We start from the raw sequence: 57671 nt of genomic DNA on the forward strand, positions 1-57671 counted from the left end.
CCACTTGATCTGGACGTATCTACCCGACCCGCGTCACGTCCTCGCACGCTCCCACTGGCGTCGCCGCCATCAACACCGAGCCCGACAATCCCACTACCGAGCCCGAGGACACCTCCCCTAAACGCGACTGTAGTACTAGGCCGAACGCACGTTGAGCGTGCTACCCGGGAGCCGCTGCGGCGAGAGGGTGCGGCCGCCGTCTGGTGCAGGTATGCGCATGCTGCTGCGAATACTGCCGCTATCGAGCTGCCGAGTGCTGACGCCCCGCCTGGGCCTACGCGGGTCAGGCCTCCCCACCAAGGCAGGCGTCTTCCAGAACGCGGTCGAGCAGCCCCCACCGCACTGGCCGACCTGCCGCACGTCGGCGCCGCGCGCGGCACCCATGGAACTGTTCACACCGCGGGGACACTGGCCGGCGGCGTGCGGTTACTGCCGGAGGAGCCCGACCGGGTCCGCAATCGGGGTCAGCGCTGTCGCGCGTGGGGCGGTCTCTGTGGCACCTTCCTCGTCCACTAGCCCAGTGGAGGCGTTCGAACACGAGGTACCCAGCGCCCCGATCGGGGGCCTGGTGATCGTCTGGGGCCGGGCCCGCGGCGCGCATTCGGTGTCACCACGCAGTGTCGCCGTGCGTCGAAGGAACAGCCGCCGGCCTGAACAACGCCACGCTGCGTAAGCGTCAGAGGCAACCTCCGAGTCACCCCGACTGCACGCTGACAAGAGCCCAAATCAACCCTGACGTTGACGATTGCGGACCAAAAAGCCTACAGTGATCACCTGTGGCGCCCGTCACGTCCGAAGAAGAGGGGATTGTCGATTTTAGAATCGCAGGCGAAGGTCAAGATGCCGGTTTCGCTGCATGCGCAACTCAGCAGAAACACGCCCGAGCGCATCGCGCAGCATCGGGCGAGGCCAACAGCTTGTGGCAACACCGTCCCAATGCCGTACGAGCTTGACACCGCCGAATGGCGGGCTCAATCGAGAACGCACGCTCTGCACGGTGCTCGCCCACACTCTGCGATGAATGTAAGCCATTATTGCCCCCTCGAGCGATTGACCTCCGAACGCACAGATTCCGAATCGGAACGGCAGACCAAGGGTGGCGGAATTGCCTGAGCGTGCCGAAGGCGGCCAGCCGGACCATGCTGATTCGCAAGTCAGAGAAATCGTCTCGGCGATCACGGCCGTTGCTGACGCCCGCCTCACGGAGATCGCTGGTGCTATCGTCACGCGCCTGGTCGGTGAGATCGAGTATTTCGCCACTGATCAACCGATCCTCGATCAGTTGAATGCTGGTGCAGCCGATAACTTCGCCATCACGATGGCGATCTTGCGGCACGATATTGAAATCGAGGCGGTCGGGCCGTCGGCGCCCGCCACCGAGCTAGCTCGATTGCTCGCGCAGCGCGACATCCCGATTACAGCTCTCGAGCATGCATACCGGTTGTACCAAGACAGCGTTGTGCGTTGGTGTTTGCAGGAACTGGCCCTTCGGAGCGAAAGCGCAACGGTCACCGCTGGCGCAGCCCTCGAGATCACGACCCTGGTTTCCGCCCATGTGAACCTGATCGCCCAACAGTTGTTGTCTACCTACGAGTTCGAGCGAGACGCTTGGCGATTGCGTCGAAGCGCATCCAGGTCAGCACGAATCAACGATCTTCTTGCGAATCGGCATATCGAAGTCGAACCGACCGAGCGGATACTGGGATACCACTTGGGCCAGTATCACCTCGGCATCATCATGTGGACGGACCGCGCCCAAAGCCCCGAAGTGGGGTTAGCGCATCTTGAATCGGCCGCAACTGCTCTTGCATGCCAACTTGGCACAAGCGCGCCGCCCCTCTTCGAGGCACGAGATGAGCACATGGCACGCGCATGGGTGCCACTGGGTGACGCCGACACCGTCGACAGTGAACGCCTGAGCGCTGTCAAGCGCCGTTGGGACAGTCCTGTCATCGTCGCAATCGGGCAGCCTCGCGAAGGCGTCGAGGGGTTCGTGCGTACTCACACCGAGGCCGATCTGGCCAGAGTCGTCGTGCAGGCGTCGGAATCGCCTGGTCCAGGGATCGTGTGTGCTGGCGACCTGGGAGCGGTGATGTTGATGTGCAACGACTTGAGCGCAACCCGGGCGTGGGTGGCCGACATCCTGGGCCCGCTCGGAGTCGACGACACTGCGGCCGCTCAGCTGCGCGCGACACTGCGAGAGTTCCTACGAACGGGCGGCAGCTACGCTGCCGCCGCCGATGCGTTGCACATGCACAAGAACTCTGTCGCCTACCGGCTCAAGAAGATCGAAGACCAGCTCGGGCGCTCCGTGCGGGACCACAGGTTGAATCTCGAGATCGCGTTGGAGCTCGCCTTTTGGCTTGGCTCGGCCGTACTGACGCAAGATTGAGCCTGCGCACGAATCGACGGGTTCTCGCTGTCCAGGCGAGGACACGCGCTACGTGATGCGTAGCCGTCTCATATGACCAACTCCACACTGCATGCAGACTGTGACTGGGCGCACAGACCAAAACCTCGCGTCAACTGTGTGGTGAGCGCCCGATGTAATCGACAACCTGCACACCTAGGTTGGTAGTAGCCCAAACAGATCGACATCGATTCGGAAACAGCCGGCCCTAGACCGAATCCGTTCCCGAACACCAAACCATCGAGTGCGCCAAGACTCCTGGACTCCACTGTTGACGGCCTCGCCGCCGAACAGCATGAGGTATCCGGTGCCGCCCAGATCACTGAAGCGGACAACGCGCCACTGCGACACCACGAACGCTGAACAGCAATCAGCGCTCTCGACAAGCAACGGAATGCAAGCGCTATCCGCCTTAACCGCTGAACGGGTGGGCCGAGGACGCTCGAGGAACCGCTACCGAGATGGAGTTTGACTTGTGACCAGCGAAAATCAGACCGCCCTGGGGGGGCGACTTGTCGTCGTGGGCGGTGGAACCGCCGGCGCCGAGGTAGCCTTCGCTTCCCGAAGCGCGGGCTGGACAGGTGAAATCATTGTCCTGAGCGATGAGGCTTACGCGCCGTACCACCGGCCGCCGCTGTCGAAGGACCTCTTGAAGATGGACGCCGTCTTCGCTGATCCTGATCCGTTGAAAGGCGCACCGCTATACGCCAAGAAGAACATCGAACTTCGCTTGGACAGTCGCGTCGACGGCATCGACGCGACTGCTCGAACCTTGAGCATGAAAGCGAATCAATCCCTCTCCTACGATCGTCTCGTCCTGGCCGTCGGAGGGCGCGCCCGCGAGCTCCCGCTCATTGCTCAACTCGAAACACGACCCACCAACGTCCACGAGTTGCGCACCCTCGACGACTGCGCGCGACTGCGTTCCTGCTTCCAAACTGGGCGCGTCTTGATGATCGTGGGCGCCGGCTACATCGGCCTCGAAGTGGCCGCAGCCGCACTGAAGGCCGGCCAGAGAGTGATCCTGCTCGAAGCAGCGCCCCGCGTTCTCGCGAGGGTGACGGCACCCGTGGTCTCACAGTTCTTCGAGCGGGAACATGCCAAACGAGGGGTGGAGATCTTGACCTCCACGACCATCGAGAACCTGTCGTTCGGTGCCGACGGACGAGTAGATCGTGTCGCGACGTCCGACGGGTCTGAATACCATGTCGACAATCTGGTAGTAGGAGTTGGGTTGGAGCCCAATATCGAACTTGCCAACGATGCTGGTCTGGAGATCGGCAACGGAATCGTGGTCGATGATTCGATGAGGACGAGCGACCCGAACATCCTCGCTCTAGGGGACTGCGTGGACTTCCACAGTGGATTCTACGACCGCCGCGTGAGAATCGAATCGGTCGCCAATGCTGTGGAACATGCCCGCCGCGCTGCGATCACGTTGACCGGTGGAGATCCGAAACCCTGGCAGGTTCCGTGGTTTTGGTCGAATCAGTACGAGCACAGCCTGAAGATCGTTGGGCTGTCCACCGGATATGACGAGACACGAGTCATCGACGACTCAGAGGGCACCTCCTTCGCAGTCGAGTATCTGAGAGACGGTCGACTCATCGCAGTAGATGCCATCAACCATGCTGCCGCGTTCCAGTCCGGTAAACGGCGAATTGTGGAGACGATTCACGCCTGAGCGATCAATCATTCGAAGCGCTACGAAAGGACAACCATGCCAACAGTCACCTATATCTGCCCCGACGGGGAGTTGGAAGAAGTCGAGGTACCGGTGGGAACCTCAATCATGAAAGCCGCTGTATCACATGGCATCGAATCGATCGTCGGTGATTGCGGGGGAAGCGCGTCGTGCGCCACCTGCCACGTGTACGTGGAGAGCCACCTCGAAATGCTGCCCCCCAAGACCTCCAACGAGGACGAGATGCTCGGTGACGCAGCGTCCGAAGTCCTACCCAACAGCCGCCTCGGTTGCCAGCTGGTCATGCGCGACGACCTGGCCTCACTCGTCGTTCGTGTCGCGCCCGAACAGTGGTGACTACCGAAATCGCTCACATCAACCAGAAGGACATGCCATGACGACAAGCATCGAGACCCAGAACCTTCCCAGCAATGTGCCGCCGGAGCGTGTGGTCGATTTCGACATGTTCGCGCCGGGGGACATCAGCAACGGCCTACAGGCTGCGTGGGCCGGGTTGCAGGAAAACGGCCACGGCCTGGTGTGGACGCCACGCAACGGTGGTCACTGGATCGCGGTGCGCGGCAACCTCATCAAGGAAGTATTCGAGAACCACGAGACCTTCTCGAGCAAGTGTCCCTTCTTGCCGAAAGAAGCGGGCGAGCAATACAGTTTCATACCCACCTCCCTCGACCCGCCCGAGCACCGGCCGTACCGGAAAGTGCTCAACGCGGCCGTTGGCCCGGGATCGATTCGCCGCATCGAAAATGAAATCGAAGGAATCGCGGCTGGTCTGATCGAGTCGATCGTTGCCGAGGGTAAGTGCGACTTCACGAAGGCGTTCGCCGAGATCTTCCCGGTCGAGGTGTTCTTGCGTCTCGTCGACCTGCCGAGCTCGGATTCGGCACGCTTGAAGTTCATCGCGGACCAGATGACGCGACCCGACGGTACGATGACGATGACCGAGGCGACGAACCTCTTCTTCGACTACCTTGGGCCCGTCATCAACGAACGACGCGAGAACCCCGGTCCGGACGCGATCAGTGCAGTCGTCGCGAGCACCGTCGAGGGACGTCCGCTGACACAGGATGAATGCCTGCGAATCTGTGGGCTGCTTCTGCTTGCAGGGCTGGACACTGTCGTCAACTTCCTCAGCTTCATGATGCAACATCTTGCCGAGAACCCCTCCGATCGAAAGACACTCGTCGATAATCCGGAACTCATCGACAACGCGGCCGAGGAGTTGTTGCGTCGATACGGATTGGTTGCCGACGCTCGAATCATCAATGGCGACAGCGAGATGGACGGAGCCACGCTCCTCGACGGCGACATGGTCGCCGTGCCGACGATGCTCTTCGGACTGGATCCGCAGGTGACAGGGTGCCCCATGGACGTTGACCTGCATCGAAAGGATCCAGAACACTTCACTTTCGGCCACGGAGTGCATCACTGTGCGGGCTCCTACCTGGCTCGGAAGGAGATCACGACGACACTGAAGGAGTGGCTCGCCCGTATTCCCGATTTCGAGATCGTTCCCGGAGAGAAGATCGAACACCGATCTGGAATCGTCGGCGCCGTTGTCAGCTTGCCGCTGCAGTGGTGAAGTCCGCGCACACATCGACATCGAAAGGCTTCTGAGCAGATGAAGGCATGGCAATTCACAGCGATAGACGAGCCACTCCACAAGGTCGACGTGGCTGACCCGGAGCCCGGACCCGCCGACATCATCATCGATACCGGGGCCGTCGGACTGTGCCACTCGGATATCGGCTTCATGGACGGGACCATCACGGCGCTGCTGGGCCACGTACCCATCATCCTCGGGCACGAGATCGTCGGTACCGTGTCCGCAGTCGGGTCTGACGTCACCGAGTTCGCGAAAGGTGACCGCGTCGGAGTGCCTGCCACTACCGATGGGCCAGGAACCGCTTTGAACGGTGGGTACGCGCAGAAAGTCAAGGTCCCGGCCAATCTCCCGGTCCACCTGCCCGACGGACTCTCATTCCGCGATGCCGCGCCGGCGACCTGCTCCGGACGGACGGCGTACAGGGCAGTACATACCGCTGGACAGGTCGAATCCGGAATGAAAGTGGGCATCATTGGCTTCGGCGGTCTCGGCTACTTCGGTGTCCAGATCGCTCTGGCGGCAGGGGCGATCGTATTCGTATCCGAGCTCAACGAGTCGAGGTGGCCACTCGCGCGCGAGCTGGGCGCGAAGGGGTGTTCGAAGGACATCCGCGATTTCGAGTCCGAACAATTGGACTTGATCATCGACTTCGCGGGCGCCGACGGAACTCTGGATTCCGCCGTTGATGCCATTCGCCACAGTGGCCTCATCGTCGAGGTGGGGCTGGGCGTAGCCACATCATCGGTGTCGATTCCCAACATCACGATGAAAGAAGTCCGCATCGTAGGCGCGTCCAATGGAACGAAGGAGGAAGCGCGCGCGATACTTGCACTTGTCGCGGAAGGATCAGTTCGGCCGAACACCGAGCAAATCGCCTTCGACGACATCCCCGACGGGTTGCATCGCCTGGAGCAAGGTGCAACGGACGCGAGGCTGATCGCGGTCCTGTAACCGGAGCGTTGGCAACCCACAGGCCGTGGAACGTGCGTGCCTGTGGGTTGCCGTCTTATCGGATCCGATGCCCGGGTCGGTCCGCGAAACGACGAGACAGCAGAAGAGTCCAGGTCGACCTCGACAAAACGGTCGGTTTGTCGAGCAACTCGGAGAAGATACAAGTGACACAGACGGTTTTAGTAGCCGGAGCTCGTACCCCCATCGGAAAGCTGGCCGGGGCGCTCGCCTTGCTCAGTGCCACCGAACTCGGGGCGCACGCCATCCGTGGCGCCCTCGCGAGGGCAGGGGTCGGCACGAGCGCGGTGGATGCAGTCATCATGGGCAATGTCGTCCAGGCAGGCGTCGGGCCCAACCCTGCACGCCAGGCAGCGGCAGCGGCGTCCATTCCACTCACCACCCCAGCGGTTACGGTCAACAACCTATGCCTGTCCGGACTGCAGGCAATCATCGACGCAGACCGGCTCATCAAGTCCGGTGACGCCGATATCGTCGTCGCAGGTGGCATGGAGTCGATGACCAGCGCTCCCTACTTCGCGCGTGGGGCACGCGTCGGATTGCGATACGGTGCCGCATCTCTCGAAGACGCACTTGACCGCGATGCCTTGATCTGCGCGTTCGACGAAGTCTCCATGGGCGAGGCGACCGACCGCTACGTCCAGGGCACCGACCTGGATCGCGCGGGCCAGGATGCCTTCGCTGCGCGCTCGCACGAGCTGGCTGCTGCGGCGACCGAGGATGGCACATTCGACGACGAGATCGTTCCAGTGCAGATCAAGTCCCGCCGTGGTCTAACGACCGTATCTGCCGACGAGGGCATCCGCAGCGGCACTACAGTCGAGAGCCTGGGCAAACTCCAGCCCGCATTTCTCACCGACGGCACCATCACCGCCGGCTCTGCGTCGCAGCTGTCCGACGGCGCCGCCGCGGTCGTCCTGATGAGCAAGGCGAAGGCGGAAGAACTCGGTCTCGAATGGTTGGCCGAGCTCGGGGCGTCGGCGTTTGTCGCCGGACCGGACACGTCGCTGCTGTACCAGCCCGCCAATGCGATCTCGAAGGCAGTCGAGAAGGACGGCGGCCTGAAGGTGAGCGATCTCGACATCGCGGAGATCAACGAGGCCTTCGCAGGCGTCGCCCTGGCGTCGATACATCAACTGGGCATCGACGCTGACAAGGTCAACATCCATGGCGGAGCCATCGCACTCGGACATCCTGTCGGCATGTCCGGCGCACGGCTCGCACTGTCGCTCGCACACTCGTTGAAGCGTCGCGGCGGTGGCGTCGGTGCTGCAGCGCTGTGCGGCGGCGGTGGCCAGGGAAATGCGCTGATCATCAGGCGGTAGAGCAGCCCGAGCGCACCTACACAGCCGTAGCTTGTCGCCGGCGTGCACGCACGCCACCTTCGTCAACGTATGCAGACACCACTCACCACCAAGACCAGGCAGCCTCGCCGACCACCGAGTAGTCCGCAAGGAACTGATTTCACAAACGCCATCCAAAGACGGTTCGCACAGGGCGACACATCCCTGCCGTGTCCTACTTGGACATCGACGCACGCCCCGTACTTCCCCACATCGGATCTTCCGTGCCACCAGGCTGCACTCGCTCGGGCTTACGGCACGGACACATCTCCAGTACGGCCGCAGCGCGGCGATCCGCGGAAATCTTTCAATGTCCACGTTGATGTTGACAGCGGCGAGGATCTTTGCGACGCTCGTCACAGTGCTTTGGCAATCACCCTGAAAGAATCGAGGCCGACGATGGACTGTCCGACCACTCGGGTGCAACGTGCCGTGTCCGATCTCAGCGCCGGACGACCTGTTGTGCTGACAGGTGCGAATCCGGCAGATGACGCCCATATTTTACTCGCGGCAGAGAAGTCAACTGTCGAGTCAATAGCATTCCTGGTGAGGTTCGGCTCCGGTCTCGTTTGCGCCGCGCTCCCCGCTATCGAATGCGACCGTCTTCAGCTCACCAGGATGGTTGGCGAGGACCGTGACCATTCCGGAATCGAGTACACCGTGAGCGTCGATGCCGCTGGGCCGGGCACCGGCATATCGGCCGCAGACCGGGCCCGAACGCTACGCATGCTGTCGGACGGGTCCAGCGTCGCCGATGCATTCACCAGGCCAGGACACGTGCTGCCGGTGCGTACGGATCCTGCCGGGGTCCTGGCGCGTCGAGCCGCTGCGGAAGCCGCAGTCGACCTGGTCAGCGTGGCAGGCCTCCGCCAGGCCGGAACCTTCACTGCCCTGGTCTCCGAGGATGATCCCACCCGCATCTCCCGCTCCGAGGAGGCACAGCGGTTCGCCGCCGCCCACGGACTGAGTTTTGTCTCGATCGAGGACGTAGTCACCTACCGGCGAATGGCCGAATCGCATCTCCACACACAGTTCACACTCATGCGGCAGTCGGCATTCGGAAAGGTCCATTGCGTCGGATATCGCAGCGACATCACCGACTCCGAATATGTCGCATACTCCCTCGACTCCGCCCCGCGCCTCGGCACGCCCGTCGTGTGTCTGGAAAGCGAAGTTGACCCAGCGCCGCACCTGACACCTGACATCGCCACTGCCGCACTGGCCACGATAGCCGAAAATGGCTACGGCACAGTGGTTGTGGCGCGCCACAACCACGATGCAGTGGGGTTGGCCGACGTCAGTGCAGACCTGATCGAGGTGGTGCGGGAATGCGGATATCGCTCGCCGATTCTGCTCAACTTCTCACCCGCGGCTCGTACGATGATGTGGCATTTCGGCATGAGCATAAGTAACGGGCCGTTCGGCTCCGTCTCGCCCGACAGCCTCCTACCCAGCTCCCAATCCATGGCGGAGAACGACGCGCAGTCCACCCACGTCGTAGGGGCGGTCGTGCGCGGCGATCAGCGCGGCCGCGAGCTTGGATTCCGGACGGCAAACCTCCCGCTAGAGGATTCCAACTCGATTGCAGACGGAGTCTGGGCCGGTCGGTGCTTTCTACCGGACGGCTCGGATTTCACCGCCGCCATTTCGATCGGCCGGCGCCCCACGTTCTACGGGCGGTCGGGGGCGAGGCTTCTCGAGGCTCACTTGCTCGACTTCTCTGGCGACCTCTACGGACTCACGATCACTGTGCAGCTGGAGCATTGGATGCGTGGGCAGGCAGCCTTCGCATCGAAGGAAGAACTGATCGCGGCACTCTCGGCTGACGTGGTACGAACTCGATCATTGATGAGCGCCGTCGGATGACTTGCGAATCAACATCAACGTCGCAGTTGACAGTGATCGCTGTCACCATTAATCTATGTGGTGCGGTGATCGGTCCACACCTACCAACGACACGCCGCAAGTTGCCGAATGTATGCAAAGAGCCCGCGTTCGATGCCAATGCGCTCGAGCCCTATCGGCCATCGGGAATAGCACGACCACATATGGATTCGCATGAATGATGCAATCCCGCAACGAGCGACCGAACGACTTGGAGGCTCATTCCCGAGTGTAATCCGACCAAAATGCACGGCACTGTCAACACGACCGAAATCGATACCTCGACGATCACAACAGATTGGGAGATCCAAAGATGGAATGCGGAATTTTTCACACTCCGTACATGCGCCCCGGGCGCAAGGACAAGGAGACGTTCGAGTACTCGCTGCTCCTTGCTGCGGCCGCCGACAAGTTCGGCTATCGCGACTTCATGATCGGCGAGCACGGCATGCAGGCGTGGGAAAATATCCCCAACCCTGAACTGCTGATCGTCGCGGCCGCGCAGATCACCGAACGCATGCGATTTGCACCGATGGCGCACATCGTGCCTCTCCACAACCCGTCGACACTCGCGATCCAGGTCGGGTACACATCTCAGTTGCTCGAGGACCGCTACTTCCTCGGCGTCGGGGCTGGGTCCTGGGAGAACGAGGCGGTACTGCGTGGCCAGCCCGGCGACCTGTCCGAAGCGCACCCTCGCTTGATGGAGGGGCTCGAAGTGATGGACAAGGTGTGGCGCCAGGAACCCTTCGACTTCGAAGGCAAGTACTACAAGGCCGCCCGCCTCGACAGCCAGATCGATCCCGGCAGCGTCGCATCGCATGCCGAGTTCAAGGTCAAGGAGGGTGAGGAATACCATTTGACTGCAGATCACTCGCCGCACGGCGGCGCAGACGGTCTCGAAATTGCTGTCACCGGCCTGAGCAAGAACTCCCCCTCGCACCGACTCGCCGGCGAACGCGGATGGACCCCCATCTCCTTCTACGGAGGTTCTGCACTACTGAAGTCGCAGTGGGACACGTACTCCGAGGCCGTCCGATCCATCGGCGGAACGCCGCAGGGTGCAAACTTCAAGATCGCCCGCGACGTGTACGTTGCAAAGACCGACGAGGAAGCCAAGGAACAGGCCAAGAACGGCGCCCTGGGCCATGCGTGGAAGAAGTACCTCATGCCGGTCTACCAGAAGTACCGGATTCTTCAGGGCTTCATCGACGATGCAGACAAGAAGGTCGACATCGACGATGTCGACCTGGACTACCTGGCCGACCACGTCTGGCTGTGCGGTAGTCCCGAAACCGTCATTGCCAAGATCGAGAAGACCTTCGAGTTGGCGGGTTTCCGGTACGGTCAGCTGGCCGTCAACACCCATGACGCTTTGGATGATCCGGCACCGTGGGTGGAGTCACTGCGCCTGTTCGCGACGGAGGTAGTACCGAACGTGCATGTCGAGGGCACGCACGAGACGGTCGCAGTGAACTGACGTCGCACGTCTCCCGACGAAGCATCGAAAGGGCATCGCCGGCCAGGAATACTTACCGGGCTGTCTCGTCGGAGATGATTCATTGTTCTGAGGCGTAGCGGTGATGAGGGCTGCCTTGCCCTCATCACCGCTATGTTCATTGCTGTGCTTCGCTCGATCCGAGCACTACACCGTCACCGCTGTAGGAAGCGAAATCTTGGGAGCCACTTCCTTCTGAATCATTGCCAGCGAATTGAACCAGGGCGCCGGATCGTCGGAATAGTCGTGGGATTCGATCTGCAGGGTGCCCCATCCGCCGCTGGCCTCGAACAACGTATTGATCTTCTCCACGACGGTGTCCGGTGAGCCCACGCAGAACACGTTGTCGACGACCCACTCGAGGTCGACGTCGGCCCTGTCCGCGCCGGCGTCCTTGATGAATCCGTCCATCATCCCGAATCGCCACCAGATCGGAATGAGGTAGCGCTCGAAGCAGTATCCGATCGGCCCTTCCATCACGAGCCGCTTCGCCTCTTTGTCCGTGTCCGCGACGAACACCGTCTGGGACACGTGGTAGCGCGAGCGATCAGCGACGTGCCCATTGGCCTCCGCGGCGGTGGAGTAGATGTCCCAGTGCATCTTCAGAGCGTCCAGACCGGAGAAGATCGACATCGGTCGGAATCCGCGCTCACCCGCAAACTGCATCGACGGCGACTTGGCACTGAATCCCGTCACGGCGATCTCCGGTGCCCCACCCCACGGGCTGAGGTCGGCCAGCTTGTGCTGGTCGTCGCCCTCGTCGCCGTGCTTCTCTTCCGGGTAGCCCGCGTTCCAAAAGCGTCCCTCGTAGAAGAACGGCTCGCGCTTCCAGATGCGTTCCATGATGTCGAGGGACTCGCGGACCATCTCGTTGGTGAACTGCGTGTCTTCACCGTTTTTGATGCCGTGAATGTACGAGGCGTCCGGATATGCGCCGGCACCGACGCCGAGGAAATACCGGCCTTCGAGGATCTGGGAGAGCCAGCCGACCATGATCGCGAGCTTCGCCGGATTATGGTGGGGAAGGATGTGAGCCATCGGCGCGAACTTGATCTGCTCGGTCTGGCGTGCTGCCGCTGCGATGATCAACTCGGGGTTGGGGATATTCTCCCACCGCTGAGAGGCATGCTCGGAAAACATGATCGAGTCGAAGCCGATCTTGTCGGCCTCGACGGCCTGCTGTACGCACCAATCGAACGTCTGGCGCGCGGTCCGCTCGGGACGCATGTACGGGTGGACGATGAGCCCGGTTTCCATTGCCATCGTGAATGCCTTTCTACGAAACTGTGGTCGATTGCCCGGTGCTGGTACGGAACCCTTTGTCAGGCAAAGAAGATGTCGTATGCGTGCTTGGTATCCATGTACTCCTTGACGGACAGGATCTTTCCGTCAAGGAACTCGAACAGGAAGTGGTACTGGTTCTGATAAACTTTGCCGTTCTTCAACTTCGCGTACGACGTCGCCTCGACGGCCACCTTGTCGCCTTGCGCGATTGCCGAGTTGGGGGTGACCTCGAGAGCCCCGTTCTCGTACACGGAAGTGACTCCGTTGAGCAACGCTCCGAGGCCTTCCCTGTCATAGCTCCCGGACATCCCGTCGATTCCTCCCGATACCCAATAGGTCGCCTCGGGATGGAGAGTGTCGAGAATCTGCTCCACGTCGCCCGTGGAGAAGACCTTTGCGAAGTTGTTGGCCAAGTCGATGTTCTGTTCCGGGGTGCCCATGGATGCTCCATTCCGTTTTGCTATGACTTGCATCACTGTTCACTCGATGGGGTCGTTCGCGAAACCGTAGTTGCACTCGGAACGCCACCTGTCGCGGCGCGGCACGCTTGATGCAGGTCAGCACCCGCTTTTGTCGGTCGTGAACCACGTAATCTATGTCAATGTGTGTGTTGTCAGATCTTGACCACGCGGCTCAGTAAGGACATGATCGACCAGTGACACTCACCACAAATCAAGAGATGCGGACGAAAGAACAGAGTGAACGCTGACGAATGGCGCGAGATAGTCGAGCTTCGCCAAGCCGGTGGATCGATCTCGGGTATCGCGACGCGATTGAAGATCTCGCGCAACACGGTGCGCCGCGCCCTGGAATTCGAGGCACCGCCCCACGACCATCGGCCACGGTCAGGGTCGTCGGCCGATGCCCTCCGACCCCGGATCGCCGCGGCGCTCGACGCAGACCCGGATGTCACGGTCGCACAGTTGCACCGCGAGCTCGAGTGGAGCGGATCGCGAAACACTCTGGCGAGCGCGGTTCGCCGCGTGAAGGAGGAGCGTTCGCCACGAACAACCGGTACCCGCCCATCGAGCATCCGCTCGTCGACGGCATCCGATATTCCACTCTTCTCGACAAGTTTCGTCGGTCGCGACGAAGAACTCCATGGAATCCGGGTACTGCTCGGCGAGAGCCGCCTGGTCACCGTCGCCGGCCCAGGTGGTATCGGCAAGACCCGACTCGCAGCCGAGGCCTCAGCGGCGTACCGGCGGGCGTTTCCCGATGGAGTCCGCTTCGTGGAACTCGCGTCCCTACGGAGCGAATCGCTACTCCCCCAGACAATTCTGGACGCCCTAGGGTTCGACGAGCGAGATACACCAGAACGAAGTGCAACCGAATCGATCCTCGAATCGATCCGCAACAAGCACCTGTTGCTGGTGCTGGACAATTGCGAGCATCTCGTCAGCGCGTGCGCCGAGTTGATCTCAATACTATTGCGGAGCACTGAACATGTGAAGATCCTGGCCACCAGTCGTGAAGTGCTGTCAATTCCGGACGAGCACGTGCACGTCCTGGAGCCACTGTCCATGACGGACCACCGTGACCCGGACAGGCCGGGTGCCGCCATCGAGTTGTTCGAGAACCGCGCATCGGCCGCGTTGTCCGGATTCTCCATCACGGATTCGAGCCGGGACGCTGTACGCCGGGTGTGCACGCAACTGGACGGTATGCCACTGGCCATCGAACTGGCGTGTGCGCGCTTGACTGCGCTGTCCGTCGAGGATCTCGCAGAACGTCTCGACGATCGGCTGGCGTTGTTGACGACCGGTAACCGTGGCGGGCCGAGCAGGCATCGAAGCCTGCATGCGACGGTCGAGTGGAGCTACGATCTCTGCACCACTCGGGAGCAGGCGCTCTGGGCCAGATTATCCGTATTTTCCGAAGGATTCGATCTCGCCATGGCCGAGAGCATCTGTGCTGGTGTTCCTGTCGACGCCGCGAGCATTCTGGATACGATCACCGGTCTGATCGGCAAATCGGTGTTACAACGCACCACCAGCGAAGGTCGTGTCCGGTTCAAGATGCTCGAAACGATCCGGCACTTCGGCGCCGGCAAACTGTCCGACGACGAGAAGACGGCGTTGCGGCTGGCCCACCTGCGTTGGTGCGCTGAGCTGGTACACGCCGCCCGCCGCTCATGGACAGGGGCCGAGCAGGAGCGCGCGAGCACCCGGCTCCGGGAGAACCGCGCCAACCTGCGGTCGGCACTGCAGACTGCGCTGAACGACCACAGTCACGAGACGCTGCACCTTGCATCCGGTCTCGTCGCGACCTGGTTTCTGTGGTCGTCGGCATTCTCGGTACGCGAACACCGGATGTGGGTTACCGAGTTCCTTGCGCTCGGCGATCTGACCGAACACGTCGCACCCCGGCTCTACGCCACTCTGGGACTGCTACAGACGATGCAGGGCGACCGATCCGAGGCCGTCCGAACACTCGAGATCGCCGCGCAGCGCGCACGCGAACTCGGTGACGATGCGGCACTCGCGTTCACTCTGCAGACGCAAGGCCTCAACACCTACCTCGGCGGCGATTTCGAGGCCGGCGCACGCCACCTGTCGGACGCGTTGGCCCTCTACGAACGCCTCCCCGGCATCACCGATCTCATGTGGACCGCCCACATCGAAATGGGAATGCTGTGCAGCTCGAACGGACAGAACGACCGCGCCGCCGAACACTTCGCATTCGTTCACACTCACGCGTCGGCCGCTGGAGAGAAGTGGATGTTGTCCTACGCCGTATACGGACTGGGCTTGGTAGCGCTGGTCCGCGGCCGTCACGACGAGGCGATCACCCAGGCGATCGACGCCCTCGCACTCAAACGCGCCTTCGACGACACGGTCGGCACCACACTGGTCACAGACCTTCTCGCGTGGGCCGAAGCAGCTGCAGGCTCCGGCGAACGTGCAGCCGTACTTCTCGGCGCAGCATCGTCCATGTGGGATTCATTCGGCATGCAACTATACGGATCTCAGCACTGGGTCCAACGACGAGAGGTGTACGAATCCCGCGCGCGCACTGCGCTCGGCGACACGCTCTACTCCGCATCCCACCGTCGCGGCTCGACTATGTCGATGGCCGAACTCATCGCTTACGCGCTGGACGAAAAGCTAACCGACGCCCCTGTATCGTCGTCGGACCCGATTGCCGGACTCTCACCTCGTGAGATCGACATTGCACAATATGTCGAGGACGGGCTCACCAACAAGGAGATCGCGGACCGGCTGGTCCTGTCGGTCAGAACCGTCGAGGGCCACGTCGCACACGTGCTCCGAAAGCTGGAGATAACCCGCCGCTATCAGGTCGCTGCTGCGCTCGCGGTCACCAGGGCCCGACGGGAGTGAACGCTGATCGAGGACGTTGCGTTGCAGCGGCGCGTGAACGATTCCAGGTCGCATTGTCGCCACATGCGGAAACCTTCCGCGATCGCGTTCCCGTCCATGACTCGGTGGGGCACCTCCCTACACGAAGAGCCTTGGGGAAATGCCACTCAACCACTGCCGATTCGGCTGCTTCGCGGTTAGCCGCTGTCTGACGAGGTCGTCGTGGACCGGCGGACCGGACTGCCGAATCAGCCTTCCACCGTGAGGGCAGATCCCTCACGCGTCAGGTGTCAACCAGAGCCGGGGCAGGCCGGAGAGGGCGATGTCAGCCGACACCGCGGTGTTCGGGAGCTGCTGCCGCGATATCGAGAACTTCGCGGATACTGCGGGCACCGGCACCGAGGTCGAGCGCGTTCTTCAGGTGCAGCACAAACCCGGGCTTGTATCGGTGGGTTGGAGTGGAATCAGCGGCGAGAGATATCAATTCCTTCGTCACTGCCCGTAATGCCCGACTTTTCCACGGAACCGCGCAGTAGTCAAAGAACGCTACGAACGTTTCTGGTGACATCCTGAGCAGTGCGTCGAAGAAGCCTGGAAGTTCGTCCTCCATGCGCTGCCAGTACGGATCGGTACCGATGTGACGATCCCATAAGGTCTGCCGTGTCTCGTCGAGCGGTTCGACCTCACCCCCGCTTCTGCGACGAACTGCACTCGACAACTGCCTGGACGACTCGAACAGTGTGTGCACACCGAGTCCCGATACCACCGTCAACGCTTCCTGAATTTGTGCGGCGTCAAGGCCCAGGTCGAGTGCTTCCTCGATGTAGCGGCCGGTACCCGCGACATCCATCGTCGTTGCTACCGAGCACACCGCGATGTGTGTGAGCACACGTGTCTGCTGATCGAGGACCGGCCCCTCGTCCACTCCGTCCAAAATCTCTTCGGCCAACACACGAAGATCTTGGATATCGAATTCGACTGTCACGGAGTTCATCCGGCTGTGCTCAGCGCGTCAGCAGGCGTTGTCAGTTGCGCTTTGAGCCCCCGCTTGTTGATCTTCGTGGCCGACATCGGCCACCGTCCGGGCTCGACGAAGAACACTGCGCGCGGGATCTTGTACCGGCCGATCTGGCCGTCACAAAATGTGATCAGCTCTTCCTCTGTGAGTTGGTGGCCTTCTCGGACCTCGACGAACGCCACTGGCACCTCGTCGAGCCTGTTATCTGGCCGGCCGATGACCGCTGCAGTCAGAACGGCAGGATGCGAGCACAAGAAGGACTCGATCTCGATGGCCGCGACATTTTCTCCACCGACCTTCAACATGTCCTTGAGCCGTCCGTGGAACACCAGGCACCCCGACTCTGTGCGACTGTACAGGTCGCCGGTCCGCAACCAGCCGTCGGGATCGATCGTCTCGGCGGTCTTGACGGGATCCTTGTAGTAGCCCTCGGTCACGCAGTAGCCGCGAATCAGAATCTCGCCGGGAACCCCCACCGGTTGTTCCCTGCCGTCGAACGGATCGACGATACGAATTTCAACTCCCGGCACGGCCTTTCCTTGCGCACTGCTCCGGTCCTCGAACGATTCGTCCGGCTCACTGAGGGCATAGATTCCGGTCGTTTCCGTCATTCCGCAAGCAGCCATGAGCTCGGCCGAAGGGAACAGATTCTGAACCTCCTCGATGAGCACACGGGGCCCGATCAGGAACAGGTATCGAATCGAGTCGAACTCCGCTGCGTCAAACTTTGGATGCGACATGATCATCTGCATCGGCGCGGGGAACCACGGCCAGACGCACGTCGGTCGCTCGGCCCTGATCAGTTCGATGGCGCGGCCAGGTTCGAAGAACTCGTCGGTCAGGAACGTTCCCCCGGCACCGATCGCGCCGATCAGCGGAGCCAGCGCGGCAATATGGAACAACGGCCCGCCCGCCCAACTGATGTGCCGCTCTCCTGCCGACAGGCGACCGGTCGCCCGCTCCACCGGGCCACGGGTCATCGATTCGTGGGTGAGCAGGCAGCCACGCGGGTTGGCGGTCGTCCCCGACGTGTACAGGATCGCGGCGATATCGCGCGTCCTGACTCGTCGGCGATGTCGATGAACGAGCGATACATCGACGGCCTCTGCTGCAGCATCCAGGTCTGCCCTGGAAGTGAATCCGAGCTTGTTCGCGCCTCGGAGCAGTAGCGCACGACGCAGACGCGGCGCTTCGGGTAGGTCGAGGTCGCCGTGGCCGTCGGCAGTCGCCAACGACGGCAGCGCTTCGTGGAGAACCTCGACAAAATCAACATAGGCGTCAGGACTGGACACTGTCAGGAGCGCGGTAATATCCGCGTTCTCGACGATGTAACCCAGTTCCTTGGCCTTGTGCCGCGCATTGAGCGGTACGACGACTGCCCCGATCAAAGCCGATCCGAAGAATCCCTCGACGAATTCGATACCGTTCGGCGCCAGGAGCGCTACATGGTCGCCGGACTGAACTCCCACAGCCAAGAGCCCACGTGCAACCGCTACTGCACGCTCGAGGACCTCGGCGTAGGTGAATCGCTCCTCAGGGAACACGATTAGGTCGCGGTCGGGATGGGCGTGTGCTCCACGCACCAACAGATCGCCGAGCGGAGTGACGGTGCACCAGTCGCCGAAGTCAGTCATGTCGTCCTAATTTGTCGATCGTCGTAAGCGTTATCGCCGACGAATTGCCTGTATGAATGGCACAGAGTTCGCGTGCTGCGCGTAGAAGATCTCGTTGAGCTTCACGCTAAGCGACTCGCCTCGCGCTGTCAACGTCAGAGTTGATTCTGTCAACATGAGAGCGGTATCCGAAGTTGGATCTCGCCGGCGACCCGCTCTCGACCAGGCCAGAGCGCGACAAAACAGAGCTGCTTCAGGCCCTTTTCCATGACATTCTCGTCGGTGTGCTCGATGAGAGCATCGCGTTTGCCGAGCAGATCATCGGTAGCGACGAAGACGCGGTCGGAGAACTGCGCCGCCTGGTCGAGTAATAGATGAGCTCATACGAGAGGAACTATCCCTTTGTCTACCTGTATATCCAGGAGGACATGACTCGGGTGCAGTTGAGCAGAAGGTCGTGGGGTAGGGCGATGGCGCGCAAAGTGGATGCCAAGCCCTGTGGGCTGGGTCAGGCAACGATTATTCCGACCCAGCTCACGTCACGTACGTGCGGTCAGCGACCGGTCCATTGGGCTGCACGCTTCTCGGCGAACGCTGTCCTGCCTTCGAGCCTGTCGGCGCTGTTTGCGTAGGCCTCGATCGGCTCGTACCGGGTTGCCAGCGCAACGTCGAGCGGCCAGCCCGCGCGCGACAGAACAGCGTCCTTCGCTGCCTGAACGGCGAGGGGCGACGCCGAGGCGATTCGCTCCGCCCACGATGTCGCAGTTTCGAGCAGTTTCTCGAACGGTACGACCTCGTTGACGAGTCCGTACCGCTCGGCTTGCTGTGCATCGATGCGCTCGCCGGTGAGAATCAAGGCCATTGCGATGTGATGCGGCAGCTGCCGAATCGCACGGTGCATGATGCCTGCCTCGCCGATGATACCCACCTTGGTCTCGGGAATGCCGAACTGGGCGTTGTCCGCTGCGACGATGATGTCGGCACACATGGCGAGTTCGAAGCCGCCGCCGATCGCATAGCCCTGAACGGCCGCGACGAGAGGCTTGCGCAGCGTCAGCATTGGGCCACCGACGCCGGTGAGTCCACCACCGAGTGCCATCCTGCGGCCATCGCCTTCAGTCCCTCCGCTGACGTTGGCGCCGGCGCAGAATGCCTTCTCCCCCGTCGCACCGAGCACGGCGACCCAGATGTCGGGATTCGAGTTGATCTCGGTCCATGCCTCGAACAACGCCGAATCCATTTCAGGATCGATGGAGTTCAGCGCCCTGGGGCGATCGAGTGTCACTCGTGCGACGTGATTGTCCAGCTCGAACAAAATTCCGCTGCTCACGGTAAGTCCTTCCTCATTATTTCTCTGCCATAGGTCGATCGGTCAGTTCTACGGGTTCGCGGTAGGCGGCGATAGCGTCCTTCAGGCCCACCTCGGCCACGAACCTGCGGACCTCGGCCACCGACGGCGACAGATGGAGCAGGGCATCCATTTCCGCGCCGCCCTGGGCCGCGGTGCGCACGCCCATTGCTTCCATCGTCCTGTTGATGGACAGCTTCTTGATCCGCAGGATGTCCGACGGCGTGCGTGCGATTCGAGCGGCAAGCGCTTCGACTTCGCCGATCAGGTCTTGCTCGTCCACTGCGTGATTGGCCCAGCCCCACTCGACCGCGGTTGTGCCGTCGATCGAGTTACCGGGCACGAATGCCAGTTCTTTGGCCCGCTTGGGGCCGACCAGGGGGGCCCAGAGAGGTGCGATGTACCCACCACCGAGCGGGATCGCGGGTTCACCGATCTTCGCGTTGCGTGCCACGTAGGTGACATCAGTGAATACGCACAGCTGAGTTGCTCCCGCGATGCAGTAGCCGTGCACGGCGGCGATCACCGGTTTCGGATGATCCCAGATCGCGAGGAATCGGTTGACGTTGCGAGCCAGGCGCTCTCGGTCAGCCACGGGATCCGGATCCGCTACCACTTTGCCGACCTGGCCGATGTCGTAGCCGGCCGAGAAGCCCTTGCCGGCGCCGCGGATTCCGATGACCGGACCTCCGGAGGTGGCCAGCGCGGCCAACGCCGCACTGAACTCATCCAGCAGCTCGTTCGACAGAGAATTGGCCTTGTCCGGTCGGTTCAGGACGATCCAACTGATGGGGCCCCGATGCTCGATCCGCAGGTTCTCGAACTGAGCGTCCGGTTTGGTCTCGGTGACCGCTGTCATGCCCGTCCGATCGGAATCTGCTTCTTGACGTGGAAGTCGACGACACCGGACGCACGCAGTTCGCGCCGGGAGAAGCGCCAGCCGTTCTCGTCGTCGTACACGAAGTCATCGTGGTACTGGCCGAAGAAGTAGCCGTCGGCCTTGCCTTCCTTGGTGTACTGATGCCATGCGTAGAGGACCGAACGGACCTTGGCCGAGGTCAGGTCCTCGGAGAAGTCGACGACAACGTTCGAGACGTGGTGACTGGTGGCCGTGAAGAAGGTGCCGATTCCGTCGAGTGTCTCGCGGTAGGCGGCGCGTCCTTCGGCGCCGAAGTCGGGCCCGTAGGCGACGTAGCAATCCTCCGTGAAGAGCTCGGCGAGTTGGTCGGGAAGGTTCATGTCCAGGTTGTGGGCGTAGTCGAACAGAACCCGTTCGATCTTTCCCTTTTCGACGAGTTCGGTGAGCTCGCGCGTGGACACCTCGCGGGTGGCAGTCATGAGGATCTCCTTTGAGTTACGATTTTGCGACCGGTTCGATCCGGCGAACTGGATTTTCCAGTCTGATTTTGTCAACGTCTCCGTGGATTCACGGAAGACGTTGGAATTTGTTGCGGGTGACTCCCGCAGTCGACTACGCCTCGGCTTCGACGCGCCGTAAGGGTCAGGCGTTGACGGGATAGTCGGACGCTGCGGCGTCGGCGCCCGGCCAGCGGACCGGCAACTCCGCCGTCAAGGACGATGCGACGTCGTCCCAGGGGCCCACGTGGACGGTGCGCATGTTGCGGGAAGCGAATCGCCAGCGGCCATCGACTCGAACGTACTCGTCTTCGTAGCGCACGGCGCCGAACACGGTCGTGCCGCCCGTCGCGATCTCGAGGTGGGCGCCGACGATACCCGTGGCGTGATCGTCGTCGACGAAATCGACGAGTACATAGTTGGGCGTGTGGATCGTGGTACCGAATGCCGTGCGCGCTTGCCGGATCATGTCGGAGATCCCGTTTCCGCCGGTTGCACCGGGGAAACCTCCAGCGGAGAAGGTGCCCTCGGGCGCGAAGGCGTCGGCGATGGCGTCGAAGTCGTCGAAGTCTGACGCCAAGAAGTATCGAACCGCCAGGTCGTGAAGCTCGGCTCGGTCTTCGAGCCGTCGCACCCTGGCCTCGATGTCGGTCATGTCTACTCCCTCGGGGCGAGCTCGTTGTGCGCATCCGTTGTCGTCGGTACGCGCCGCGATCAACGTCAGCGTAGATCGTACGTCCGATCATTGTGCGCCGTGCCACAGATGTCAACCTCTAACGTCGTGCACACAGTCCCGAAATCTACGCGTCTGTGGATTCAATCAACGACAAAGTTGACAGAATGGGCCCGTGAAGGCACGCTTTCGAGAGAGCGATGCACGTCACAGTTCGGTGTGGTAGCGACACGACGAGCTGTGGCGCAGGTTGACGGCTGTCCGCCGTGGGCGGAGTCGTGAGAAGCACAGAATTTCGGGCTGGGCGCCATGTCTCTTCGATGCCCAGCCGGGGTCCACTTCGAGAAAGAGATTTCCTATGAGCGGCACGCTAGAAGGCAAGGTTGCATTCATCACCGGTGCGGCCCGCGGGCAGGGGCGCAGCCACGCCATACGCCTCGCGGAGGACGGCGCCGACATCATCGCCGTCGATATCTGCCGCTCGATCGAGACTGTGCCGTACTCACTGGGGACGGAGGATGATCTTGCCGAGACAGTCGCGCTTGTGGAGAAACTTGATCGCCGAATCGTTGCCCGAACAGCTGACGTGCGCGACAAGAAAGCGTTGTCGGCCGCACTCGAGGCCGGCGCCACTGAACTCGGCGGGGTCGACATCGTCGTGGCCAACGCAGGCATCGCGCCGCAGCAAGCGCACGAACGAGATCGCGATGCAGTCTTCGCCGATGTGATTGGCGTCAACCTGGTCGGCGTGTTCAATACCGTCGAGGTCGCACGGGAGCGCATGATCGCGCAGGGACGCGGTGGGTCGATCGTGATGACGAGTTCGACGGCCGGAATCAAGGCTGTGGGGGGAAGCTCCGGCGCGGGAATCGGCTACACCGCGAGCAAGCACGGGGTAGTCGGTCTGATGCGCCAGTACGCCGTGCTGCTGGCCGAGCACAACATTCGTGTCAACTCGGTGCACCCGACCGGGGTCAGTACACCGATGGTGGTGGGAAACACTGCTCTGGCGGAGGCGTTGGCCGATCCGACCAATATGGGTAACTCGATCAGCAACTTGCTACCGATTGACATCCTCGAACCCGAGGAGATCAGCAATGCTGTGGCCTGGCTCGTTTCCGATGAGTCCAGGTACGTAACGGGCGTGATGCTGCCCGTCGACGCAGGGTTGACGATCAAATGATCGGCACCCAGAACCCGGAAGTCGTCGAGGGATCGTTGGTAGTCGACGACGATCGGGTGATCGACCCACGACTGTTCCGCAACATATTGGGTCATTTCCCCACAGGGGTAGTCGCGGTAACTGCAATAGGCGCCGACGGTCGGCCGGTCGGCATGGCGGTAGGATCATTCACTTCCGTCTCGCTGGAACCGCCCCTGGTGGCCTTCCTTCCCGACAAGTCGTCGACGACCTTTCCCAAGATTCTTGCGGCGCAGAGGTTCTGCGCGAACGTGCTCGGGGACGATCAACAGCACGTGTGCCGAAGTTTGTCCCGAAAAGGCGACGACAAGTTCGCAGATGTCGATTGGACGCCCACACCGTCGGGAACGCCTCGTATTCTGGGTTCCTTGGCGTGGATCGACTGCGAGATCGACGCCGTGCACCACGCCGGCGACCACTACATCGTTGTGGGACGGGTCCATCATCTCGAACTCGACACCCCCGAGTCTCCCCTGATCTTCTTCCAAGGCGGCTACGGCGGCTTCGCCGCCACCGACACCGCCACATGACGGGGTTGCTGATCGCCAATCGCGGCGAGGTTGCGCTCCGAATCATGCGCACTGCGGCCGCACGAGGTCTGCGCACCGTCGCCGTGTACAGCGAGGACGAGCCTGATTCTCCGCACGTGACGCATGCGGACGAGTCGATTCCACTCGCGGGGTTCGGACCGTCGGCGTACCTGGACGTGGCCAACATCTGCGAAGCGGCGTCCTCGGCCCGGACTACTATCGTGCACCCCGGGTACGGGTTCCTCAGCGAAAGTGCGGAGCTGGCCGAAGCATGCGCCGCGGCCGGGCTGACGTTCGTGGGCCCGGACGGTCCGACCCTGCGTCTGCTCGGGGACAAGTCCACCACCCGAGCGCTGGCCACCCGATGCTCTGTTCCGGTCCTGCCCGCCACACCTGGTCCGACGACCAAGACAGCGGCTCGCGACTTCGCCGAGTCGCTCGGAACGACCGCGGTCATAGTCAAGGCCGCCGCCGGTGGCGGCGGGCGCGGCATGCGCATAGTCGACGATCTCGAGGAACTCGATCAAGCCATCGACAGGTGCCGTTCCGAAGCCGAACGTAGCTTCGGCAACCCCGATGTCTACGTCGAGGCATACCTCCCCCGTGCCCGCCATATCGAAGTTCAGGTGGCCGGAGACGGTGGCAAACTCCCCATGCACCTGTTCGACCGCGACTGCACTGGACAGCGTCGCCATCAGAAGATGGTCGAGATCGCGCCGGCGCCGTTCTTGCCCGACACAACGCGTGAGGCATTGTTCACCGCCGCGTTGTCACTCGCCTCCGCAGTATCACTGCGAGGCTTGGCGACGTTCGAATTCCTAGTGGACGCCGACAACCTCGACCAGTGGTATTTCATCGAGGCCAACCCCCGGTTGCAAGTCGAACACGGTATCACCGAGCAGATTACCGGCCTGGACCTGGTAAGTCTCCAGATCGACCTTGCGCAACACCGGGCTCTCCCGGACCTGAACCTCTCCCCCGATGCCCTCGGTACTCCCCTCGGTGTCGCCATCGAGGCCAGGATCACCGGAGGACCCAAACCGGACGGTTCGGACCTACTCAATGATGTGCGGTTTCCTACCGGACAGCACCTTCGAGTCGAGTCCCACATGCAGACCGGAATGCGAGTCGGCACCGGTTACGATCCCTTGCTCGCAAAGGTGATAGTTCACCGGGAGGATGGTGACTTCGCTACTGCCGCTGCAGAGTTGAATTCATCCCTCGATGAGGTTCGTCTCGATGACCTCGACACCGACATCGCCACACTCCAATGGTTCCTCGGCAGCGACGCGTTTCGCTGCGGTCGAACCACGACTCGGACGATCGACGATCACCTGGTGAAGGCGGCACCGGCGAGCGAGGCGGTGTCGGATGAGGCATCGATCGACGTTCGGACTCCACTGACCGGGACCGTCGTCGCGCTGTCTGTGAAAGCAGGTTCCACCGTCGAGCGCGGCGACGTCCTGGTCACCGTCGAAGCGATGAAGATGGAAACCGACGTACGCTCTCCGGTGACCGGTTCCGTCATCGCAGTCGACGTGGAGATCGGGCAGTCGATCTCGGCCCGAACACTGCTTGCCGTCATTGAACCGGACAGGCATCAGCCCGAGGAAGCGGCTGCGATCGACCGGATCGACCTCACCGCCACGCGATCCGACCTCGACGACATCTTGGCTCGACACCGACGAACCCTCGACGAAGCCCGCGCGGGCGCCGTCGAACGTCGCCATGAGCGAGGCAAGCGCACCGCGAGGGAGAACCTGCAGGACCTGTTCGATCCCGAACCGTTCCACGAGTACGGATCACTCGTAGTCGCAGCACAGCGCCGCCGTAGATCACTTGCTGAACTCGAAGGCTCCACACCTGCAGACGGTCTCGTCTCCGGCTTCGGAACTGTCGACGGTCATCCGACTGCAGCATTGGCCTACGACTACACCGTGCTGGCGGGGACGCAAGGCCTCCAGAGCCACAAGAAGGCCGAGCGGATGTTCGACCTCGCCGGCAGGCGAGGAACCCCCGTCGTCGTGTTCGCCGAGGGTGGCGGCGGCAGGCCGGGCGACACTGACGACATGTCTCGCGCAACACGGATGGATCTGGGAACGTTCGTTGCACTCGGCCGCCTCAATGGGGTAGTGCCGACAGTCGGGATCGCGTCAGGACGATGCTTTGCAGGCAACGCGGCCCTGGTCGGAGCCTGCGACGTCGTCATCGCCACGCAAGACTCGACAATCGGCCTCGGCGGTCCGGCGATGATCGAGGGGGGTGGTCTCGGGTCCTTCGCAGCAGACGAGATCGGGCCCGTCTCAGTTCAGGGCCCCAATGGTGTCATCGACGTGCTCGTCGATGACGAGGCCGAAGCAGTAGCCGTCGCACGACGATACTTGGGCTATTTCCGTGGGTCTACGACAACGTGGAGCGCACCCGATCAGCGGCAGCTGCGGCACGCCGTACCCGAACGTCGCAGCCGCCCCTTCGATATGCGCACCGTCGTCGACACGATCGCAGACGAAGACTCGGTTCTGGAGCTTCGCCGCGAATTCGCATCGGGAATCATCACCGCGCTGGTACGGATCGAAGGCCGGCCCACTGGCGTGGTTGCCAACGACGGAAGCCGTGCCGGTGGGACTATCGGGAGCGCCGAAGCCGACAAGATGGCGCGCTTCCTGCAGCTTTGCGAGGCCTACGCGATACCGATCGTGTCGCTCTGCGACACGGCGGGCTTCCTGGTCGGACCCGACGCGGAACACACGGCATCGGTTCGGCACGTCAGCCGCCTGTTCGTCATCGCACCATCCCTCACGGTGCCGTTCTGCACCGTGATCGTGCGTAAGGCGTACGGACTCGGAGGCCAGGCGATGGCCGGCGGCAGTTTTCGTGTTCCCGACGCAATCGTCGCATGGCCGACCGGCGAACTCGGTGCGATGGGCCCGGAAGGTGCCGTGAAGCTCGGTTTCCGCCGTGAGCTCGAGGCCATCGAGGACGACGACGAACGGGACCAAGCCTATCGAGCTCACCTCGAGCAGTACGAACAGCAGGGTAAGGCGATCAATGCTGCGTCGGTGTTCGAGATCGATGACGTCATCGATCCGATAACGACGAGATCTTGGATCGTCTCGGTGATCAGCACGCCACGACCGGACCGCCCGTCCAGCGTGCGGCGGCGAATCGATACCTGGTAGCCGCGCGTTAGGTCCTTCCACCGACGAATAATGCCCCGGCGCCGTGTGCGGCGCCGGGGCATTATTCGTCGGTGGATCAGCGTGCGGTGTAGTTCTCGAGGTCGGGGCGCTGGGTCATCTGCCAGTATTCGACATTCAAGAACGGCATGACGAACACCACCCTCCCATGTGAGTTTCGGTAGTAGGTCGACATTCCGCGGTGGGTCCAGACCGTACGAGCATGCGTCGAGTCGACGAGCTCGTTGTACTCACGGTTCGCCTCCGGTGTCGCGTCGAGGGCTTTGATTCCGTTGCGGAACATCTCGGTGAGAAGGCCTCGGATGTACCGCATCTGGACCTCCATGAAGAACATGAAGCTACCGCTGCCGGGGAACGAGTTCGGCCCGCCCAGCATGAAGAAGTTTGGAAATTCGGGTACGGACACCCCCAGATATGCCTTGGGGTCGTCGTCGTTCCAGGCCTCGCGGAGCGAGAGTCCGCCGACTCCGCGCACATCCATCGAACTGATGAACCGTGCGGCCTCGAACCCGGTAGCCCACACGATCACATCGACGTCGGTTTCCGTGCCCTGATCGTCGACCAATCCCTCTGCCCGCACACCCGCGACAGATCTGTCGATCAAGTCGACGTTGTCCTTGCGCAACGTCGAGTACCACCCGTTATCGAGCAGAATACGCTTTCCGAACGGAGGGTAGTCCGGCATGACCTTGTCGAGCAGGTCTTCCCGGTCACCGACCTGCGCGGTGATGTACCGGGTGAAGTACTCCCGGTGCGCGTCGTTGCGGGCGTTCACCGAACGCTCGGGGTGATCCCATTCCGGATCGACTCGCAACGATTCGATGACCTTGTCACCGAACTGCCAGAACAGTCGAATCCAGTACCAGCTGTGATAGATCGGGCACGTCTGCATGAGCCGCCGCAGCTCCATGGGGATAGGCATCCGGAACTTCTCGAACGGAGCCACCCACTGGGGCGAACGCTGGAAGATCGTCAACTGCTCTACCTGATCGGCAATCGCCGGGGCAATCTGCATCGAGCTCGCACCCGTACCGACGATCGCGACGCGCTTGCCGTCGAGTTCGAGGTTCTCCGGCCAGTCAGCCGAATGGAAGCTGATTCCCTCGAACTGGTCCATGCCGGGAAGGGTGGGCATCTTCGGTCGATTCAACACGCCCACGGCGCTGATCACCACGTCGGACCGCAAGGTCGAGTAAGAACCGTCCGGGTTTCGCACCTCGACCGTCCACTGAGCTGCAGATTCGTCATAGGTCGCCGAACGCACCTCGGTTCCGTACCGAACACGTTCTCCCGCGCCGAGGTCCTTCAGGACCCGGGCAAAGTAGCCCTGCAGCTCGTTGCGGAGCTCGAAATGCGTAGTCCAGTCATTCTTGGCGAACGAGAAAGAGTACAGATGGCTGGGCGTATCGACACCGGCACCTGGATAAGTGTTCTGCCACCAGTTCCCGCCGGCCTCGGGCTGCTTCTCCAGGATGACGTAGTTCAGCCCCATCTCTTCGAGCTGCTGAGCGGCGGCGATGCCGGCGACGCCCGTGCCGATGACGATGACCGAGAAGCCCTCGGGGGCCTCGATCGGATCGAGGGCAAGATGCGCCGACTCCGGCGCCGCCCGACGAGCCAGCTCGAGCGAGAGCATCGGTCCGTACTCCGCACCGACGGGTTCACCCATGCACACGCTCATCATGCGTACGGTGAGCTCGGGGGACGGTGCCTCGATGGCCGGTTGGGCGCCGTTCTGCAGGTCGAGTATGGCGGAGACAGCAGCTTCGCGAATCTCGTTTTGCACCGCCTCGTCGAGACCACCGGAGTCGTGATCGCCGAGCCCCTTTCCTCGCGTGGGTCGATACGGTGCCTCGAGCCACTTCTCGTCCCCAGTGGTTTGGAATACGACCATCAGCAGCGAGGGAATGTTTGCGCGCCCAATCGCCGTTCGGACCTCGGCTTCGGTCAGCCTGTCGGGATTGAAGCCCACCTCGGTTGCATCATCCGGGCCCGTGAACTCACCTTGCACTGTCTTCATTCGAGTACCTCTCGTGTCGATGTGGCTACCGGAGGCAAGCGCTCCTCGCCCAGATCACTCTCACTCTTCAACGCGCGCGTTGACGAGTCGCTCCCTTATCGTGGCAGGGGGCACCTGAATTTGTCAACGTCGAAGTTGATTTTTGCCGCCCCATCCACGTATGCGTTGACATTCCGAACCGACGAAGGCAACATTCACGTTGACGTTGATGTGGCTCGAGTCACAGCAACCAGTCTTCCCTGCTGCATCCACCTCGCCCGATGGGTGGAGCACATCCTGAAACGGACGAATCCATGTCGAACACCACGAGTTCAACCCCAGGTACCGAACTGGTGCTGGATGTCAACAAGTCAAGAAAAGCGCTGGTAGCAGGCTCTCTCGGAAATCTCGTCGAATGGTACGAGTTTGCCATCTACGCTTATATGGCTCCGATCATCGCACCGTTGTTCTTTCCCTCCGAGAATCCGACGGCCTCCATTCTCTCGACATTCCTGCTCTTCGCTCTGGCGTTCTTCCTTCGCCCCATCGGTGCACTCATCTTCGGGCGGATGACCGACCGCATCGGACGCAAGCCAGTTTTGGCGCTCATCATTGCCCTGATGTCCGTTGCGACGACCTGCATCGGCCTCCTGCCAACGCACGAAGCAATCGGGGTGCTCGCACCGTTGCTTCTGACGCTGTGCCAAATCGCTCAAGGTATCTCGGCGGGTGGCGAAATGGGTGGTGCAGTATCACTGATGGTCGAATCCGCGCCTGCGAACAAGCGCGGCGTGTACGGATCCTGGTCTTTCGTGGGAACGACACTGGGCTTCGTCCTCGGTGGCGGAGTTGCCACATTGCTCGCAGTCCTCCTCTCGGAGGACGCAATGGCTTCCTGGGGGTGGCGAATCGGATTTCTGCTGGCCGCCCCCATGGGCATCGTTGTGTTGTACCTGAGATTGAAGGTCGACGAGACACCGCACTTCAAGCAGGTCAAAGTCGAGGCCGAGACCGGGGAACTCCCCTCACCCGAAATTGCAGGACGCCGTCCGCTGACATACCTGCTGACCACCCTGGGCGTAGTGGTGGTCTACAACGCAGTCGGAAACACGTTCATGGTCGGCATGCCCACCTTTCTGTCCACCAGCTACGACATGTCGTTCGAGCGCTCGTACTTCCTGGCGCTGGTGACTGGACTGATTGCGGGGCTGACGATGCCTCTGTTCGGCGCCGTGTCCGACCGAATCGGTCGACGACCTGTCCTGCTGTTCGGCTCCATTGCCGTGGTTGTGCTGTCCTACCCGCTGTACTACATGCTGAAGCTGGGATTCGGTGGAGGCCTGGTGGCGCTCATCATCGCGGGAATTCTGATCGGCGTCGTCGGAGGACCCATGCCGGCCTTCTTGTCCGAGCGCTTCCGCACTCGCAATCGGGCAACCGGGGTCTCGGTGACCTACGCACTGTCCGTGGCGATCTTCGGCGGTACTGCACCGTACATCATCACATGGTTGGCCTCTGCGACTGGCGACCCCCTCTCGGCCGCCTACTACACCCTCGGTTGCGCAGCCATCAGTGCCGTTGCCTTGCTGACCATTCGAGGAACGCAGCGAAATCAGCACCGTGAAGAACTTGAGCTGTGACGCGTTCGTCGATCGAACTCGCCCAACGATTGCAGACAGGCTGGACATGAACGAGGACCTGAACAACCTGCTGGACAAGCAGGCCATCACAGAGGTCATCCATCGGTACTGCCGCGGAGTCGATCGGTGTGACGTCGAGATCCTCAAATCGGTGTACCACTCGGACTCCTACGACGATCACGGCTATTGGAAAGGAAACGGGCAGGAGTTCGCCACCTTCGTGGCCGGTCGACTTGCGGAGGCGAACTCGGCGACCACCCACTCGGTCACCAACACACTCATCGACCTACTCGACGACGAGACTGCACACGCCGAGAGCCAGGTCATGGTGACACTGATCCGAAAAGGGGACGGGCCACAGACCGTAGACCTGATGGGCGCACGCTACCTGGACGTGTTCACCCGCAAACAAGACCTCTGGCGGATCGCTGAGAGAACAGTAGTGCTGGACTGGCACAAGTGCGAACAGTGGGGAGCGTCCAATCCACCCATGGCGCTCGACGGATTCAAACGGGGAGCCCGCACCAACGACCCCCTCTACAGCCTTCTCGGCTGGACAGAATCGAGCCGATAGTGCGAGCGGTACTGTGCACATCACACGGCTCTCCAGAAAGCCTCGAGATCGAAGACGTGCCCCGGCCCTGCCTCGGTGACAAGGACATTCGCATAGATGTCCGCGCGGCAAGCGTCAACTTTCCCGACACCTTGATCGTCGAGGGCAAGTACCAGGTACAGCCGGAGCTACCCTTCACTCCGGGATTCGAAGTCGCCGGAGTCGTATCAGAGGTCGGCTCTGGCGTAACCGAATACGAGATCGGACAGAAAGTGATGGCCCTGCTCGGCGCGGGCTACGGCGGATTCGCTGAAGAGGCCGTTACCGACCAGCACACCGCCGAGTTGATCCCCGAAGGAATGGACTACACGACTGCAACGGCGTTCTACTCCTGCTATGGGACAAGTTTCCATGCTCTCGTTCAGCGAGGCCAGCTACGTGCAGGCGAAACTCTGCTCGTACTCGGTGCCGCAGGCGGGATCGGCCTGGCGTCAATCGAGATCGGAAAGGCACTTGGAGCTCATGTCATTGCGGCAGCCGGCAGCCCGGAAAAGCTCGCGATGGCGAAAGCGCACGGCGCGGACGAACTGATCGACTACCGCAAGCAGGATCTACGAGGCGCAATCCGTAACGCGACACGCGGGAAAGGCGTCGATGTCTGCGTCGACGCCGTCGGCGGGGACGCCTTTCACGCAGCTTCTCGTGAGATGGCGCAAGGGGGGCGACTTCTGGTTGTGGGATTTGCAAGTGGATCGATCCCAAGTGTCGCGGTCAACCTTCTACTCTTGAAGGGCTACTCCGTAGTCGGTGTCTACTGGAACACCTTCGTTCAGTCGAATACCGAAGAGAAGGCGCGCAACTCGAGAGAACTCGCGCGCCTTTTCGCCGCAGGCAAACTGCAGCCACTGGTGTCGAACACGTTCCCCATGCAGGCTGTCGCCGAAGCGTTGAAGGCCATCCACACCCGAGAGGTGATCGGCAAGCTCGTCCTCACCGTTCCCTGACCACACCGCACATACAGATCAGCGATGTTCGCGCTCACACCACAAAGTCGAAGGAAGCAACGGATGTTACTCGAAGGCAAACGAATTCTGGTCACCGGCGGCGCCCAAGGCATCGGTGCTGCAATAGTCAAGGCCTACGTATCAGAAGGCGCAAAGGTCTACTCTTTCGACCTGAACGAAGAGGACGGATTGACAATTGCGAGTGAAGCCACAGAAACGGGCCCTGGATCCGCCACCTTCAATAAACTAGACATTACGGACGGAACCGCAACAGACTCACTCTTCCGAAACGCGGCACAAGATCTAGGAGGTGTCGACGTCCTCGTCAACATCGCAGGTCTCCAGCGATCCGCGATGGCCGAGGACATCACCGACGAGCTGTTCGACAGTATCTACCGCGTCAACGTGCTCGGCACAATCCACACGAATCAATCAGCATTCCGGATCATGAAGGATGCGGGTACCGGCGCCATCATCAATTTCGGATCCATGTCCGGTTTCACCGGCGAGCTCTCCAACTCGACGTACGGCTCATCGAAAGGCGCCGTACACACGTGGACCCGGACCGTTGCACGAGAATGGGGGCCGTCGGGAATTCGAGTCAATGCCGTTCTCCCCTATGTAAATACACCAATGTTCGACAAATACACCAGCTCGCTCGGAGCGGATGAGCTGGCGGAATACCAAGAACAGCTACGCAAAGATATCCCCCTCGGAGGAACATTCGGCGATGCAGAGCGAGACCTTGCGCCGGTGTTGGTTTTCCTAGCAAGCGATGCTTCGCACTTCATCACAGGCCAGCTCCTACCTGTGGACGGCGGCTTCGCTGCCGTTCGCTGACCAACGGTGGGCTCACGTTGAGGCGAGCGATGCCGCGGTCGCAGTAGCCCTGGTCGAGTCGCGCTCGATCACGTCCGGGATCGAGCGCGACATCGGGCCGCGGCAGCGCCAGGGTCTTGCCTGGTCCGGATCGCTGCCGCAAGGTCGGCGAACGGATTATCCGGACTCCGCCGAACTACCGAGCGGTCCATCGACAATTGACACCTATATAGACGCCTTGGACGTTCAACCCCGGCTCACCACATCCCCCAATGCGGACATTCTCAGCACTTCACAAGGCATCCGCCCACGTTGAGAACGACGCCTCCATTGTCAACGCACTTGTAGATTCAATTCAACATTAGAGTTGACGCGTCTCGTGATCGGTGCGACCATCTCTTGAGAGCGACGCACGTCACATGCGCGACCGCGATGTAGACATATGCAGTTCCACCTCAGGCGGATCGTGGCGGTCGGGCGGCGCTCGGAACTCGGTGGAGGCAACGCATAAACGGCCCGAGCCGTACCAGCGTTCACCGAGAACGAACAGGCACCTGCGCCCTGACGCCGAGAAGGATGACCCGATGACACTCACCGAGACAAGCACAGTGATCGACCCGGGGCATTTTCGCACCGTTCTCGGCCACTTCCCGACCGGCGTCGTGGCGATTACCTCGACCGATTCGGCAGGACTACCGGTCGGCATGGCCGTCGGCTCCTTCGCGTCGGTCTCGCTCGATCCAGCGCTGGTCGCCTTCCTTCCGGACAAGAGCTCCAGTACCTTCCCAAAGATCCGCGAAAGCGGCCGTTTCTGCGTGAACGTGCTCGGCGCCGGCCAGCAGGACATCTGCCGAAGTCTCGCACTGAAGGGTTCTGACAAGTTCGCGTCGATCGACTGGACACCGACACAGCACGGCAATCCGCGTATCCACGACTCCATCGCGTGGATCGACTGCGTAATCGATACCATCCACGAGGCCGGTGACCACTTCCTGGTCATAGGTCGTGTCGCATCACTCGAGGTCGATGATGCCACCTCACCGCTCATCTTCTTCCAGGGCGGCTACGGCTGTTTCTCGTCGACGTCTCTCACCGCCCCCGGAGAAGCTGACCTACTACGCCCCCTCAGCATCGTCGATCAGGCACGTCCCGAGATGGAAGCCGTCGCCCGCGAGCTGGGTGTCGAATGCTGTGCCTCCGTTGCGATCAGGGACCAATTGGTCCTCGTAGGGAGCAGCATGGCAAGCACTCTCCCGACGTCCCCACATATCCGCCTCGGTCAACGGATGCCCTTCGTACCGCCGCTCGCACTACCACTGGTTGCGTGGGCCGAAGGACGCGAATTCGACAAGTGGATCGGACGCGGCGGACAGTCCCTCGATCGGGACCTACTCATGCAAGCAACCTCCCGCGTCCGTAACCGTGGCTGGTCGCTCGTGCTTCGCAGCGAGGCTCAGGTTCAATTCGAAGGGGCTGTTGCCCGGCTTCCGCTGACCGGCGCTACGGGCGATCTGGCAGGGGACGTCACCGCAGCCGCCCGCGCGCTCAGCCTCGAAGGATATGAACCGGCCGAGATCGACCCCAATGCCACATACGATGTCCGAATCATCAGTGCACCGATATTCGGTGCAGACGCTCAGCCGGAACTCCTACTGAGTCTCTATCAGCTTCCCAGTCAATTGTCCGGCGCGGAGGTCGAACGGTATCGAGATCGTTTGCTTACCGCAGCTGACACTGTCACCGCGAAGCTTGGCGGAAGTAAGCCCCCCACAGCGTGATTCGATTCCTCCGAGAACTCGGCGGCGCCGCCGGACCGCCTGGGCCAGCGTCCGCGGAGGCTGGCCCCAGATTCCCTCCCGCGAAACTCACCCAGATGTGGGGTTGATTCCGATACGATCGCGATCCCCCCGCACCCACTACGCCATCGCACATCTCCTGCGCAACCGAAGGCCACTTCCACTTGGAGTGGCACCGCCGATCGAACTATAGCTTCTGCTGCTGGTTGTTGTCGGCCTGCGGCTTCCAGGATTTTCCGCGCCACTTGTCCCCAATTTTCCGGGGTACGGTGTCCTTCTCTGCAGCTCCAATCGGCACTGATATTAGAATGATCAGCGGCCCACGTCGGCATGACGATCACCGGCGCTGCGCTGACTCCCCACACCAATTCTCCGACTGGGGAACAACTTGGTCAGCGTCTCCGTTCCGTGCACACTCGATGCTCGAAAGCATCGGCGAGGAGTCTGAGCCCGAATTCGAACTCCTGCTCGTGGTCGCACGTGGCGAGGTACGTTGCGGCCGCGTTCACACAGGGCAGTTCGACGCTTTCGAGTGCCTGCTGCCGCGCCGTCGCCTCGGCCGGATCGCTCTGGGCGAAGGTCAACGCGGTTTCCACCTCGCGCAGCAACGCGCCTGTGATGAACGCCAGCAACGTGCGTAGCCCGTGAACGGCAAACTCGGATGAGGCGCCTGCCCGGATGAACGTGGCGAGCGCCGCCTCGAGGGGCGCGAGGGTCATCAGTGATTCGACGGGACGGGTCAGCACGAGCCGGGCGGCGCGCGGCTGCCCGGCCAGAGCGGCGTCCCGGAACGCCCACGCGATCGCGGTGATGTCCTCCCAGAGGCTGCCGAGAGGTTCCGGAACCACCATCCGGGACAGGATGAGCCCGGCGATTCCGTCGAGCAGAGCGTCCTTGTTCGCGACGTGGTTGTACAGGCTCTTGGGGTCGACCCCAAGTCGACGTGCGACGGTGCGCATGCTCAGCGTCTCGACGCCGTCGTCGTCGATGACGGACATCGCCGCCTCCAGGATCGCGTCGCGGGACAGCAGGGACTGTCCGGCGGGCGGGCGGCCACGGCGCGTGCTCGTCTGTACCGCGTCTGTCATGACGTCCATCCTCGCACGTCTCGACACGGTAATCCACGCCGTGGATTAATGGCTAAATCCACAGTGTGGTTTTAGTCCGCGAGAAGGGACCCGTCATGGTGTTGCGGTGGACGGCCGAGGATCTGTCCGACCTGAGCAGTGTCGGAAACGGCATCGACGTGCTCGAACGCGAGTGCACGGGAGGACCGGGTGACCGGCTGCGCGCCGCACGGTCGGCCGGTGCAGACTTCCGCCGGGAGTTCGCCGCGACCGGGATGCCACAGCGGATCGACACGTGCGACCTCGTCACCCTGCCGTACCCAACGCGATTCGGACTGTTCCGGGCATCGCGGGCCATCGCGCCGTTCCTCTCCATCACCAACCGGATGCTGGTGATCCGGTGACCGACGTCGACGGCAGGCAGCGGGTGCTGCTCTTCGAACCCAGCGATGTCGGACTCGGGCGTAACACCCCGTATTTCGCCGAGCTCGCTCGCCGCACACCGGCGCCCATCATCAAGCGAATGGTCATCGAGCACGGCAGCGTGCTGGGCCACCTGGCGGGCCTGGGTATCGCGCCGGCCGATGTGGACTACCTCGTCTTCGACCACCTGCACACGCAGGACCTGCGCCGCTGGGTCGGGACGACGGCCTACCAACCGGACTTGGGTGAGCAGCCGACCGCGATGTTCCCGAACGCGAAGGTGATCGTCCAGCGGGACGAGCTGATCGGGATGTCGGACCTTCATCCGCTGCAAACCCCGTGGTATCAACCCCAGACGTATCGCGACATCCCCGTCGAGGTGTTTGCACCGATCGACGGTTCCGTCCTTCTCGGGCCCGGTATCGCCGTGATCCAGACACCCGGGCACGTGTTCGGCAACCAGAGCCTGGTGCTCAACACCTCGACCGGAATCTGGGTGAGCAGTGAAAATGTCATTGCCGCCGAATGCCTCACCCCGGAATACTCCACGCTGCCCGGCCTGGCCCGATGGTCGTCCTCCTGGCAACAGGAAGTCGTGCTCAATGCGAACACGATCGAAACCACTGCCGACCAATACAATTCGGTCGTTCTCGAGAAGACGATCGCCGACCGCAGCCAGACCGACTCACGGTTCCTGCAGTTCTTCCCGTCCAGCGAGCTGACGCCGATGTGGACCAACCCGGGCACCCGGCCCACCTTCAGCCACCACGCCATCACCCACCAGTCCTGAGCGCCGCACCTGAGGAGACCGCCCAGGAACTCACCGACATCGCCCCCGACATCGTCATGATCGATCTGCCCGGCCACAGCCGCGGCCACGTCGCCGTCGCGGTCGACGCGGGCGAGACGTGGATCCTGCACGTCGGCGACTCCTTCTACCACCACAGCCAGATCGACGGCACCACCAAGGCACCCAAAGGGCTCCTCGCAATGGAACGCCTCATCGCCCACGACTGGGCCAAGGTCCAAGCCAACCATCAGCGGCTCACCGAACTGAGGGCCGCCGCCGAACCAGACCTGCTACTCGTCAACGCCCACGACCCGTTCCTGCTGCGCGAAGCCCAGCAACGCAACCGAAAGAACCCTTCCCGATGAAACTCGCACTGATCGGTGCCACCGGTGGCACCGGACGCCAGATCATCAACCACGCAATCGACCGCGGCCACCACGTCATGGCCTACTGCCGCCGCCCCGCCGCCCCGCCGCCCTGACCCCACGACCCGGACTCACCATTGTCGGCGGCCACCTCGACGACCACGACGCCCTCGTCTCGGCGCTGTCCGGCACCGACGCCGTTCTGTGTGCGCTCGGCCCCGAAAGCGGACTCGCCGGCACGTTCGGCGTCACCGTGATGCAGGACAACCTGCCGCTCATCACCACCGCCATGTGCGACGCCCACGTCGACAGGCTGATACTGCTGTCAGCATACGGTGTCGGCAACTCCGCGCGAACCGCCTCACCCCTGGCTCGGCTCGCCTACAAAACCGTGGTCGCCTCCGCATACCGAGACAAACAAATCTCCGAAACCGCACTACCGAAAACCGAACTCGAAGTCACCCGCGTACTTCCGGTCATCCTCGACGACGGTCCGCTCAACCCACACGCCACCGTCCGACCCATGGCGGCAGTCACGAAGGTGTCAGGCCTGCCCAAGATCTCCCGCGCCACCGTCGCCGCAGCCATGCTCGACGCCGCCGAAGACAACAACACAAGCGGAAAGCAACTCCTCGTCTCCGCCCCGGCACCACGTCAGGCTGAGCAAACGGAACCGTCCGTGTACACCCACGACCGTCCCACCGACCATTTGCTGTCGATCCAGGACGTGCACGCCTGGCCTGGGGCGAACCGGCAGCACTACTTACACCCCGGCGCCCCCACGAACCACTCCCCTCGGCTACTCACATTGCGCGGGTCGTTGTTACGTCGATGCAACCGCCACACGGTTGACCTGGGTCTCAACCGCGCATGGGACGTGAATGGCGGGACCGATGTCGTATCCATTCGACTCGCTTGCCGTCCCGGATTTCCGGACACATTCGTATCCACTGCCGGTTGTATCCCGACATCCTGGCAACGTTCCCGCCCTCGACTCGGTCGCGCATAGTCTCCGGCCAACTGCCGAGGACTTGTTCGGACACTCCAGTCCGGCGCCTCGACACTTCCCCGCGCCCCATTCTCGCACCCGATAGCGCATAACCCGAGAGGCACACGATGAGTCGCACAACCGCCGTGGTTGGCGGCTTCCGGCGACGTCACGAGCGGCGGCGGTCACGGGGGATCGCAGGATGGCCGCTGCGTTGGAAGATGGCGGTTGTGTTGATCGTTCCACTCACTGTTGCCGCTGCGCTCGGTGGTCTTCGCGTTGACCAGAGCCTGCGTACGGCAGCAAACTTCACAACGGTCGCCGATCGGGTCAAGATGCTCCCGCTTCTGGTCGAGTTGGACGGGGACGCGTCCGTCGTTATGGGAACGCTGGCACAGCGCACGATTACCCCGGCGATGATCGACAGTCTCGACAGGTCGATCGAAGTGGTGGAACAGGTAGGTCCGGAGGCCGGGCTCGACGAGGGTACGGTCGCGGACGTCGGGACCGCCCTCTCCGATGCACGTGCTTTGAGCGCGCAGGCCAAGCAGGGATCGACATCGACGGCGGCTCTCACCGAACAGCTCGCCTCAATCCGCGCTGCCTTGTCGAGGGTGGTGTCCGCCATCACTGAGCCGATCGCCGACCCCGAGGTCGTCGTCGAGACCGGGCGTATCGAGGACCTGTGGTCGGCCCAGAAGCTGATCTCCGCTGAGGGCCTGTCTGTCGTCGCATCCTCGGCAGTTCTTGCCGGTGAATCCGCTGGAACTCTGGAGGCCGAGGGCGCCAACCTGCTCGCACACTTGAGGACCGAATCCGCACTTCTCGACCAGGTCGCGCAAAGGTATTCGCCCGATGACCCGACCGTTGCAGCACTACGGAGAGGCATCAACGATCGAACCGCATTGTTGCAGAATGCCACTCGACGCGAGAGTGCCGATCAGGCCCTGGCCGGTCTCAAGTACTCGCTGTTCGACAGTATCGACGATTACTCCAGCGCAGTCGCCACGGCGTCCGCTGGTCTCAGTGATGCGGTTGCGGCCAAATCGGATACGTTGCGGACCAGCGCGTGGCGGGACCTGACTGTTGTGACCTTGCTGCTGCTCGCCGCGATTCTGCTCGCCGTGGTCGTGGCTCGATCGTTGCTCATGCCGCTACGACGACTGCGGCACGGTGCTCTCCAAGTGGCTCACGCAGACCTTCCGGACGCGGTCGAACGACTCAAGTCCGGGACGGACATTGCAACGCTGGAAGTCGACCCCATCGACGTCCACACCCACGAAGAGATTGGTCAGGTCGCCCGCGCCATCGATGACATCCACAACCAAGCCCTCCTGCTCGCCGGCGAACAGGCGCACCTGAGGCTGCAGATGAACAATGTCTTCGAAACGCTCGCTCGCCGCAGCAGGTCCCTGATCGACCTGCAACTGGAGATGATCGAACAACTCGAGTTCGAAGAACGCGACCCCAAGCGCCTCGACAATCTCTTCCGGCTCGACCACCTCGCCACACGGATGCGCCGAAATGGCGACAACCTGCTGATCCTGGCAGGCAACAGCAACCGCCGCGGTCGCCCGACTCCGATCCAACTGGGCGATGCGGTGCGTGCGTCCATTTCCGAGGTGGAGCACTACCAGCGCGTTCACGTCGGTGCGGCGCCACCTGTGGCCCTGACCGGCGCTGCGGGCAGGGACCTCGTGCATGTCCTGGCCGAGCTATTGGACAACTCGTTGCACTTCTCACCGCCAGACAGTGCGGTGACGACCACCTGCGCGCGCACCATCGACGGCGGTGTCGTCATCGAGATCGTGGACCGCGGAATCGGCATGTCACCGAACGACCTTCGGGAACTCAACGATCGAATCGCTTCGACACCAGAGGTCACTCCTGACACAGCTCGCCACATGGGCCTGTTCGTCGTCAGCGAATTGGCCAAGCGTCACGACATCAGCGTCACCCTCCGGCCGACGCTGGACCGGCCGCGCAATGCGGGAATCACCGCCTCGGTCCACGTTCCCGGAGACGTACTGACTTCTGCTGTCGAGCCTCGAGTCCAGGCCATCCCCACCACGCCCAAGGCTGCTGGTCTGTATGGCGATCACACGTCCCACGATAACGCCGCAGTTCTTGCCGAAGTGGGAGCCGCCACCGTCCAGGATCGCCCTTCAAGCCCGAGACCGACACCTCCCGCAGACAGTAATGCGCGACGATCGGAGGCGCCCGCACCCGGCGCTCTACCCCGCCGTCGACCCGGTGCGACCGGAATCGTCACCTCCCCACAACCTCACGCCGAACCAACACCGCCGGCGAGCCCGCCGGGGAGAGACGAGCCTGCCCCTCGACATCGCTTGGACACGGTGCGGACGGCATCGTTCTTCCAGCCACGACTGCTCGAGCATGCCGCATCGGAAGATCCGACGACACAGACTCCGATCTTCGCCAGTCTCGCTCCCCTGTGGCTGACCGACCCCACCAAGACCGCCACCAAGGTTCCGCAGCGGTGGGTCACCCGAGCAGATACCGGCTGGTCGGCCGCGCGGCGCGCCGCGCAGGGCCCCCAGGCGCCGGTCACAGACAGTGGTCTTCCGCAACGCGTGCCCGGGCAACGCCTGGTCCCCGGCGGTGTCAACGCCGACGACCAGGCACCGATTCGCGTCCGCACGCCCGAGGCGGTCCGCGCACGCCTCACCCGACATCAGAGCGGTGTTCGAGCAGGTAGGACCGGCACACGTCCAGTCCTTGGATCGTTCGACCAATGGCAACAGGAGGAATCGTCGTGACGAGTCGTGGCACGCTGGACTGGTTGGTATCGAATTTCGCCAGCGACGTCCCCCGCGTGACGCATGCCGTGCTGGTCTCGGCCGATGGCCTGCTGATGGCCGCGAGCGCGCATTTGCCACTCGATCGGGCCGAACAGCTCGCCGCGGTGACATCGGGCCTTGCCAGCCTCTCGGCCGGCGTTTCGACGCTGTTCGAGGGCGGTGGTGTCTTGCAGTCGGTCGTCGAGATGCAGCACGGTTATCTGCTGTTGATGAGTGTCGGGGACGGCTCGCAGCTTGCCGCCCTGACTTCAGCCGAGTGTGACATCGGGCAGGTTGGTTACGAGATGGCAATTTTGGTCGAACGGGTCGGATCCGAAATCGAGGCCATGCCTCGTTCGGCAGTTCGGTCATGATTCCGTCAGGGTTACGTTCGGCCCGCCCCGACTTCTCGGCCGACCGGGTCACGTCGGCCAAGATCGTCATCGCGGGCGGGTTCGGTGTCGGGAAGACCACCTTGGTCGGGTCGGTGTCCGAAATCGTTCCGTTGCGGACCGAAGCGATGGTCACCGACGCCAGCACCGACGTGGACAGCGTCAGGGCAACCCCGCAGAAGGTGACCACCACCGTCGCAATGGATTTCGGACGCCTCACGCTGGCAGACGATTTGATCCTCTACCTCTTCGGAACACCGGGCCAGCACCGGTTCTGGTTCATGTGGGACGACCTCGTGCGCGGAGCGATCGGCGCGATAGTTCTGATCGACACCCGCCGACTCGACGACAGTTTCGCCGCTGTCGACTATTTCGAATCCCGCGGACTTCCCTTTCCGGTTGCTGTCAATGAGTTCGATGACGCTCCGTCATACCCGTTGGATGACATCCGGGCCGCGCTGGCAGTCGCGGACGACGTGCCGATCATCTGCGTCGACGCGCGCAACCGTGCCTCGGTCAAGACTTCGCTCCTCGAGATCACGGCATACGCCCTCCAGGCGTTGAACAATCGCGTGTCTCATTCGCACTGACGCGATCAGGTCGGTTGCTTCTCCAGTTCGGCAAGATACTCGTCCAAGGCGGAGGACACCGGAGCGCCAACGCCATGCGTCCGGAGCCCTCGAGCCAACCGGCTCACCGCAGGTCCGGCGTCGAGTACCGGTCGGACCAGCCCGAGTCGCGCGCACTGTTCGGCGAGCGGCCACAGCTCCGTCAACGCGGCCTCCTCTCGTCCTGCGGCAGCCAACACTTCTACCTTCAGCAAGGCGGCATTGAGGAATGCGCGGGGGCGGGCCTGCGGATCGATCGACTCGACGAGGGCAAGCACCCTGGCACATATCTCGTCCAGGTCCTGCACGTCGGACTGGGTAATCAGGGCCTCGCGGATCATCGAGTCCTCCTCCAATTCCGAGGTGAGGACGACGATTCCGTTGTCCCGATCGATGCGAGGTCGGATCCCGCGGTCGATCGCCTGCGCACTGGATGCCGCCCCTCCGAGCCCGGCCCGGACTCGTTCGTTGGCGATCCGCGCCTCCAGTCGAGGCAACCGCAATCGTTGCGCCAGCCGGTCGCCCTCGTCGAGACGCGACTTCGCCGCGTCCCTCTGCTCGAGCAGGCGCTTCAGGCGTGCACCCGTCCCATAGGTGGCGAGCATGAAGTCGACGGTGCCACCCTCCGCCCCCAGAGTGTGACTGCGATCGAGGAGACGGTCCGCTTCCGCGAGGTGCCCTTGTTCGTACAGCAGGTCGCCGAGCAGCGCGGCGGTGAGCCGGGTGCCGTAACCGAGACCCTCTTCGGCGTCGGTGGCCAGTGCCATGGCGTGCCGGAAGCTGGCCTCCGCGGCCTGCAGATCGAGTTGTTCCCGTGCCGCGATCCCGGCCATGCAGTATCCGTAGATGACGCTGAACGGGCCGCTCGAGCGCTGATGGAAAGGAAGCGCCCATTTCTGCCATCGGCGAGCGTCGTCGAAGTCGAAACGATAGATCGCGCGGAAGGAGGCGACGTCGGCGGCTCCGCACAGTACCCAGGGTCGCAGGGTGCTCGCCCGTGCCATGCATCCCTCGACGGCCTCGTCGAGGCCGTCGATCTCGTCGTCGAAAACGGTGACGGTGGCCCGGATGAAGGCGGCCTCGACGCACATATCCACCGTCGCCTGATCGTCCCCCGCGGTGACAAGAGCTGTTTCCGCGATGGAGAGTAATTGTTCGGCGTCGCGTGGGTGGTGGAGCAATGCGTGCGCCCAAGCGAGCGCGATCTGGAGGCGGGGCCGGTCGGTGGTTGGTTTGGTCGGCAGTTTCGCGGCGAGGCCGAGGAGCGTTCCCATTTGCGACTGCTCGAGCAGGTCCATTGCGGCGTCTTCGACGAGCGTGACGGCGTCGTCCTCGTCTCCTGCGAGGAGGTAGTGGTCGACAGCCTGGCTGAGAAGGTGTCGGTCGGCGAACCACCCGCCTGCTTTCCGATGCAGCTCGGCCACCCGGTTTGGATCGTCACGCTCGAGGCGGTGTTGGAGGAATTCGGCGAACAGGTGGTGATAACGGAACCACTCACCGTCGTCGTCGAGGCGTCGCAGGAACAGGTCCCGTGACTCGATGTCCTCGAGTTTTGCTTGGCCTTCCTGGTCGGTGGTGAGTACGCGTGCCAAGCTGCTGCAGGTCTTCTCGGTGATCGAGGTTGCGAGTAGAAAATCGAGGGTTCCTCGATCGAGGCTACCGAGCACGTTGTCGGCCAGGTACTCGCCGATGGCGCGGTTCCCTCCGGTCAGGTGCTCGATCAACTCGCGGGGGTGCGGGTGATCGCGCAGTGCCAGCGAGACCAGCTGCAGTGCGGCCGCCCACCCGTCTGTCGACTGTTCGAGTTCGACGATGTCGGGTTCGCCCAAGTCGAGTCCGGAGCGGTCGACGAGCAATTGGGTCGACTCGTGAACATCGAAACGCAGTGCTGTGGAGTCTATTTCGATGAGTTCGTTGTGCACACCCATTCTACTGAGTGGCAGACCGAGCCGGGTGCGGCTGGTGACGATCAGGTGCAGGTGGTGGCAGCCGTGCTCGAGCAGGAATGCCAGCGCCGATCGCGTGTCCTCGTTTGTCACACGGTGCCAGTCGTCGATGACGAGGGCGACGTGGTGGTCGGCGGAATGGAGCCTGTCGATCAACGAGGTGAGGACATACCGTTCGCAGTTGGCGCCGTGGATCTCGATCTCCCGCACCAGTTCCCGGCCAAGGGATGGTTGCGCGACCGCGATGGCCTCGATCAGGTGGGTGAGGAACCAGATGAGCGTGTTGTCGTCGTTGTCGATCGTCAGCCACGCAGTTGCCACACCCTGTCCTCGGAGTGCCTCGATGCGCTGGGCGGCGAGTGTGCTCTTGCCGAACCCCGCGGGTGCATGAATGAGCACGAGACGGGGGCGGCCGCTGCGGTGCAGGCGCTCGAGCAGGTGGGTGCGCGCCACCGCCGCTCCCGGTGTGACAGGTGGGCGGTACTTGGTGGATGCACTCGGCGGCAGCGGTTCGAGTCGGGCGCCGCCGGCGGGTCGGTACCGAAGGTATTCCGACTTCCCGCCCCCGCCCCCGATCTCGTTCGAGGGCCGGAAGGGGCGGTCGTCGTCACCGGCCAGGGGAAGCGGCAGGCCGGCCAGCTCGAGTCCGATCTGTTCCCCCGCCCCGCGGAGTACGGCGCCCAGCTCGGCGGCGGTGGCAGGGCGATCTGCGGGGTCGCGGGCCATCGCCGTCTCGATCACGGCGCAGACGGCGTCGGGGATGCCCTTGTCCCGGAGATCGGGCAACGGCTCGGTGCCGATGCGCAGGAGTTGGGCGAAGACCTGTTCACCCCGGCGACGGGCGTAGGCGGGGCGGCCGGCGAGGGCGGTGAACAGTGTTGCACCAAGTCCGTAGACGTCGGAAACGGCCGAGGCGTTGGAGCCGCTGAGCAGTTCCGGAGCGGTGTAGGCCGGCGACCCGGCCATCAGTCCGTTCCGGGTGGTCTCCTCGCCTCCGGTGATGCGGGCGATGCCGAAGTCGGTCAGCTGCGGTTCGCCGTACTCGGTCAGCAGAATATTGGCCGGTTTGATGTCGCGATGCAGCACTCCCCCGCGGTGCGCGGTTTCGAGAGCACCGGCGAGCTTGACGCCGACAGCGAGTACCTCGGCCGCAGTCAGCGACCCGTGCGCGGCAATCCACGATTCGAGGGAGTCTCGGCGATGGAACGGCATCACGATGTAGGGGCGTCCGGTGTAGGTGATTCCGGCTTGCAGGACGTGGACGATGTTCGGGTGCCCGGACAACCTCCCCATTGCCTGCTGCTCGCGCAGGAAGCGGGCGCGATCCATGTGGTCCGGATCCGGACTCAAGACTTTGACGGCAACCAATCGGTCGAGGGATGGTTGCCGGCACCGGTACACGATGCCGAAGCCGCCACGGCCGGCGATGCACGCGTCCTCGAAACCCTCGGCCGCTAACTCCGCAACGATGTCGGCGTCGACCTGGCGTTGAGTGCTCTCGGTGTCGTCCGGCATGGTTGGCCCTCAGCGCGTCGCGGCCGGTTCGTCGATGCGCCGCGTCCGGGCTGACCAACGGTTGCCCATGGGGTCTCCTCAGGATGCGACTACCCCATTCTATGTATCGGCGGCCTCACCGGAGGAAAAGAACCGGCGAAATCGAGACGTGGCGATCCTGCAGTAGACGCAACCGAGCACCACTGCTGCGGTCCCCACGACCCCGAAGGCGGTTCCCGGCGAGAGAAGGACGTCGTGCGACCAGCACGGAGACGTCACCGAACTGCTCACAAGACTGAGCTGGAGCTCCACGGCGCCGCTGAGCACCAGGTAGGGCCCCATCACTCGACTCGAGTACACCACCGCGAAGGTGAGCAGGCCGAGAAGGACCAGACCGAGGCTGATCGGGCGACCCGTCGTGACCGTCACGAGCAGTCCTGTGGTCGTGGATGCAGCCGCGAATGCTGCGCAGGCCATCTGCGCGGGTGACCAGTTCGGTGACACCAGTCGATCCGGTATGTCGTGTGCTTCCACCAGATGCCCCCGGGCGTGGTTGACGGCGTGACTTCTCGTCACGTTATGAGGGCGGTTCGTTGGTCGGCACGCACTGTTGTCATCGCCGGCGTTGCGGCCCGGATCCGTACCTCGCTGTCCGGGATAGCCGAACCCGATCGCGGGCGCATGGTGCGATGGCACAGAGTGTGTGGCATGCAACACTCCTCGGTGATTCGGATGAGCAACAATGGTGGGCCGCGGCTCTCGCTCGCGAGCTCGGACCGGCGTCGTGTCGCGGTGATCGGTGGGCATGGTGGCCGAGAGTTTGCCGAAAGCCTCGCCGACCGGTGCGGGGGCGGGCTGTCGGTGGACATCTTGGTCTCGAGCCTGGTCGCCGACGACCGGTACGGCGTCGAGCGCGTGTGCTCGCAGGTCCGTACCATCGTGGTTCCGGAACTGGAGTCCGTCAGCCGGGGCGATCTGATTGCCCGCTACGACGCCGTGGTGTACGCGTTCACCTCGTTCCGGGACAGACCTCTGCCGGTCCCGGGGGCAGGGCTCGGGGGCAGTGTATGGGCCGATGACATCACCGATGATCCGGCGGGAGTCCCGGATTGGTCTCGGGCGATCGTGGTGGGCTTGGGGCAGCGAGCCTGCGCCGCCGTCCGGGCGGTGGCCCGCTCCGCCCGCCGAGGAGGTGCCCAGGAGATTGTCGTACTCGGAGGTTGTCTTCCCGGGCAGCGGGCTGTGGTCGACGGTCTACCGGCGCGGCTGGAGGGTGTCGCAATCGACGTTCGTGGGCAGGGCCGGCTCCTACAGATACGGGGTCGTGGCCACGTCGATGCGGTGGTGACCAGAGAGCGGGATGGGTCCTCACAGGTGCGTGCCGCGCAACTGGTGGTGAACGCGACGGGTGAGCTTCCCGCGGTGATGGCGGGACTGCCCATGCACTCGTCCGGGCTCATTGCGCACGAAGGTGGATGTATCGCGGGGACGGCACACGAGTTCGTGCTCGGCCCTTTGCAGAGCCGGGGCGCCACAGCAGAAGAAGACGCTCGGGCAAGTGGGGTCGTCGCCGACCAGGTTGCTCGGCGGCTTCATGATTGCCGGGGGGCGTGGTCGCAGGTCGATCCATTCGAGTGGCTCGAATTCCGGCACTGTGCCGTAGTCGCCGCCGACCTATCGCGGGCGGCGGTGATGGCGAGCTGAACACCCCCGTCAGTCGGCACGGCCGATACTCCCACCAGTTCGTGCCGGTCACCGGCACGAACTGGTGGACCCGCGTGTGAGCTGCCGCACATACTCGGGGGGCGACGGCGTACTTGGTCGTCGCCAACGCGAAAGGAAGTATTGTGGCGCCTCTCCAAACGGTTCAGAAAATCGGCCCTGTTCTGGACTTGTTCACCGTGTCCCGTCCGGAATGGGGGGCGTCAGAGGTCGCCGCGGCCATCGACGTCCCGCGATCCAGTGCCCATGCCCTGCTGTCCTCTCTCGTCGAGACGGGGCTGCTGCAGTGCCGTAACCGCGGCCGTTACCGGATCGGCTGGCGGGTGGTCGAGTTGAGTCAGACCCTCAAGGGCACCGTCGATGTGCGTTCCTGTGCCGCTTCGGTTCTCCAGGATCTTGCGCACAAGTACGGTGAGACCACACACCTGGCCGTCATGGAACGCTACCGGGTGCTGTACGTGGACAAGGTGCTCGGCAATCACGTCATCAACGTCGCCGGCGCCCGGGTGGGCGCCCATCTGGAACCACATTGCAGCGCCGTCGGCAAGATTCTTCTGGCACAGTGCGATCCCGGAGAGGTCGAGCGCAACATCACCAACAAGCCGTTGCGGCGCCTGACCCCGTCGACGATCACCAACCCGGCATCCCTGGCGCAGGAATTGCGGTCGGTCCTGCGGTCCGGGTGTGCGTTCGACGCCGGCGAGGCGGTCCCGGAGGTGCACTGTGTCGCCGCCCCGGTCCGAGACGAGATGGGGCTGGTCGTCGCTGCGGTGAGCATGAGCGTGCCGGCGAGCCGGTTCGTCCCTGCGCAAACGGAATTCAAGAACGCCGTCGTCGCCGCGGGCGCCGAGATCTCCCGGGCGATCGCGAACTCCGCGGACCCGGTGCTACAGACCGAACGCGACGATCCGACCGTCGCCGCCGTCAGCTGAGCGAGGTTCAGCCCGACCGCATCGACAGATACCGCGATAGGCTCAGCGCCGCGGTCCGCACGGCGGCCGCCGAATGATCGAGATTGATGCGAGTGTGCCACCCGGACACCGATATTCCGGCAACGACCTGACCGCCCAATCCGAAGACCGGGCAGGCCACACAGGCGACACCGGCCCGCGATTCCTCGAGGTCGTAGGCCACTCCGCGCTCGCGGATCCGGGCCAGTTCCGCAGCGAACCGTCCCGGGGTGACGATGGTGCGTTCACTGAGCCGGGGTAGGCCCGCGGCGAGGATCTGATCGACGACCGCCTGGTCGGAGAAGGCGAGGATCGCCTTGCCGATCCCGGTGCCGTGTGCGGGCCAGCGGCCGCCCATCCGGGTCGGCAGCGGCGGCGCGTTCGGGCTGTGCAGAACCTCGAGATACACCACACTGTCACCGTCGAGGACCGCGAAGTGGACGGAATGACCGGTCGCTTCCTGCAGGTCCGCCATGAACGGGCGGGCCGCCTCCCGCAGATCGCGTTGGCGGGGCACGTGCTGACCGAGCTCGAAGAGCTTCAGCCCGAGGCGGTACCGGGTGCCCTGGCGTTCGAGCAGTTTGGCGCCGTGCAGTGCCTTGAGCATTCTCTGCACACTCGATTTGGGCAGCCCGCAGCGGCGCGCGATCTCCGACACCCCGAGCGCCCCTTCGGCCCCACCGAGTGTGTCGAGGACGGCGACCGCCCGGGCGATGGACCCGGCGTCCCCGGCCGCCGCAGCACCGGCCGTATTGTGCCGGTCATCGGCACATTCGTCTTGCATAACGGCCCATAATGCCCCAATGTGAGATGTCAGTGCAACAGCTCACACCCCGCGGAGCTGGGACGGCGCCACGGGGACGCTCCGAGGAAAGCCCGAGGTCTTATGTCCACCGACGAGGTACAAGGAGCCGCGCAGCGGCTGCTGGAGGCGTACCGCAGCGGCACGCCGATCGACCCCCTGACGCCGCAGTTCGCGAAAGCGGAACTGTCCACCGCCTACCGCATCGCCCAGGCTCAGGTCGAGCAGTGGGAGAAGGACGGCGACGCCGTCAAGGGACACAAAGTCGGGCTCGCGTCCGCCGCGATCCAACGCCAGATGGGGGTCGACCAACCCGACTTCGGTCATCTGACGGCCAGCATGTTCCATCTCGAACACCACCCGATTCCGGCCTCGTCCTACATCCAGCCGCGGATCGAACCGGAAACCGCGTTCGTCCTCGGTCGCCCGCTGACCGGCCCGGGCGTCACCATCGCCGATGCTGTCCGCGCCGTCGATTTCGTGCTTCCGGCACTCGAGATCGTCGACTCCCGGATCCGGGACTGGAAGATCGGCATCTTCGACACCATCGCCGACAACGCCTCCTCCGGTGGCGTCGTGCTCGGGAGCCGGCCGGTGCTGCTGCGCGATCTCGACCTGCGCCTGTCCGGCTGCACCCTGCACATCAACGGTGACCTGGTCGCCACCGGCGCCGGCGGTGCCGTGCTGGGCTCCCCGCTGAACTCACTGGTGTGGCTGGCCAACACCGTCGGCCCGCTCGGGGTGACCCTCGAGCCCGGCCATGTGGTGCTACCCGGGTCGATGACCAAGGCCTTCCCGATCTCGCCGGGCGATTCCATCGTCGCGAACATCAACGGACTCGGCAGCGTGTCCGCCATCCTCGGGAAGCGAGAAGAGCAGTGACCAACGAACAGCAGGCCGCCACCGATCGCTGGAGCGCCGGCCGCATCGCCGACATCCTCCTCGACGCCGAGCGCACCACCACCTCCCGCACGTCGTTGTCCGCCGAATGGCCGGGCCTGACCCTGCCCGTCGCCTACGAGGCGCAGGACATCGCACTCGCCGTCCGCAAGGCCCGAGGGGAGATCGTCACCGGCGTCAAGCTGGGGCTGACCTCGCGTGCGAAGCAGCGGCAGATGGGCGTCGACGCCCCCTCGGTGGCCTGGCTGACCGATGCCATGGCGCTGCCCGCCGGTGACCCGGTCCCCCGCAACCGGCTCATCCACCCGCGGGCGGAACCGGAGATCGCATTCGTGATGGCCCGCAGGCTCTCCGGACCCGGCGTCACCGCCGCCGAGGCACTGGCCGCGGTCGACCGGGTGGTCGGCGCGATCGAAATCATCGACAGCCGCTACGCCGGATTCAAGTTCACCCTCGAAGACGCTGTGGCGGACAACAACTCGTCGGGGGTGTACGTCACCGGGCCGATCCTCCGCCGACCCGAGGATCTCGACCTCGCGCTCGAGGCGTGCCTGCTCGAGGTGGACGGTCAGATCGTCGACACCGCCACCGGGGCTGCCGTGCAGGGACATCCGGCCGAAGCGCTCGCGTTCGCCGCGAACACCCTGGCCGAGCGGGGCCATGCCATCGAGGCCGGGTGGACCGTGCTGACCGGTGGGATGACCGACGCCATCGCCGTCGAACCGGGTGCCCGGGTCGCCGCACACTTCACCTCGCTCGGTTCCATCACCATCTCGGGAGGATAAGCGCATGCCGTTCATCGACGTCACCATCGGTCTGGGCCGATCCCCGGAACAGATCCGGACCCTGATCCACGAACTGACCGAGGCCGCGCACCGGGCGATCGACGCGCCCAAGGAGAACATCCGGGTCGTCATCCGCGAGGTACCGGAGACGCACTGGGCGGCCGGCGACGTCACCGTCGCCGAACGCCGCGCGGCGCGCTGATCGGAGTGGCCGAACAATGCTGATCGACAGGTCGGGGTCGATCAGCATTGCCGACACCGCGTTGTCCCCGGCGGCCGGTGACCGTAGACCAGTAGAGACACAGTCGTACTTCTCTCTGGGAGCCCCCGTGACCACAATTCATGCCGTCGAGGCTGACACCGATCTCGACACCTTCGATCCCCCGCGCATCGCCGACCGGCTCTACCACGATCTGCTCTCCCCACCCGAGACCGCGCAGGTGCGCCGGCGGGTGCGCCGGATCGCCGCGGACACCATCGCTCCGATCGCCAGCCGCATCGCCCGGGGCGACGAACGCATCGACGGCTTCCCCCGGGACGCGTTCGACTCGCTCGCCGCGGCCGGCGTGTTCCGCATCCCCTTTTCCGGTGATGTCGGCGGCGACGACCTGACCCACCGCGCCACCGCGACCGCCGTTGCGGTCGAGGAACTCGCGTACTACTCCAACAGCGTCGCTGCGATCTTCGACGTGCACTGCATCCTCGCGGGCAATGCGGTCAACCAGGGCACCGACGCGCAGCGTCGACGCTGGCTCGCCCCCGTGGTGGCCGGGGAGATCGTCGGGTCCTTCGCCACCAGCGAGCCCGGCGCCTCGAGCGACCTGTCCCCGATCGCGGTCACTACCGAGGCCACCCCGACCGACACCGGTTGGGTACTCAACGGCCGCAAACGGTGGATCACGAACTCCGCGGTCGCCGCCTTCGTCGTTGTACTGGCGCGCACCGGGAGTCGGTTGAGCACCTTCATCGTGCCCACCGACACCCCCGGCGTCACGATCGGCACCCCCGACCGCAAGCTGGGCAACAAGGGGCAGATCACCGCGGACGTCATCCTCGACCAGGTTCAGGTGGATTCCGACGCGATGCTCGGCGAGGAGGGCGGCGGGCTGAAGATCGCCCTGCAGACCCTCACCTACGGGCGGATCGGCATCGCTGCGGCCGGGGTCGGGATGGCGCAGGCCGCGTTCGACCATACCGCCGCTCATCTCGCGCGTCGCCACGCCTTCGGTGGCCCCCTGGCCAGCAAGCAGCACTGGCAGTTCCTGATGGCCGATCGGGCCACGGCGATAGAATCCGCGCGTGACCTGTACCTCAAGGCGGCGCTGCGTCTGGACTCCGGTGTCGCCTTCCCAGAACCGGAGGCCGCGATGGCCAAACTGCGGGGCACCGAGATTTCCGTGGAGATGGCCCGCGACGCCGTGCAGGCCTTTGGCGGGCTCGGCTTCACCCAATCCCTGGGGGCCGACGACACCGATGGACCGGTGGAGGCGTTCTACCGGGACAGCAAGATCGGCGAGATCTACGAGGGTGCCAACGAGGTCCAGAAGTGGGTGCTCGCCCGGCAGATCTTTGGACGCGAGATCACCGGCTGACCTGGTTCCGACGTGGTGCACGCGCACGCGCGTGCACCACGTCGGTGCGCCGGCGGTCGTGTCCGGGGTATCCGAACAATTGAACCCGCCGGGTACCTGTTACGTCGGATAATCCCTTCGGAGGTAAACGGTAGCCTTGATCGTGTAACACTGCGTTCATCTGAGGAGGTGATACGCGATGTCGAAGCGTGACGAGCCGGTCGACGATGCACCTGACGACGCCCAGCCACCCACACCGGTGCGCCAGGAAATGTCCGGCGGCCGCGAATGGTGGACGGATGCCCTCGCGGAAACCTACTGCGAGATGGACCCGCAGTGGGAATCGCCGCGGGGCCGTTTCGAAGCGAGACTGAGCACACGGCAGTTCGGGGATCTGTCGTTGAGCACAGTTCGCGCCCATGCACATTCGGTTCTACGGACGCCGGCGATGATCGCCGATACCGACTCAGAAGACTACTTTCTGTGCGCGGTGACCGGGGGTCCCGGGCGGATCGAACAGCATGGACGATCGATATGGCTCGACAAGGGGTCGTTCGCGGTCATCGATGCCGGGCTGCCGTTCAGGTTCGACTTTCCACAGCAGTTCGAGCAGATCGTTGTTCGCGTTCCCCGCCCCTTGCTGCTGGGACGAATGTCCGAGCGGGACGTCGACCGGGTCATGGCTCAGCCGGTGTCAGCAGTGTCTGGGGCCGGCGTCGTCGTGAGCAGGTTCCTGCAGCAAATCGCCGCTCTCGATGCCGCGGTTCCGAATGCGTCGGCAACCGCCCTGTCGGCCTCGGCTATGGACATGATCGTGACCGCATTGGCCGATACCGGTGGGGCTGTCAGTCCGACACAGCAAGCACACACTGTGGACCTACATCGCGCGCAGAATCTTCTGAAAACCCGGCTTCATGATGAAAACCTCTCCATCACCGAAGCTGCCGCCGAACTGGGGATCTCGCTACGGTACCTGCAGAAGATATTCCAGAGCACCGGGAGCACGCCGAGCGAGTGGCTTCTCCAAGCCCGCCTCGAACGCGCTCGCATGATCTTGTTGAGCACCGAAATCACCATCGGGGAACTCGCGAGCCGGGTGGGTTTCAAGGACACCTCGCACTTCAGCCGGTCGTTCCGCAATCGGTATGGGATCAGCCCGGGGCAGTATCGCCAGCGCTGACCCTGGAACAACTGCACCGGAGCCGATCCGATGATCGGTCTCCGGTGCAGTCTCGGGTCAAGTCAGGATTTCGTGCCCGCCCCGGCGAGTGTGCGCCGGTACTTCACGAAGGCCTTGTTGTCGTTCGCGGTGAACCCGGCCACCAGACCGGATTCACCGAACCCGTCCCAGTTCCATTTGCCCTCGATGCCGGTGTCGACCGGTACGAAGGTCTCGACCATGGTGACGAAACCGGCCGCTTTGAAACTGATGCCGTACTGGTCGGACCAGAACGTCGGGATCGGCGAGTACGGCGTCTTCCCGCCGACCGCGGCGAAGAGGTTTTCCGCCGCGGCGGCACCCATATCGGCCGCGTTCGACCAGTGTTCGATCCGGACCCGCTTTCCGACGCCCCGATGAGTCCAGGAGGCGACATCGCCGACTGCCACGATGTCCGGATGCCCGGAGGCGTGGCAGAACTCGTCACACACAACACTGCCCTGGTCGAGTTCGAGACCGGACCCCGTCAGCCACTCGGTGTTGGGCACCGAACCCAACGACAGCAGGACGAGGTCGGCCTCGAGGATCTGACCGTTGTCGAGTTCGACCCGCTCAACTCGGCTGCCGCCGTCGAACTTGGTCACCGCCGTGTCGCAGTAGACGTTGACGCCGTGGTCTCGGTGCAGGCGCTCGGCGAAACGGCCGATCTCGGGACCGAGCAGGGGCATCAGAGTCGGCGCCCGCTCCACTATGGTCACCGACTGCACACCGTTGACGCGGAGGCTGGACGCGACCTCGCACCCGATGAACCCGCCGCCGACGATGACCACGTTCTGGGCGTGCTGGGCGGCGGTGTGGAGGGCAATCGCATCATCGAGGCCTCGCAGCACGTGGAAGCCGTCCATCTCCGGCAGACCCGGAAGAGAACGGGCGCCGCGACCGGTCGCGATGATCAGTTTGTCGTAGCCGATCTCCCCGTCGGTGAGGTTCAGCCGCCGATTCTCCACGTCCAGCGCGGTCGCCGCGTTTCCCAAGATCCATTCGAAATCGTCCGCGGCGGTGTCGAATTCACATTCGACCGCCGACATCGTTCCGGCGAGCAGTTGCTTCGACAGGGGCGGGCGATTGTACGGGCGATGCTTTTCGTCCCCGACGATGGTGATCAGCTCGGATGTGCCGGCTTCACGCAGCCGCTGCGCTGCGCGGAGGCCGGCCAACCCGCCGCCGACGATCACTGTATTGGTCATGGCTCAACCCTCGACGCGGATGGCAGCGACCGGGCAGAGCTTGATCGCGGCGTTGACCTTGTCGCGGAGCGACTCGGCAGGCGAGTCGTCCAACAGGATCACCTCGTCACCGTCGTCGTTGAGGTCGAAGACCTCGGGGGCGGCGATGACGCACTCACCGTGGCCATCGCACATTCCGTACTCGATCTGGATCTTCATCTTCTCTTTCCTTCCCTACCTGATAGGGACGACGTCAGGACGTCGGTTCGCTAGTTCTCTTGCGCCCAGGTGATGGACAGTTCCAGCTCACCGAGGCTGCGGATGATGTTGTTCGGCTGGAAGCGGTACTTGCCGGCATGGAAACGTTCGACGTTGTCGGCGAGCACGTTGAACAACGTGATCATCTCCAACCGTGCCAGCGGCTTACCCAGGCACGCGTGCTTTCCGCGACCCCAGCCGAGGTGACCGGCCGGGTCCCGGGTGATGTCGAACGAATCCGGGTTCTCGAACTTGCGGTCATCCCTGTTCGCGGACCCGTACATCACCACCACACGCGAGCCCTCCGGAATAGCAACGCCGGCGATCTCGGTGTCCTTCGTCGCGACCCGGGTGAAGAACTGCAAGGGCGATGCCAGACGCACGATCTCGGGGATCGCGCTGGTCAGCAGGGAACGGTCCGCTCGCAGACGATCCCACTGGTCCGGGTGCTGCGCGAACAGCAGCAGGCCGATCCCGATCGCGCTGATGGTGCTGTCCACACTCGGGTAGATGTAGTCGTTCATCACTCCGCGGGCGAAGTCCTCGGGCCAGCCGACGGCCGCACCATTCTTGAACAGCTGATCCGCCCAGCCACCCTCGCGCACATTGCTCGGGAAGTTCTCGTCGGCGAACTCCATGTACCCCATCATCGTTTCCAGGGCAGGCTGGGTACGCGGGGCGTGCAGCGGGCCGATGCTGTCGAATCCGGCGACACCCCACTTGAACATCTGCTCCTGGGTGACGCCCTCGACGCCGACCAGGTCGGTGACGATCTCGATGGGCATCGCCATCGCCACGTCCGCGACACCGTCGAGGTGGTCCTTGCCCTTCAGGGATTCGACCAGGTTCTCGGCAAAGTCTTTCAGTCGCGGCTTGAGCTCTTCGAGCGGTCCCTTCTTGATGGGGCATCCCTCGACCTGACGGATCTCGTCGTGGTGATCGCCCTCGGTCTGCAGGCTGGTCTCGGTGATTCCGTTGAAGAACTGGTTGAATCCCACGCCTTCACGGGATGTGAAGGTTTCCCAGTCCGAGAGCACCGAGGACACCTCGTCGTAGCGGGCGCAGGCGTAGTACCCGTACTTTTCGAGCCAGACCACCGGGCCGGCGTCTCGCAGCTTTGCGTAGGTGGGGAAGGGATCGACGAGCACCGCGTCGACGTGGAGATCGTCGTCGAAACTCGGAATACCGGCCGGCGGTCGCTGCTGCTCGACCGCTGCATCCTGCGTCATTGTTTTTCTCCTCGAGTGTTGTCGATGGTGACGTTGTGTGGGGTTCAGCCGCGAAGGTGGGCCGAGAGGAAGGCTGCGGTGATCCCCAGGTGGTCGTGCTGGTCGAACTCGGGTCCTTCGTGGCCCGCGCCGCCGAGCACGAGGAGTGTCGAACGGGCGCCGGTGCTGACCAGGGCGTCGTGCAGCGCGTGGCTCTGCGCGGACAACGTGATCCGGTCGCGGTCACCGTGCGCGATCAGAAACGGCGGGGCCAGTGAGGTCACGCGGCTGAGTGGGCTGGCGTTCCAGGAGGTGTCCGACGGCGCCGCGACCTCGTCTTCGCCGAGCAGGGCCTTCTCGAACGGCGGTGGGAGAAGGTGGCTTTCGATCCAGCTTCGGCCGGCGTTGGCAGCCAGGTCGGACGGCCCGAACCAATGGACGACGGCGTCGACTCGGCTGGACTGATCGAGATCGTCGCCTACGACACCTTCGAGTTCGTCGTCGCCGGGGGTCAGTCCGACCATGGTGGCCAGGTATGCGCCTGCCGATGCGCCCCACACCCCGATCCGGTCGGTGGATACCCCGAGCTCAGCTCCGTGTGCGCGCAGCCATCGCACGACGGCCTTGACGTCGTGAATCGGGTTCGGGTACGAACCCTGCGGCGCGAGACGGTAGTTCGCGGAAACCACGGCGATGCCGTACGAGGCCAGTCGCGCGAGGCGGTCGTCGGCGCCGTCCTTCTTGTCGCCGAGCTGCCACCCTCCGCCATGGAGGTAGATCACCGCCGGCGGATTATCGATGTCCGGGCGGTACACATCGGCGGCGATCTCGAAACCGTCCACCTCGGCGACGCGCAGATTGGACTGCACTTGAACATCATTCATGAAGGAGCCTTCCAGAGGTCAGGTATGGAATCGACAGGGATTCGTCATGCTCGGTCCCATGGGACCCGGAGCCTGCCGCGAAGGTCATTCGCGGTTGTGCCTGTGATACACAACACTACGAGGCCGCGAGTGGGTGTGCCATGGCGTCAGGCGCACATCGTTTGGCATTCACGCGCACGGTTTGCGGTGGCGGACAGGACACCCGTCCACGGATTGGTAGATAGCCGACAGAAACGCACGAAAACGCGACGGACCGGGTGGTCCGTCGCGTTTTCGTGGATATCACGCAGTGCGGATTACGCTTCCCTACGCCGTCGGTGCGCCGGCCACCGCGCGTGAGTGGTCGATCTCGTCGCCGATCGCCTGTTCGGCCGCCGCGGCGTCGGGGCCGGGGCCGTCGGGGCCGAAGTGCGCGTACTTCTCGATGTGCTGGTCGAGCGAGAGCGGNCTCGGGGTGCCGTAGGTGAAGTACGTNTCCCACGGCAGCTTCGCNCCGCCGATCGCCAGCCCGGTGTCGATGTCGGACATCTGCCAGGTCTTGGTCTCGCCGTCCGGGTCGAGGTGCAGGT

51 protein-coding genes (1 of these 51 running past the window's edge) are annotated in these 57671 nt (G+C 63.4%); 33 read left to right on the top strand and 18 right to left on the bottom strand.

Annotated features, from left to right (window positions below):
- Window positions 1–1105 precede the first annotated feature (1105 nt).
- From CA951_RS37470 to CA951_RS37505, 8 genes are all read left to right on the top strand, one after another.
- Window positions 1106–2392, top strand: coding sequence for a CdaR family transcriptional regulator (locus tag CA951_RS37470; protein ID WP_179220451.1), 1287 nt, complete (start codon window positions 1106–1108; stop codon window positions 2390–2392).
- Window positions 2393–2885: 493 nt separating this feature from the next.
- Window positions 2886–4094, top strand: coding sequence for an NAD(P)/FAD-dependent oxidoreductase (locus tag CA951_RS37475; RefSeq protein ID WP_087561678.1), 1209 nt, complete (start codon window positions 2886–2888; stop codon window positions 4092–4094).
- Window positions 4095–4130: 36 nt separating this feature from the next.
- Complete coding sequence (locus CA951_RS37480; protein ID WP_087561679.1) at window positions 4131–4451, top strand: 2Fe-2S iron-sulfur cluster-binding protein; 321 nt, start codon at window positions 4131–4133, stop codon at window positions 4449–4451.
- A 37-nt stretch (window positions 4452–4488) separates the two neighbouring features.
- Window positions 4489–5694 carry a cytochrome P450 gene (locus tag CA951_RS37485; protein WP_087561680.1) on the top strand — a complete coding sequence of 402 codons (1206 nt, stop codon included), beginning with the start codon at window positions 4489–4491 and terminating at the stop codon, window positions 5692–5694.
- 39 nt (window positions 5695–5733) lie between these two features.
- Window positions 5734–6669: an alcohol dehydrogenase catalytic domain-containing protein gene (locus tag CA951_RS37490; RefSeq protein ID WP_087561681.1), complete on the top strand. Its 936-nt coding sequence runs from the start codon at window positions 5734–5736 to the stop codon at window positions 6667–6669.
- A 164-nt stretch (window positions 6670–6833) separates the two neighbouring features.
- The gene (locus CA951_RS37495; protein ID WP_087561682.1) at window positions 6834–8012 is read left to right on the top strand and encodes an acetyl-CoA C-acyltransferase; all 1179 of its coding nucleotides are present in this window, start codon (window positions 6834–6836) and stop codon (window positions 8010–8012) included.
- A gap of 450 nt (window positions 8013–8462) precedes the next feature.
- Window positions 8463–9896 (top strand): 3,4-dihydroxy-2-butanone-4-phosphate synthase, encoded by a 1434-nt coding sequence (locus CA951_RS37500; protein ID WP_256974239.1) that lies wholly within the window; start codon window positions 8463–8465, stop codon window positions 9894–9896.
- Between the two features lie 331 nt (window positions 9897–10227).
- Window positions 10228–11394, top strand: coding sequence for an LLM class flavin-dependent oxidoreductase (locus CA951_RS37505; RefSeq protein WP_087561684.1), 1167 nt, complete (start codon window positions 10228–10230; stop codon window positions 11392–11394).
- Window positions 11395–11559: 165 nt separating this feature from the next.
- Here the strand turns inward: CA951_RS37505 and CA951_RS37510 are convergent, their stop codons facing one another.
- Together CA951_RS37510 and CA951_RS37515 are read right to left on the bottom strand one after the other, a co-directional pair.
- Window positions 11560–12675, bottom strand: a complete 1116-nt coding sequence (locus CA951_RS37510; protein ID WP_087561685.1) for an LLM class flavin-dependent oxidoreductase — start codon at window positions 12673–12675, stop codon at window positions 11560–11562.
- Window positions 12676–12734: 59 nt separating this feature from the next.
- A complete protein-coding gene (locus CA951_RS37515; RefSeq protein WP_087561686.1) occupies window positions 12735–13136 on the bottom strand; it encodes a nuclear transport factor 2 family protein in 402 nt (133 codons plus the stop codon).
- Window positions 13137–13367: 231 nt separating this feature from the next.
- Here CA951_RS37515 and CA951_RS37520 point away from each other — a divergent pair, with 231 nt between their 5' ends.
- The gene (locus CA951_RS37520) at window positions 13368–16037 is read left to right on the top strand and encodes a LuxR C-terminal-related transcriptional regulator (protein ID WP_087561687.1); all 2670 of its coding nucleotides are present in this window, start codon (window positions 13368–13370) and stop codon (window positions 16035–16037) included.
- Between the two features lie 304 nt (window positions 16038–16341).
- On the opposite strand, the gene CA951_RS37525 is transcribed toward CA951_RS37520, so the two are convergent.
- Window positions 16342–17010, bottom strand: a complete 669-nt coding sequence (locus CA951_RS37525) for a carboxymuconolactone decarboxylase family protein (RefSeq protein WP_087561688.1) — start codon at window positions 17008–17010, stop codon at window positions 16342–16344.
- Window positions 17007–18668 carry a class I adenylate-forming enzyme family protein gene (locus tag CA951_RS37530; RefSeq protein WP_087561689.1) on the bottom strand — a complete coding sequence of 554 codons (1662 nt, stop codon included), beginning with the start codon at window positions 18666–18668 and terminating at the stop codon, window positions 17007–17009. Before CA951_RS37530 ends, CA951_RS37525 begins: the two co-directional genes overlap by 4 nt.
- A 173-nt stretch (window positions 18669–18841) precedes the next feature.
- Here CA951_RS37530 and CA951_RS43665 point away from each other — a divergent pair, with 173 nt between their 5' ends.
- Window positions 18842–19018, top strand: a complete 177-nt coding sequence (locus tag CA951_RS43665) for a hypothetical protein (protein WP_179220452.1) — start codon at window positions 18842–18844, stop codon at window positions 19016–19018.
- Window positions 19019–19200: 182 nt separating this feature from the next.
- On the opposite strand, the gene CA951_RS37540 is transcribed toward CA951_RS43665, so the two are convergent.
- The 4 genes from CA951_RS37540 to CA951_RS37555 form a co-directional block, all read right to left on the bottom strand.
- Window positions 19201–19962, bottom strand: coding sequence for an enoyl-CoA hydratase-related protein (locus CA951_RS37540; RefSeq protein WP_256974240.1), 762 nt, complete (start codon window positions 19960–19962; stop codon window positions 19201–19203).
- A gap of 31 nt (window positions 19963–19993) precedes the next feature.
- On the bottom strand, window positions 19994–20854 hold the full coding sequence (locus CA951_RS37545) for an enoyl-CoA hydratase-related protein (RefSeq protein WP_087561691.1): 861 nt from the start codon (window positions 20852–20854) through the stop codon (window positions 19994–19996).
- Window positions 20851–21333 carry a nuclear transport factor 2 family protein gene (locus CA951_RS37550; RefSeq protein ID WP_087561692.1) on the bottom strand — a complete coding sequence of 161 codons (483 nt, stop codon included), beginning with the start codon at window positions 21331–21333 and terminating at the stop codon, window positions 20851–20853. Before CA951_RS37550 ends, CA951_RS37545 begins: the two co-directional genes overlap by 4 nt.
- A 163-nt stretch (window positions 21334–21496) precedes the next feature.
- Entirely contained in the window at window positions 21497–22006 is a 510-nt protein-coding gene (locus CA951_RS37555) for a nuclear transport factor 2 family protein (RefSeq protein WP_087561693.1), read from the bottom strand.
- 376 nt (window positions 22007–22382) lie between these two features.
- Here CA951_RS37555 and CA951_RS37560 point away from each other — a divergent pair, with 376 nt between their 5' ends.
- The 3 genes from CA951_RS37560 to CA951_RS37570 are packed head-to-tail and all read left to right on the top strand — an operon-like array spanning window position 22383 to window position 26934.
- Window positions 22383–23207, top strand: coding sequence for a mycofactocin-coupled SDR family oxidoreductase (locus CA951_RS37560; RefSeq protein ID WP_087561694.1), 825 nt, complete (start codon window positions 22383–22385; stop codon window positions 23205–23207).
- The gene (locus CA951_RS37565; protein WP_087561695.1) at window positions 23204–23755 is read left to right on the top strand and encodes a flavin reductase family protein; all 552 of its coding nucleotides are present in this window, start codon (window positions 23204–23206) and stop codon (window positions 23753–23755) included. The genes CA951_RS37560 and CA951_RS37565 overlap by 4 nt, the downstream gene beginning before the upstream one ends.
- Window positions 23752–26934, top strand: coding sequence for a carboxyl transferase domain-containing protein (locus CA951_RS37570; protein WP_087561696.1), 3183 nt, complete (start codon window positions 23752–23754; stop codon window positions 26932–26934). Before CA951_RS37565 ends, CA951_RS37570 begins: the two co-directional genes overlap by 4 nt.
- A gap of 76 nt (window positions 26935–27010) precedes the next feature.
- Here the strand turns inward: CA951_RS37570 and CA951_RS37575 are convergent, their stop codons facing one another.
- The gene (locus CA951_RS37575; RefSeq protein WP_256974241.1) at window positions 27011–28972 is read right to left on the bottom strand and encodes an NAD(P)/FAD-dependent oxidoreductase; all 1962 of its coding nucleotides are present in this window, start codon (window positions 28970–28972) and stop codon (window positions 27011–27013) included.
- A gap of 293 nt (window positions 28973–29265) precedes the next feature.
- Here CA951_RS37575 and CA951_RS37580 point away from each other — a divergent pair, with 293 nt between their 5' ends.
- The 5 genes from CA951_RS37580 to CA951_RS37600 all read left to right on the top strand — a co-directional run bounded on the left by CA951_RS37580 (window position 29266) and on the right by CA951_RS37600 (window position 34745).
- The gene (locus CA951_RS37580) at window positions 29266–30591 is read left to right on the top strand and encodes an MFS transporter (protein WP_087561697.1); all 1326 of its coding nucleotides are present in this window, start codon (window positions 29266–29268) and stop codon (window positions 30589–30591) included.
- A gap of 46 nt (window positions 30592–30637) precedes the next feature.
- Window positions 30638–31165, top strand: a complete 528-nt coding sequence (locus CA951_RS37585) for a nuclear transport factor 2 family protein (RefSeq protein ID WP_087561698.1) — start codon at window positions 30638–30640, stop codon at window positions 31163–31165.
- On the top strand, window positions 31165–32148 hold the full coding sequence (locus CA951_RS37590) for an NADPH:quinone oxidoreductase family protein (RefSeq protein ID WP_087561699.1): 984 nt from the start codon (window positions 31165–31167) through the stop codon (window positions 32146–32148). Before CA951_RS37585 ends, CA951_RS37590 begins: the two co-directional genes overlap by 1 nt.
- A gap of 24 nt (window positions 32149–32172) precedes the next feature.
- A complete protein-coding gene (locus CA951_RS37595) occupies window positions 32173–32988 on the top strand; it encodes an SDR family NAD(P)-dependent oxidoreductase (protein ID WP_256974242.1) in 816 nt (271 codons plus the stop codon).
- 563 nt (window positions 32989–33551) lie between these two features.
- On the top strand, window positions 33552–34745 hold the full coding sequence (locus CA951_RS37600; RefSeq protein WP_179220453.1) for a flavin reductase: 1194 nt from the start codon (window positions 33552–33554) through the stop codon (window positions 34743–34745).
- Between the two features lie 410 nt (window positions 34746–35155).
- On the opposite strand, the gene CA951_RS37605 is transcribed toward CA951_RS37600, so the two are convergent.
- Window positions 35156–35851, bottom strand: coding sequence for a TetR/AcrR family transcriptional regulator C-terminal domain-containing protein (locus CA951_RS37605; RefSeq protein ID WP_179220454.1), 696 nt, complete (start codon window positions 35849–35851; stop codon window positions 35156–35158).
- Window positions 35852–35946: 95 nt separating this feature from the next.
- Between CA951_RS37605 and CA951_RS43865 the strand changes: the two genes are divergently transcribed.
- The 8 genes from CA951_RS43865 (at window position 35947) to CA951_RS37635 (ending at window position 42179) form a co-directional block, all read left to right on the top strand.
- The gene (locus CA951_RS43865) at window positions 35947–36234 is read left to right on the top strand and encodes a hypothetical protein (RefSeq protein ID WP_218780555.1); all 288 of its coding nucleotides are present in this window, start codon (window positions 35947–35949) and stop codon (window positions 36232–36234) included.
- Window positions 36231–37043, top strand: coding sequence for a hypothetical protein (locus CA951_RS37610; RefSeq protein ID WP_218780556.1), 813 nt, complete (start codon window positions 36231–36233; stop codon window positions 37041–37043). The genes CA951_RS43865 and CA951_RS37610 overlap by 4 nt, the downstream gene beginning before the upstream one ends.
- 56 nt (window positions 37044–37099) lie before the next feature.
- On the top strand, window positions 37100–37408 hold the full coding sequence (locus CA951_RS37615) for a hypothetical protein (RefSeq protein WP_179220455.1): 309 nt from the start codon (window positions 37100–37102) through the stop codon (window positions 37406–37408).
- Window positions 37405–37524 carry an NAD(P)H-binding protein gene (locus CA951_RS43670; protein ID WP_179220456.1) on the top strand — a complete coding sequence of 40 codons (120 nt, stop codon included), beginning with the start codon at window positions 37405–37407 and terminating at the stop codon, window positions 37522–37524. The genes CA951_RS37615 and CA951_RS43670 overlap by 4 nt, the downstream gene beginning before the upstream one ends.
- 20 nt (window positions 37525–37544) lie before the next feature.
- On the top strand, window positions 37545–38417 hold the full coding sequence (locus CA951_RS45265; RefSeq protein WP_373415058.1) for an NAD(P)H-binding protein: 873 nt from the start codon (window positions 37545–37547) through the stop codon (window positions 38415–38417).
- A gap of 200 nt (window positions 38418–38617) precedes the next feature.
- Complete coding sequence (locus CA951_RS37625; RefSeq protein ID WP_256974244.1) at window positions 38618–41176, top strand: ATP-binding protein; 2559 nt, start codon at window positions 38618–38620, stop codon at window positions 41174–41176.
- Complete coding sequence (locus CA951_RS37630; protein ID WP_087561704.1) at window positions 41152–41571, top strand: roadblock/LC7 domain-containing protein; 420 nt, start codon at window positions 41152–41154, stop codon at window positions 41569–41571. The genes CA951_RS37625 and CA951_RS37630 overlap by 25 nt, the downstream gene beginning before the upstream one ends.
- Window positions 41568–42179 carry an ATP/GTP-binding protein gene (locus CA951_RS37635; protein ID WP_087561705.1) on the top strand — a complete coding sequence of 204 codons (612 nt, stop codon included), beginning with the start codon at window positions 41568–41570 and terminating at the stop codon, window positions 42177–42179. Before CA951_RS37630 ends, CA951_RS37635 begins: the two co-directional genes overlap by 4 nt.
- A gap of 5 nt (window positions 42180–42184) precedes the next feature.
- Here CA951_RS37635 and CA951_RS37640 read toward each other — a convergent pair whose 3' ends face one another.
- Both CA951_RS37640 and CA951_RS37645 read right to left on the bottom strand, forming a co-directional pair.
- Window positions 42185–45658, bottom strand: a complete 3474-nt coding sequence (locus tag CA951_RS37640; RefSeq protein ID WP_087561706.1) for a serine/threonine-protein kinase — start codon at window positions 45656–45658, stop codon at window positions 42185–42187.
- Between the two features lie 99 nt (window positions 45659–45757).
- Window positions 45758–46213: a hypothetical protein gene (locus CA951_RS37645; protein ID WP_143543159.1), complete on the bottom strand. Its 456-nt coding sequence runs from the start codon at window positions 46211–46213 to the stop codon at window positions 45758–45760.
- Window positions 46214–46369: 156 nt separating this feature from the next.
- Here CA951_RS37645 and CA951_RS37650 point away from each other — a divergent pair, with 156 nt between their 5' ends.
- Both CA951_RS37650 and CA951_RS37655 read left to right on the top strand, forming a co-directional pair.
- Complete coding sequence (locus CA951_RS37650; protein ID WP_143543160.1) at window positions 46370–47341, top strand: hypothetical protein; 972 nt, start codon at window positions 46370–46372, stop codon at window positions 47339–47341.
- Between the two features lie 143 nt (window positions 47342–47484).
- Window positions 47485–48291, top strand: a complete 807-nt coding sequence (locus CA951_RS37655) for an IclR family transcriptional regulator (protein WP_087561709.1) — start codon at window positions 47485–47487, stop codon at window positions 48289–48291.
- Between the two features lie 7 nt (window positions 48292–48298).
- Here CA951_RS37655 and CA951_RS37660 read toward each other — a convergent pair whose 3' ends face one another.
- Window positions 48299–49093, bottom strand: coding sequence for an IclR family transcriptional regulator (locus tag CA951_RS37660; protein WP_087561710.1), 795 nt, complete (start codon window positions 49091–49093; stop codon window positions 48299–48301).
- 102 nt (window positions 49094–49195) lie between these two features.
- On the opposite strand from CA951_RS37660, the gene CA951_RS37665 reads away from it, so the two are divergent.
- The 5 genes from CA951_RS37665 to CA951_RS37685 all read left to right on the top strand — a co-directional run bounded on the left by CA951_RS37665 (window position 49196) and on the right by CA951_RS37685 (window position 53547).
- The gene (locus CA951_RS37665) at window positions 49196–49993 is read left to right on the top strand and encodes a 2-keto-4-pentenoate hydratase (protein ID WP_087561711.1); all 798 of its coding nucleotides are present in this window, start codon (window positions 49196–49198) and stop codon (window positions 49991–49993) included.
- A complete protein-coding gene (locus tag CA951_RS37670; protein WP_087561712.1) occupies window positions 49990–50796 on the top strand; it encodes a 2-keto-4-pentenoate hydratase in 807 nt (268 codons plus the stop codon). Before CA951_RS37665 ends, CA951_RS37670 begins: the two co-directional genes overlap by 4 nt.
- Window positions 50797–50800: 4 nt before the next feature.
- Window positions 50801–50998 (top strand): 2-hydroxymuconate tautomerase family protein, encoded by a 198-nt coding sequence (locus tag CA951_RS37675; RefSeq protein WP_087561713.1) that lies wholly within the window; start codon window positions 50801–50803, stop codon window positions 50996–50998.
- 127 nt (window positions 50999–51125) lie between these two features.
- Window positions 51126–52388: an acyl-CoA dehydrogenase family protein gene (locus tag CA951_RS37680; RefSeq protein ID WP_087561733.1), complete on the top strand. Its 1263-nt coding sequence runs from the start codon at window positions 51126–51128 to the stop codon at window positions 52386–52388.
- 178 nt (window positions 52389–52566) lie between these two features.
- On the top strand, window positions 52567–53547 hold the full coding sequence (locus CA951_RS37685; protein WP_087561714.1) for a helix-turn-helix domain-containing protein: 981 nt from the start codon (window positions 52567–52569) through the stop codon (window positions 53545–53547).
- A gap of 62 nt (window positions 53548–53609) precedes the next feature.
- Here CA951_RS37685 and CA951_RS37690 read toward each other — a convergent pair whose 3' ends face one another.
- The 5 genes from CA951_RS37690 to CA951_RS37710 all read right to left on the bottom strand — a co-directional run.
- A complete protein-coding gene (locus CA951_RS37690; protein WP_087561715.1) occupies window positions 53610–54773 on the bottom strand; it encodes an NAD(P)/FAD-dependent oxidoreductase in 1164 nt (387 codons plus the stop codon).
- Between the two features lie 3 nt (window positions 54774–54776).
- Window positions 54777–54971, bottom strand: coding sequence for a ferredoxin (locus CA951_RS37695; protein ID WP_087561716.1), 195 nt, complete (start codon window positions 54969–54971; stop codon window positions 54777–54779).
- Between the two features lie 50 nt (window positions 54972–55021).
- Window positions 55022–56239, bottom strand: a complete 1218-nt coding sequence (locus CA951_RS37700) for a cytochrome P450 (protein WP_087561717.1) — start codon at window positions 56237–56239, stop codon at window positions 55022–55024.
- Window positions 56240–56283: 44 nt separating this feature from the next.
- A complete protein-coding gene (locus CA951_RS37705) occupies window positions 56284–57102 on the bottom strand; it encodes an alpha/beta hydrolase (RefSeq protein ID WP_087561718.1) in 819 nt (272 codons plus the stop codon).
- Window positions 57103–57408: 306 nt separating this feature from the next.
- Window positions 57409–57671 carry the final stretch of a VOC family protein gene (locus CA951_RS37710; protein WP_087561719.1) on the bottom strand. It continues 823 nt past the right edge of the window, so 263 of the gene's 1086 nt are visible here — the last part of the coding sequence; its start codon lies beyond the right edge, outside the window — the gene reads right to left on this strand; it ends in the stop codon at window positions 57409–57411.

Source organism: Rhodococcus sp. NCIMB 12038 (genome assembly GCF_002165735.1).
Classification (GTDB): Bacteria; Actinomycetota; Actinomycetes; order Mycobacteriales; family Mycobacteriaceae; genus Rhodococcus_F.

Bases quoted from the DNA above. Each gene is read 5' to 3' on its own strand.
- CA951_RS37530 (WP_087561689.1), bottom strand. From the start codon at position 18,668: ATGACTGACTTCGGCGACTGGTGCACCGTCACTCCGCTCGGCGATCTG.
- CA951_RS37600 (WP_179220453.1), top strand. From the start codon at position 33,552: ATGACACTCACCGAGACAAGCACAGTGATCGACCCGGGGCATTTTCGC.
- CA951_RS37615 (WP_179220455.1), top strand. From the start codon at position 37,100: ATGATCGATCTGCCCGGCCACAGCCGCGGCCACGTCGCCGTCGCGGTC.
- CA951_RS37705 (WP_087561718.1), bottom strand. From the start codon at position 57,102: ATGAATGATGTTCAAGTGCAGTCCAATCTGCGCGTCGCCGAGGTGGAC.
- CA951_RS37595 (WP_256974242.1), top strand. From the start codon at position 32,173: ATGTTCGCGCTCACACCACAAAGTCGAAGGAAGCAACGGATGTTACTC.
- CA951_RS37550 (WP_087561692.1), bottom strand. From the start codon at position 21,333: ATGACTGCCACCCGCGAGGTGTCCACGCGCGAGCTCACCGAACTCGTC.
- CA951_RS37665 (WP_087561711.1), top strand. From the start codon at position 49,196: ATGTCCACCGACGAGGTACAAGGAGCCGCGCAGCGGCTGCTGGAGGCG.
- CA951_RS37690 (WP_087561715.1), bottom strand. From the start codon at position 54,773: ATGACCAATACAGTGATCGTCGGCGGCGGGTTGGCCGGCCTCCGCGCA.
- CA951_RS37515 (WP_087561686.1), bottom strand. From the start codon at position 13,136: ATGGGCACCCCGGAACAGAACATCGACTTGGCCAACAACTTCGCAAAG.
- CA951_RS37605 (WP_179220454.1), bottom strand. From the start codon at position 35,851: ATGACAGACGCGGTACAGACGAGCACGCGCCGTGGCCGCCCGCCCGCC.
- CA951_RS37625 (WP_256974244.1), top strand. From the start codon at position 38,618: ATGGCGGTTGTGTTGATCGTTCCACTCACTGTTGCCGCTGCGCTCGGT.
- CA951_RS37695 (WP_087561716.1), bottom strand. From the start codon at position 54,971: ATGAAGATCCAGATCGAGTACGGAATGTGCGATGGCCACGGTGAGTGC.
- CA951_RS37640 (WP_087561706.1), bottom strand. From the start codon at position 45,658: ATGCCGGACGACACCGAGAGCACTCAACGCCAGGTCGACGCCGACATC.
- CA951_RS37545 (WP_087561691.1), bottom strand. From the start codon at position 20,854: ATGACAGCGGTCACCGAGACCAAACCGGACGCTCAGTTCGAGAACCTG.
- CA951_RS43865 (WP_218780555.1), top strand. From the start codon at position 35,947: ATGGTGTTGCGGTGGACGGCCGAGGATCTGTCCGACCTGAGCAGTGTC.
- CA951_RS37635 (WP_087561705.1), top strand. From the start codon at position 41,568: ATGATTCCGTCAGGGTTACGTTCGGCCCGCCCCGACTTCTCGGCCGAC.
- CA951_RS37505 (WP_087561684.1), top strand. From the start codon at position 10,228: ATGGAATGCGGAATTTTTCACACTCCGTACATGCGCCCCGGGCGCAAG.
- CA951_RS37700 (WP_087561717.1), bottom strand. From the start codon at position 56,239: ATGACGCAGGATGCAGCGGTCGAGCAGCAGCGACCGCCGGCCGGTATT.
- CA951_RS37485 (WP_087561680.1), top strand. From the start codon at position 4,489: ATGACGACAAGCATCGAGACCCAGAACCTTCCCAGCAATGTGCCGCCG.
- CA951_RS37685 (WP_087561714.1), top strand. From the start codon at position 52,567: ATGTCGAAGCGTGACGAGCCGGTCGACGATGCACCTGACGACGCCCAG.
- CA951_RS37565 (WP_087561695.1), top strand. From the start codon at position 23,204: ATGATCGGCACCCAGAACCCGGAAGTCGTCGAGGGATCGTTGGTAGTC.
- CA951_RS37555 (WP_087561693.1), bottom strand. From the start codon at position 22,006: ATGACCGACATCGAGGCCAGGGTGCGACGGCTCGAAGACCGAGCCGAG.
- CA951_RS37630 (WP_087561704.1), top strand. From the start codon at position 41,152: ATGGCAACAGGAGGAATCGTCGTGACGAGTCGTGGCACGCTGGACTGG.
- CA951_RS37675 (WP_087561713.1), top strand. From the start codon at position 50,801: ATGCCGTTCATCGACGTCACCATCGGTCTGGGCCGATCCCCGGAACAG.
- CA951_RS37510 (WP_087561685.1), bottom strand. From the start codon at position 12,675: ATGGCAATGGAAACCGGGCTCATCGTCCACCCGTACATGCGTCCCGAG.
- CA951_RS37570 (WP_087561696.1), top strand. From the start codon at position 23,752: ATGACGGGGTTGCTGATCGCCAATCGCGGCGAGGTTGCGCTCCGAATC.
- CA951_RS43670 (WP_179220456.1), top strand. From the start codon at position 37,405: ATGAAACTCGCACTGATCGGTGCCACCGGTGGCACCGGACGCCAGATC.
- CA951_RS37525 (WP_087561688.1), bottom strand. From the start codon at position 17,010: ATGAACTCCGTGACAGTCGAATTCGATATCCAAGATCTTCGTGTGTTG.
- CA951_RS37580 (WP_087561697.1), top strand. From the start codon at position 29,266: ATGTCGAACACCACGAGTTCAACCCCAGGTACCGAACTGGTGCTGGAT.
- CA951_RS37480 (WP_087561679.1), top strand. From the start codon at position 4,131: ATGCCAACAGTCACCTATATCTGCCCCGACGGGGAGTTGGAAGAAGTC.
- CA951_RS37650 (WP_143543160.1), top strand. From the start codon at position 46,370: ATGAGCAACAATGGTGGGCCGCGGCTCTCGCTCGCGAGCTCGGACCGG.
- CA951_RS37560 (WP_087561694.1), top strand. From the start codon at position 22,383: ATGAGCGGCACGCTAGAAGGCAAGGTTGCATTCATCACCGGTGCGGCC.
- CA951_RS37585 (WP_087561698.1), top strand. From the start codon at position 30,638: ATGAACGAGGACCTGAACAACCTGCTGGACAAGCAGGCCATCACAGAG.
- CA951_RS37490 (WP_087561681.1), top strand. From the start codon at position 5,734: ATGAAGGCATGGCAATTCACAGCGATAGACGAGCCACTCCACAAGGTC.
- CA951_RS37660 (WP_087561710.1), bottom strand. From the start codon at position 49,093: ATGCAAGACGAATGTGCCGATGACCGGCACAATACGGCCGGTGCTGCG.
- CA951_RS37575 (WP_256974241.1), bottom strand. From the start codon at position 28,972: ATGAAGACAGTGCAAGGTGAGTTCACGGGCCCGGATGATGCAACCGAG.